Below are 56,239 nucleotides of genomic sequence, written 5' to 3'. Positions count from 1 at the left end.
GTACTCGGCCTGGTCCGGCAGCCGGAGCACCGCGCGCTCGGGAGTGACCTCGATGAACTCCAGGTTCAGGGTCCGCACCATCGGCACCGCGGCGGCCAGCATGTCGCCCATGGAGGCGCTCTCAACTGTCATGCCCGTGATGTTACCGACCAGTAGCGAACCTGACCAGTCCGAATCATGTCCATGGCGCATTAGGGTTGCTGGCCATGTGGCCAGGAGAGCAGCCGCCAGGGGGCGCGCAGAACCCGCAGCAGAACCCGTACCAGCAGCCGGGTTACCAGCAGCCGAATCCGTATCAGCAGCCCGGCTACCAGCAGTACCCGCAGGGCAGCCCCTACGGGCAGCAGCAGTGGGGTGCGCCCCAGCCGCCGAAGGGCGGCGGGAACCGGACCAAGGTCGTCGCGATCGTCGCGGCCACCGCCGTGGTCGTCGCGGCGGCCGTGACCGGCTTTCTGGTCCTCGGCAATTCGAGCAAGGACGAGGCCCACGACGGCAAGAGCGGCCGGAAGACCGCGGCACCGACCACGACGGCGCCGTCCACGAGCGCGTCCACGCCGGACGACAACCCGCGCGGGGACGACAGCGCCGTCAAGCCGGTGATCGCGGGCTGGAAGGCCGTCGTCAACCCGAAGTTCGGCACCGCCTTCGACGTGCCGCAGGACTGGCAGCTCGAGTCGGTGGACACCTCCTACTTCATGGAGGACCGCGCCGACGACGACAAGCTGATCACCTCCGTGTCCGCCCCGGCGGTCTACAAGTCCAAGTGGTGCACCTCGGACAGCGACCGGGACGGCCACAGCGACGACACCTCGCTGGCGGTCGCGGGCACCCGAGGCGAGAACGGCGCGAAGAGCACGGCCCAGGCGGCGGTCGCGCGCGTGCCCTGGTACATCTACGGCGGCTACACCCAGCCGGACAAGAAGAGCATCACCTTCGACAAGAAGGCCAAGCACTACGTCACCAGGTCGGGCGTCGAGGGCGACTACGCCTGGGCCAGGTCGAGCAACACCCCGCAGAAGGGCAAGTGCGCGAGCGACGGCCGGGCGGTCTCGTTCGCGTTCAAGAACGCGGCGGACGACATCGTGTCGTTCGACCTCTACGGCGCCAAGGGCGTCAAGGGCGAGGTCGACACCGCGACGATCATGAAGATCCTCAGCTCGGTGCGGTTGCACGGGCAGCCGACGGGAGGCTGAGCGGGGCACTCACGCCGCGGGGCGGTGGCGGGACCCGGGTGGCGGGTAACTCGCTTGGCAGGTGCGACGGCCAGGGGTGATAGTCACCGGGTGACTTCCCGACCTGACCCCGCCGCCGAACCCGCCGACCGCCTTGCCGTCGGGCACCCGGCATCGGGGTCCGGCTCGGGGCAGTCCCGTACGGGTCGCAACTACCGACTGCTGACCGGGGCCGCCGTCGTCACCGCGCTCGGCGCCAACGGCTCGGTCATCGCGGCCGCGTTCGCGGTCCTCGACGCGGGCGGCGACAGCTCGGACGTCGGTCTGGTCGCCGCCTCGCGCACCCTGCCACTGGTGGTGTTCCTGCTGGTGGGCGGCGCCATAGCGGACCGGGTGCCCCGGCACCGGGTGATGGTCGCCGCCAACGCCCTCAACTTCCTCTCCCAGGGCGCGTTCGCGCTGCTCGTCCTGACCGGCGAGGCACGGTTGTGGCAGATGATGCTGCTCACCGCGCTCGGCGGCACGGGGCAGGCGTTCTTCAGCCCGGCCGCCGAGGGGATGCTGATGTCCTCGGTGGAGGGCGAGCACGCGGGGCGGGCGTTCGCGCTGTTCCGCATGGCCACGCAGGGCGCGGCGCTCGGCGGTGCCGCACTCGGCGGCGCGCTCGTCGCCGCGGTCGGCCCCGGCTGGGTGCTCGCGCTGGACGCGGCGGCCTTCGCGGTCGCCGGGTCGCTGCGCGCGTTCCTCGACGTGAGCCATGTCCCGGCGCGCGCGGAGGGCGGCGGTCTGCTGGCCGATCTCCGGGAGGGCTGGCGGGAGTTCGTCGGCCGGCCGTGGCTGTGGGGCGTGGTCGCGCAGTTCTCCCTGGCCAACGCGGTGGTCGGCGCGGCCGACGCCGTCTACGGCCCGCTCGTCGCCCGCGACAGCCTGGGCGGCGCGGCCCCCTGGGGCCTCGCCCTCGGCGCCTTCGGCGCGGGCACGGCGGTGGGCGCCCTCCTGATGACCCGCTGGAAACCCCGCCGCCTGCTCTTCACCGGCACCCTCTGCGTCTTCCCCCTCGCCCTCCCCTCCGCAGCCCTGGCCGTCCCGGTCCCGGTGGAGGCCCTCTACGCCGTCATGTTCTTCGCCGGCGCCACGGTCGAGGTGTTCGGCGTCTCCTGGATGACCGCCCTCCACCAGGAGATCCCCGAGGACAAACTCTCCCGCGTCTCCGCCTACGACTGGTTCGGCTCGGTCGCGCTGATGCCCCTGGCCACCGCGCTGGCGGGTCCCGCCGAATCGGCCGTCGGCCTCACCACAGCCCTCTGGGGCAGCTCGGCCCTGGTCGTCCTCGTCACGGCCCTGGTCCTGCTGATCCCGGAGGTCCGCACCCTGACCCGACGCCCGGCGCGGACGACGGTGGTCGACCTCTGAGGGAGCCGCCCGGCTCACCCGATGCCGAAAGCCCCGTCCGGAGGCTCGGGCGAGGGTACGGCCTCGCCGTCTCGGACCGGGCGCGCGCCGGCGGTGAACTTCCGCAGCGCGGGGCCGTGTTCGACGCGGGCCGGGAAGACGTCGGCAGCCGTACGGCGGGCCAGGGCGGTCAGGTCCAGGGGGCGGTGCGAGGCGAGGAGTACGGCGTTGCCGAAGCGGCGGCCGCGCAGGACACCCGGTTCCGCGATGAGCGCCAGCTCCTCGAACAGGGCGCCGAAAGTGGCCAGTTGGGAGCGGAGGAAGGTGAAGGGGGTGCCGTCCGCGAGGTTCGCGAGATAGACGCCGCCGGGGCGCAGCACCCGCTCGGCCTCGGCCGCGTAGCCGAGGGAGGTGAGGTGGGCGGGGACGCGGGAGCCGCCGAAGACGTCCGCGACCAGGATGTCCGCGCTGTCGTCCGGGGCGCCCTCCAGCCAGGTGCGGGCGTCGGCGGTGTGGACGGTGATGCCCGAGTCGTGCGGCAGCGGAAGGTGCTCGGCGACCAGTTCCGCCAGGCCCCGGTCGGCCTCCACCACGTGCTGCCGGGAGCCGGGACGGGTGACGGAGACGTACCGCGGCAGGGTGAGCGCGCCGCCGCCCAGGTGGAGCACGTCCAGCGGGCGGCCGTCCTCGCCGGCCACGTCGAGTGCGTGCCCGAGGCGTCGCGCGTACTCGAACTCCAGATGCGCGGGGTCGTCCAGGTCGACGTACGACTGGGGCGCTCCGTCCACCGTGAGCAGCCAGGCCCGCTCCCGGTCCACGTCGGGCATCAGCTTGGCGGTGCCGTGGTCGACGGTCCTGGTCACGGGTATGGCTTCGGTCACGGGACCATTCTCCCCCCGACCGAAGCCACACGCGCAGGGCGCGGGGACGGGCCGCCGTCCCCGCGCCCCGCACGCTCACTCCACCGAGGTCACCGTCCCGGCGCCGACCGTCCGTCCGCCCTCGCGGACGGCGAAGCCGAGCCCCGGCTCCAGCGGGACCTCGCGGCCCAGTTCCACGGTCATCTCCACCGTGTCACCGGGCCGCGCGACCGCCGTCTCGCCCAGGTCGACGTCCCCGACCACGTCGGCGGTGCGGATGTAGAACTGCGGGCGGTACCCGCTCGCGACCGGGGTCGTACGGCCGCCCTCGCGCGCCGAGAGGACGTACACCCGGGCCGTGAACCGCCGCCCGGGCGTCACGCTGCCCGGCGCCGCCACGACGTGCCCGCGGCGCACCGCGTCCCGGGGCACCCCGCGCAGCAGCAGGGCCACGTTGTCCCCGGCCTGCGCCTCCTCCATCGGCTTGCCGAAGGTCTCCAGACCGGTGACGACGCTCTCCACCTCCGCGCCGAGCACCTCCACCCGGTCGCCGACCCGCACGGTCCCGCGCTCGACGGCACCCGTGACGACGGTGCCGCGACCGGTGATGGTGAGCACGTTCTCCACAGGCAGCAGGAACGGGGCGTCCAGATACCGCTCCGGGATGGGCACGTACGTGTCCACCGCGTCGAGCAGCGCCTCGATGGAGGCCGTCCAACGGGGTTCGCCCTCCAGCGCCTTGAGCCCGGAGACGCGTACGACCGGTACGGCGTCGCCCGCGTACCCCTGCGTGGTGAGCAGCTCGCGGACCTCCAGCTCGACCAGGTCGGTCAGCTCCTCGTCGCCCGCGTCCGCCTTGTTGAGCGCGACCACGATGTGGTCGACGCCCACCTGCCGGGCGAGCAGCACGTGCTCGGCGGTCTGCGGCATGATCCCGTCGAGCGCGGAGACGACGAGGATCGCGCCGTCGAGCTGGGCGGCGCCGGTGACCATGTTCTTGACGTAGTCCGCGTGGCCCGGCATGTCCACGTGGGCGTAGTGCCGGGTGTCGGTCTCGTACTCGACGTGCGCGATGTTGATGGTGATGCCGCGCGCGGCCTCCTCCGGGGCGCGGTCGATGCGGTCGAACGGCACGAAGGTGCCGGTGCCGCGCTCGGCCAGCACCTTGGTGATGGCGGCGGTCAGGGTGGTCTTGCCGTGGTCGACGTGCCCCATGGTGCCGATGTTGAGGTGCGGCTTGGTGCGCACGTATGCCGTCTTGGGCATGGGAAGTCCTCGTGGTGGTGGTGCGTGATCACGCGGAAACGCGCCGGACCCCGGTGACTCTCCGACCCTCCCCCTGCGGGGTCCGCCGGACGATCCGGAGAGGGTCAGCTTCGGGCGCCGTCGACAGCGGCCACGAGGAACGGGACGGCAGCCTTCGGTGCATCCGCGACCGCGGATGCTGCGAGGAGGAAGGCGTACCGGAACATGACGCAGATCATTGCGGACGCGTCGCCCCACGTCGAACGGTTTTCCGCGGGCGGGGCGAACCCAACGGCTGCCGTCCGTACACCGATCACACACCCGCGTCGGTTAGGGTCACCGGATGCCCGCTGCCACCAACCGCTCTGGGGGCACCGCCATGGCCACTCCCCCGGCCACTGTCACCGAACCGGCGCCCGCCGTCCCCGAATCGGCGCCCGCCGTCCCCGAGTCGGCGCTCGTCGTGTCCCGACCGGCGTTCGCTCGCCGGGGATTCGCCGCGCGCGGAGTCGCCGTCCTGCTGTCCCCGTACGGCCGCCTGTCGCTGCTGCTGCTCCTGCTCGCGGGCGGCGCCGGATGCGTGCTGGCCTTCGCGCCGCAGCACCTGCTCACCCGGCAACTGCCGCCGGGTATCGGCGGTTTGGCGGCGGCCACGCTGTTCGCGGCGGGGTACGGCCTGTGCACGGTGGCGTTCGTACCGCGCCCCCTGCTGAACCTGGCCGCGGGCGCGCTGTTCGGCTCCCCGCTGGGGCTGACCTCGGCGCTCGCGGGGACGGTGTTCGGCGCGGGGCTGGCCTTCGTACTGGGCCGGGCGCTGGGACAGGACGCGCTGCGCCCCCTGCTGCGGGGGCGCTGGCTGCGGGCGGCGGACGGGCAGTTGAGCCGGCACGGGTTCCGCTCGATGCTGGCGGCGCGGCTCTTCCCGGGCGTGCCGTTCTGGGCGGCGAACTACTGCGCCGCCGTCTCCCGGATGCGCCTCACGCCCTTCCTGCTGGCCACCGCGCTGGGCTCGGTCCCGAACACGGCTGCGTACGCCGTCGCGGGCGCCCGCGCCTCCGCGCCGACCTCGCCGGCCTTCCTGATCGCGATGGCATGCATCGCCGTACCGGCGCTGGCGGGAACATGGGTGGCGTGGCGCAAGAGGCATCATCTGAACGCCAGTTGAGGCCGAGTCGCTCTACTTGATCCCAGACGACCAGGCACCCCGGATAACCATCCCATGACCAACCCCCGATGATTACTTTGCCATCGGGGCCCGCTACGCTGCCCCCGTCACATGATCACGCCTGTCTTTCCGAGCGCTTGGACCTCCCGCCGCCATGTCTTGGTTCGAATCCCTCGTCCTCGGACTCGTCCAGGGGCTCACCGAGTTCCTGCCCGTGTCCTCCAGCGCCCACCTGCGGCTGACCGCGGCCTTCTCGGGCTGGAAGGACCCCGGCGCGGCCTTCACGGCGATCACGCAGATCGGTACGGAGGCGGCGGTGCTGATCTACTTCCGCAAGGACATCGGGCGGATCGTGACGGCGTGGTTCCGCTCGCTGTTCGACAAGGCGGCGCGGGGCTCGCACGACGCGCGGATGGGCTGGCTGGTGATCGTCGGCTCGATCCCGATCGGTGTGCTCGGGGTGACGCTGAAGGACCAGATCGAGGGGCCGTTCCGTGATCTGCGGGTCACGGCGACGATGCTGATCGTCGTCGGCGTCCTGATAGGCATCGCCGACCGGCTCGCGGCCCGCGACGAGTCCGGCGCCCGTCACCGCACCCCCAAGCAGCGCAAGACCCTCGAGAACCTGAGCGTCCGCGACGGCCTGGTCTTCGGCCTCTGCCAGGCCTGCGCCCTCATCCCCGGCGTCTCCCGCTCCGGCGCCACCATCAGCGGCGGCCTCTTCATGGGCTACCGCCGCGAAGCCGCCGCCCGCTACTCCTTCCTCCTCGCCATCCCCGCGGTCCTCGCCTCCGGCGTCTTCGAGGTGAAGCACTCACTGGGCGAGAGCGGGGACGTGTCGTGGGGGCCGACGCTGTTCGCCACGGCGATCGCGTTCGGCTCGGGGTACGCGGTGATCGCCTGGTTCATGAAGTGGATCTCCAACAAGAGCTTCATGCCGTTCGTCTGGTACCGCATCGCCCTGGGCATCGTGATCATCGTGCTGGTGAGCATGGGCGTACTGAGCCCCCACGCGGCGGAGTCGGCGGGCTGACCTGGGCGGGTCCCCTGCGCCTCGCCCCGAGTGCGCGCCTCAGGCGGTGAAGCCGGCGTCGATCGCGCCTTCCTCCGCCAGCCGTCACGCCGCAGCCGCCCCGATCCCCCGGCTGCCACCCGCTGCGGCGCAGCGCCGCATGCGGAGGCGACCGTACGCCGGGCTGGCAACGCCGAACGCTTCGCCGGCGACCCCGCGTGCGTCGGCGACAGGAAAGTGCCGCTCGGGTTCCCGACGGTGGTCAGCGCCCTCGCGCGAGGGGGCGGCACCCGGCGACCAACCCCCGCCCCTGTCCTGGATCGCCCCCCGCGTCGCACACTGGAAGCAGACCCGAGGAGTGGGGAGACTCCGGATGAGCAGCGGTGCGCGGGATGTCGGGTGGTGGGTCGCGGGGCCGTGGCGGCGCTCCGGGGTCGCCGTGGTCGCGGGGGCGCTGCCCGTGCCGGCGTTTCCTGGACCCGCGTGGTGGTGGCTGGCGTATGTGGGTCTGGTGCCGTGGATCCTGCTGGCCCGGTCCGCGCCGAGTGCGCGCAGGGCGGCGTACGACGGATGGTGCGGCGGGTTCGGGTTTCTGCTCGCGGTGCACAACTGGCTGTTGCCGAGCCTGCACGTGTTCATCTTCCTGATCGCCGCGCTGCTCGGTGCGCTGTGGGCACCGTGGGGATGGCTCGTGCGCAGGTTGCTGGGCGGGACGCCGTCGCCGGGGCGGTGCGCGGCGGCGATGGCCGTGCTGCCGTCGGCGTGGCTGGCGGTGGAGCTGGTCAGGTCCTGGCAGGGGCTCGGCGGTCCGTGGGGGATGCTCGGCGCGAGTCAGTGGGACGTGGAGCCCGCGCTGCTGCTCGCCTCCGTGGGCGGGGTCTGGCTGCTGAGCTGGCTGGTGGTGGCCGTGAACGTGGCGGTCGCCGCGCTGATCGCGATGCGAGCGGCCCGGCTGCCCGCCGCCGCCTCGCTGCTGGCCACCGCCGCCGCGACCTCGGCCGCGTGGGTGTGGGCGCCGCGTCCCGCGACGGAGGGGACGGCACGCATCGCCGTCGTACAGCCCGGTGTGGTGGACGGCCCGCGCAGCGTGGACGACCGTTTCGACCGGGAGGAGCGGCTGACCCGACGCCTGGCCGGGCAGAACGTGGACCTGGTGGTGTGGGGCGAGAGCAGCGTCGGTCACGATCTCGCCGCCCGCCCGGACCTCGCCCGCCGACTGGCCGCGCTGTCCCGGCTCACCGGCGCCGACGTAGTGGTGAACGTGGACGCCCGCCGCTCCGACCGCCCCGGCGTGTACAAAAGCTCCGTGCTCATAGGACCGCACGGCCCGACCGGCGAGCGGTACGACAAGATGCGGCTGGTCCCCTTCGGTGAGTACATACCGGCCCGTTCCCTGTTCGGCTGGGCCACCTCGGTCGGCAAGGCCGCGGGCGAGGACCGGCACCGGGGCACCGGGCAGGTCGTGATGGACGCCGGGCACGGGCTGCGGATCGGCCCGCTGGTGTGCTTCGAGACCGCGTTCCCGGACATGAGCCGCCACCTCGCGGACGACGGCGCGGGCGTGCTGCTCGGCCAGTCCTCCACCTCGTCCTTCCAGGGAAGCTGGGCCCCTGCGCAGCACGCCTCGCTGGCCGCGCTGCGCGCCGCCGAGACCGGCCGTCCGATGGTGCACGCCACCCTGACCGGGGTGAGCGCCGTCTACGGCCCGGACGGCCGGCGCGTCGGCCCCTGGCTCGGCACGAACGCGGACACCGCCCGCGTCTACGAGGTCCCGCTCGCGCACGGCGTCACCCCGTACGTCCGCCATGGCGACTGGGCGGTGCGCGGCGCGCTCCTGGTGCTGGCCTCGCTGGGCGCGGTGGAGGGCGTACGGACGCTCAGGCCGCGCCGGACGGGTGCTGAACCGCTCGTACGACCCGCTCGCACAGCTCGTGGGTGGCCAGCGCGTCCCGGGCGCTGAGCAACTGGCCCGCGCGGACGGCGTCGAGGAAGGTGAGCACCGCCTGCTCGATGCCGCGCTGCCGGGAGACCGGCACCCAGTCGCCGCGCCGCCGCAGGGTGGGCTGGCCCTTGTGGTCGACGACCTCGGCGAGGTTGACGACCTGGCGCTTGGTGTCCTGCCCGGAGACCTCCAGGACCTCCTCGGCGGAACCGCTGAGGCGGTTCATGACGCCGAGCGCGGTGAAGCCGTCCCCGGCGAGCTGGAGCACGACGTGGTGCAGCAGCCCGTCCACGGAGCGGGAGCGCACGGTGATGTCGTCGACCGCGCCCGGCACCAGGAAGCGCAGGGTGTCGACGACGTGGATGAAGTCGTCCAGGACCATCGAGCGGGGCTCCTCGGGCAGCCCGACCCGGTTCTTCTGAAGGATGATCAGCTCGCGCGGGTGCTCCAGGACTTGCGCGTACGCGGGGGCGTAACGGCGGTTGAAGCCGACGAACAGGGAGACGCCCCGCTCCTCCGCGAGCGCCACCAGCCTTTCGGCGTCCGCGAGTTCGTAGGCGAGCGGCTTGTCCACGTAGGTGGGGACGCCCGCTTCGAGGAGCCGGGTGACGATCTCGGGGTGCACGGCGGTGGGCGCGTGCACGAAGGCGGCGTCGAGACCCGCGTCCAGAAGGGAGTCGAGGCTCCCGTGCCGGCGCTCCTCGGGCAGGTGCAGCGAGTCCGCCACGGCCGTCAGGGTGGCGGGGGTGCGGGTCTGGAGGTGGAGGTCGACCCCGGGCAGTGTGCCGAGCACGGGAAGGTACGCCTTCCGCGCGATGTCCCCGAGTCCGATGCAGCCGACCTTCACATGCTCTCCTAGTGGCGGTACTCCGTGTGTTCCTCTGCGGAAGGATACGGCGGCCGCCGGCTCGCGACGGTGTCGAAGCCGCGCAGCAGCGGCGTCGGCACCGCCTTGGAGGCGGCGGCGACCGCGTTGTCCGACGAACTCGCTCGTGAGACCACCCGGCGCCCCGGACCGCGCGCCTCCTGCGACGCGACGGCCCGATGTGCGCGTGCACGGCGGGTTCGTTCCGCCACGCGGCGCCGGAGCTTGAGGAAGTCCGGGCGGATGCGCGGGAGTTGCCGGCGGGGATGCTGCGCGGCCGAGGTCTGTGGGGAGATGGGCGAAATCCCCTGTCGCCGTAGCGGCCCGGCTGCGAGGATGCCGATCATGACTGCCGAAAGCCGGGCCCCCGCCGAGAACCCCGCTCCCGACGACCGCCCCTCCCCCGCCCTGGACGCCGGTGAACGCGCCATGCTGGAGGGCTGGCTCGACTACCACCGCCGCACCCTCGCCTGGAAGTGCGAGGACCTGACCGACGACCAGCTCCGCACCGCGTCCGTGCCGCCGTCCGACCTGTCGCTGATGGGCCTGGTACGGCACATGACCGACGTGGAGCGGGCCTGGTTCCGCAAGGTGCTGGCCGGCGACGACCAGGGGTGGATCTACTGGAGCGACGAGGACCCGGACGGCGACCTCCATCTCACCGAGGCCGACACCTGGAAGGACGCGTACGCCGTCTGGCAGGCCGAGATCGAGACCGCCCGGACCAACGCCGCCCGCTTCGAGCTGGACGACCTCTCGCTCGGCAAGCGCCGCCCCCACGACGAGCGGCGCTACAGCCTCCGCTGGATCTACACCCACATGATCGAGGAGTACGCCCGCCACAACGGCCACGCCGACCTGCTGCGCGAACGGATCGACGGCCGCACCGGCGAGTGAGCGTCACCCTGGATACGCCCGCGTCCTTCCTGCGGGCGACGGGATCACTCCTGCGAGTGGATCACCCGTGCGTAGCTGGTGCCAAGGCGGCGGCGCGGCCAGCAGAGTTGCCCGAGTGCATCGACCGACGACCACCGCAGCGCTGTGGGTCACCGTGGCCGTCTCGGCCCTCACCGGCTGCGTGACCGTACATGCCCCGGCCCCCGTCGCCCCCCACCCGGCGACGGGCACGGCGACCCCCCGCCCGGTGCAGGCGCCCGCCCGTGAAGCCCTGGCCCGCATGGGCCCGCCCCCGGACGACCCGAAGCACCCGACGCCCTCCCCCCGACTCTCCCCTCCGCCACCGCCACCCCCGGCAGCGCACCCCACCCGCACGAGCCCGGCGCCCCGCAACACCCTCCGCCCGGCCCCCGCCCCCCGCTCCCGCCCGACCGTCAAAGCCCCGGACATCTGCGCGCTCGGCCGCAAGTACGGCGGCTGGCGAAGGGACAGCCCGGCGTCGGTGATCTGCGGGAGGGCGTACGGGCGCTGAGCGGCGGGGGCGGGTGCCGCCCGCACGACGCCGGGCGTGGTCCGGGCGCCCCTACTGGGCGACGGCGCCCCTCCCCGACGCGCCGACCGGGGGCCGGGGCCCTCGCCTCACCGGGGCACGCCGAGGCACCGCACCGGACGCCGCGAGCTGATCCACGAAGACCGGGAGGACCCCCCTAGCCCACCGGCCGCTGTCGCGGCGGCCCGTACCCCTCGCCGTCCCCCAGCCGCAGCTCCAGGCGGGTGATCGCCGCGCGGACTCCCGCGCCGTAGCCGTCGTCCGCCAGGGAGTCGGCGGCGCGGCGGGCTCGGTGGAGGTGGGTGCGGGCGGCTTCGGCGTGGCCGAGTTTGAGGTAGTCGGCGGCGAGGTTGAGGTGGAGGGAGGGGTAGAAGCCGCGGACGGGCGAGGGGTCGGTCAGCTCCTGGGCGGCCGACAGCGCCCGGAGGTCCCAGGCGAGTTCGGCGTCGGGCTCGACCTGGGTGTCGGCGAGGTAGTGGGCGAGGGTGCAGCGGTGGAGCGGGTCGCCGGCCTCGGCCGTCTCGGCCCACAGCTCCAGCAGGCGCCGCTGGGCCTCCTCGCGGTCGCCGCCGTGGTGCAGCATCACGACCTGCCCGATCCGGGTGAGCAGGGCATCCGGCGCCGTCTGCTCCTGCCGCTCCGCCACCGCGCCCTCCGAGCCCTCACCGCCGGGCCGCTGTCCGGCCCGCCTGCCCCGACGCTAACCGCAGCCGGTGGAGATACCGGGCAGGCGGCCCCGTACGCCGGGGTGACACACCCGAACCGGCACCCCCCCCCGCAGACCCCCCTGCAGGCGACCTCAGACCGCCAGGTTCGGAATCCGCCAGTCGATCGCCTCGTGCCCCTGCTTCTCGATGGCCTCGTTGATCTGGGTGAACGGGCGGGAGCCGAAGAACCGCTTCGCCGACAGCGGCGAGGGGTGCGCGCCCTTGACCACCACATGGCGGGTCTCGTCGATCAGGGGAAGCTTCTTCTGCGCGTAGTTGCCCCACAGCACGAAGACCGCCGGGTCGGGACGGGAGTCGACGGCGCGGATCACCGCGTCGGTGAACTTCTCCCAGCCCTTGCCCTTGTGGGAGTTGGCCTCGCCCGCGCGCACGGTCAGCACCGCGTTCAGCAGCAGGACGCCCTGCTCGGCCCAGGGCATCAGATAGCCGTTGTCCGGGACCGGCAGATCCAGCTCCTCGCGCATCTCCTTGTAGATGTTCCGCAGCGAGGGCGGCGTCTTCACGCCGGGCCGCACCGAGAAGCACAGCCCGTGCCCCTGGCCCTCGCCGTGGTACGGGTCCTGGCCGAGGACGAGGACCTTGACCTTGTCGTACGGCGTCGCCGCGAGCGCCGCGAAGACCTCCTCGCGCGGGGGGTAGACAGGGCCCTTCGCCCGCTCCTCCTCGACGAACTCGGTCAGCTCCTTGAAGTAGGGCTTCTCCAGTTCGTCGCCCAGAACCCCGCGCCAGGACTCGGGCAGCATGGCGATGTCGGTCACGTCAACGTCCTCACGATGTGCGGTCACTTCCAGCACTCAGAACCTACAGGCGACCGCTGACAACGGGCACGTGAGGATGCCGTACGCCCCCGCTCACCAGCTCGTCTTCCGGTACAGCTCCCAGACCGTCATGATCGTCGAGGGGTCGAGCGCCCGCTCCCCGCCGGAGATGTCGCCGCTCGCCGCGAGGTACTGCCGGCCCTGCCACAGCGGCAGCAGCCGCGCGTCGTCCGCGAGCTCCTGCTGCGCCTCCGCCATGTCCTTGACCACCTCGGCGCGGTCGCGCATCGCGCGCGAGCGGGGCAGCAGGACCGAGGTGATCCTCTTGGCCGGATAGGGCGTGCCGAGCGCGTTGTTCTCGCCGACGAACGGCGTGATGAAGTTGTCCGGGTCGGGGAAGTCCGGGAACCAGCCGCGCCCGAACACCGGGTACTCCCCCTTCTGGTATCCGGCCACATAGCTCTTCCAGGGCCGCGCCTTCAGGGTGATCGTGAACAGTCCCGAGGCGTCGAGCTGCCGCCGCAGCTCCTGGAACATCAGCGCCGTCTCGGAGCCGTAGCGGTCGCTGGTGTACCAGAGCGTGAGCGGGACGCGCCGCTTGATGCCCGCGCCGGTGAGGGTCTTGCGTGCCTTGGCGGTGCTCGGGTCGCCGAAGGTGTCGAAGAACGGCGTGGTGTGCCCGACCAGCCCCTTGGGGACCATGGAGTACAACGGGTCCACGGTGTCCTTGTAGACCCGGTGCGCGATGGCCCCGCGGTCGACGACCTGCGCGACGGCCCGGCGTACGGCGTCCTGCCGCGCCCAGGGGTCCTTGGGGTTGAAGACCAGGTAACTGATGTCGATCCCGGCGCCGTCGATCAGCTGGAGGTCGGTGCGGTCCTGCTTCTCCAGGGCGACGATGTCACCGGCGGCGAGCCCCCGGTAGGTGACGTCGATCCGCTTGTCGCGCAGCGCCTGGACCATGGAGCGGGAGTCCTGGAAGTAGCGGATGGTCACCGCGTCGTTGAGCCGCTTGGCGTAGCCGTCGTAGCGGTCGTTGCGGACGAGGACGGCCTGCTTGCCCTCGTCGTAGGACTGGAGGCGGTAGGGACCGGAGCCGTGGACGTCGCCCTTGTCGCGCAGGGAGTGGGCGGGGTAGTCGCGCGGGTCCACGATCGACATCGCGGGGGTGGCGAGCACGAACGGGAAGGTGGCGTCGGCCTTCTTGAGGTGGAAGACCACGTCGCGGTCGCCGGAGGTCTCGACCCGGTCCAGGCTGCCGAGCAGACCCGCGGGGCCGCCCGGGGCGTTGATGAGGCGGATGCGGTTGATGGACGCCTGCACGGCCTGGGCGTCGAGCGGGTGGCCGTCGGAGAACTTCATGCCCGGGCGCAGCCGGCAGTGGTAGGTACGGCCGGCCGAGTCGGAGAAGCCGCAGCTCTGTGCGGCGTCGGGCTGGGGGGTGGTGGTGCCGGTGGGGTAGGCGAGGAGGGTCTGGTAGACGTTGCGGAACAGTTCCCAGGAGCCGTCCCAGGCGCCGGCGGGGTCCAGGGTGCTGGGGGCGCTGGTGGTGCCGACGACGATCGGGCCGTCGTCGGTCCGGGCGCTGCCGGGGAGCAGGGCGCAGCCGGACACCAGGCTGATGGACGCGGCCGCCGCGACTCTTCGAAGGAATCGGTTCCGCTTGAACACGCGCACGCTCCTCGATCCGCCGTACCAAGGTCGGCAGACCATACCGCAGCATTTGGTCTCCTGAACCTCCCCTGAAACAGCCGTTGTTGACGGATCGGACGGTGACAACGTCGTCATCGCGAAGGCCGGTCGCCGCACAGCGCTCCGGGCGCCGTTCCGCTGGGGAACGGCGCCCGGAAGAGACGGCCGGTCAGGGGCCAAAAGCCCCGCGAGGAGGGTCAGCCCACCCCGGCGTTGAGGAAGATACCGCCGTCCACGACGAGCGTCTGGCCGGTGATCCAGTCGGACTGCTCGGAGGTGAGGAAGGCGGTGGCCCCGCCGATGTCGGAGGGCACACCGAGCCGGCCGAGCGGGTAGGAGGCGGCGGCCTCCGCCTCGCGGCCCTCGTAGAGCGCCTCGGCGAACTTGGTCTTCACCACGGCCGGGGCGATCGCGTTGACCCGCACCTTGGGTGCGAACTCGTGTGCGAGCTGCTGGGTCAGGTTGATCATGGCGGCCTTGCTGACGCCGTAGGCGCCGATGAACGGCGAGGGCGCGAGGCCCGCGACGGAGGCGATGTTGACGATCGCGCCGCCGTGTTCGCGCTGCCAGGCATGCCAGGTCTTCTGGGCGAAGCCGAGCGCCGAGACGACGTTGGTCTCGAACACCTTGCGGGCGACGTTCAGGTCGACGTCCGCGATGGGGCCGAAGACCGGGTTGGTGCCCGCGTTGTTCACCAGAAAGTCGATGCGGCCGAAGGCTTCCATGGTGCGCTCGACCACCGTGCTCTGGTGGTCGAGGTCGTGCGCCTTGCCCGCGACGCCGATGACGCGTTCGGCGCCGAGCCGCTCGACGGCCTCCTTCAGCGCCTCCTCGTTGCGGCCCGTGATGCACACGCGGTCGCCGCGCGCTATCAGGGCCTCCGCCACGCCGTAGCCGATGCCCCGGCTCGCGCCCGTGACGAGCGCGACCTTGCCGGAGAGCTCCGGGAGTTCAGTCATGTCCGTGATCCTCAAGATTCCCGAGTGACGAGGTTGCCCAGTTCTCCCGGGCGACTAGTCGAGCGGTCCGCCGGCGACGTAGAGCACCTGGCCGGAGACGAACCCGGCCGCCTCGCCGGTGAAGAAGGCGATGGCGTTGGCGATGTCCTCGGGCACACCCACGCGCTGGACCGGGATCTGGGTGGCGGCGGCCTTCTTGAAGTCGTCGAAGCCCATGCCGACGCGCTCGGCGGTGGCCTTGGTCATCTCGGTGGCGATGAAGCCGGGGGCCACGGCGTTGGCGGTGATGCCGAACTTGCCCAGCTCGATGGCGAGGGTCTTGGTGAAGCCCTGCAGACCCGCCTTGGCGGCCGAGTAGTTGGCCTGGCCGCGGTTGCCCAGCGCGGAGGACGAGGAGAGGTTGACGATCCGGCCGAAGCCCGCGTCGACCATGTGCTTCTGGACGGCCTTGGTCATGAGGAAGGAGCCGCGCAGGTGCACGTTGAGAACGGTGTCCCAGTCGGACGCGCTCATCTTGAACAGCAGGTTGTCGCGCAGCACACCGGCGTTGTTGACGAGGATCGTGGGCGCGCCCAGCTCCTCGGCGACCCGGGCGATCGCGGCCTCGACCTGCGCCTCGTCGGAGACGTCCGCGCCGACCGCGATGGCCTTGCCGCCCGCCGAGGTGATCTTCTCGACGGTGTCCTTGCAGGCGGCCTCGTCCAGGTCGATCACCGCGACGGCGTGACCCTCGGCTGCCAGGCGTACGGCGGTGGCGGCGCCGATCCCTCGTGCCGCGCCGGTGACTACCGCGACCCGCTGTTCAGTGGTGGACATTGCTGCTTCTCCTCGCCCTTGAGAGAACCCGAGTGGCCCTTGACAGGACCCGAGTGCGGTGAGCGACCGCTTAGTACCTTCCGCACCCGTGACGCTAGAAGCCCTGGCACCCGGTGTCAACGGGACACCGGGTGGTGTGATCCATTACCTGACCAGGAGGTCGAGCAGCCGTTCGGTCTCGGCCACCGGATCGGCGGTCAGCCCGGTGTGCACAGCCCCCGGCTGGACAACGGCGGAGCGGGGCGCGATCAGCCAGCGGAAACGCCGCCCGGCATCGTCGCCCACGGCCTGACCGGCGTCCTCACCCCCCGCGCAGATCCGCTCGACGGCGCCGAGCGCGGCCCTGATCCCGGCCACGTCGGCCTGGGGGTCGAGGGCGAGGAGGCGGGACTCGTCCAGATGGGTGCGGGCGCCGATGTAGTCGTGGGCTCGGCAGTAGACGAGGACCCCGGCGTTGATCCGCTCGCCGCGCTCGACGCGGGGGACGACGCGGAGCAGGGCGTACTCGTACACGGCGCGGTCGCCGCCCTGGCCCGTCCGGGTGATGTGGCGCTCGACCACATGTCCGGCCATGTGAATGTGGTGCTCGCTCACTTGCTCTCCTGGAGGCCGTCGATGCGCTCGTGGACGGAGACCGCCCGCGCGAGAAGGGGCCGGGCGTAGGCGCGGCGCAGGTCGTCCGGGGTGTCGAAGCCGGGCTCGCCGGTCAGCCACGCGTCCGGGATCTCGGCGGTGACCTCGGCGAGCAGGTCCTCGGTGACCCTCGGGGCCAGCTCGGCGGCAGCGGCGGCGACATCCGGGGCGAAGCGGGCGAGAGCGTGGTCGGCGGCGTTGTACGGACGGGCGGCCGAGGCGTCGGCGGAGGGCCAGTTGTGGTGCCAGATCATGGTGGCGCCGTGGTCGATGAGCCACAACTGTCCTTGCTGGACAAGGAGGTTGGGGTTGCGCCAGGAGCGGTCCACGTTGTTGATCAGCGCGTCGAACCAGACGATCCGGCCCGCTTCCTCGGGCGTCACCGGGAAGGCGAGCGGGTCGAAGCCGAGGGCGCCGGAGCGGAAGTCCATGCCGAGGTTGGCGCCCCCGCTGGACCGCAGCAGGTCCTGCACCTGCCGTTCGGGTTCACCGAGGCCGAGGACGGGGTCCAGTTGGACGGTCACCAGCCCGGGCACCCGGAAGCCGAGGCGGCGGGCGAGCTCCCCGCAGACGACCTCGGCGACGAGGGTCTTGCGGCCCTGCCCGGCGCCGGTGAACTTCAGGACGTAGAGCCCGAGATCGTCGGCCTCGACGAGCCCCGGCAGCGAGCCGCCCTCACGCAGGGGCGTGACGAACCGGGTGGCGGTGACTTCGGTCAACATTTGCCCAGGTTATATCGCGTGCGACGGCCTTCGGCCGGCCGCCGTTTCCGCCGCTCCTGCGAGGATCGGCGCATGACGGACCCTCCCCCGCGGATCAACGCCCTCATCGTCGACGCCACGGATCCCGAGCGGCTCGCCGCGTCCTGGTCCGCCCTCCTCGGCAGTCCGGTCGTGGGCCGGACCGGACGACCCCTCTCCACACGGGCCCTCCCGCGCCTACGATCGGCCGGGCACCGTCCCCGCACGTCCGGACCGGCCGTACGACCGTCAGGAGAACCGTGGAGACCTCGTCCGCAGGAGCCCCGCACCGCCTGGACCCCGCCGGCGGCTGCCCGCACGCCGACAACACCCGGCTGCTCGCCCTCGGCGCGGTGGCGCCCGTCGAACTGCCGGGCGGGGTCGAGGGGATGGCCGTCCTCGGGCACGAAGCGCTGAGGGAGTTCCTCCAGCATCCCGAAGTCGCCAAGGACGCACGGCACTTCGCTGCTCTGCGGGAGGGACGGATCGCACCGGGCTGGCCACTGCTGACCTTCGCCACCGTGCGCGGGATGACCACGGCGGACGGCGAGGACCACCGGCGGCTGCGCTCCCTGGTCGCCCGGGCGTTCACTCCCCGCCGGGTCGAGGCGCTGCGTCCGCGTGTCGTGGAGCTGACCGACGCCCTCCTGGACGATCTGGCGGCGGCAGCCGAGGCGGGCGAGGGGGTCGCCGATCTGCGCAGGCGCTTCGCGATGCCGCTGCCCATGAGTGTGATCGGTGAACTCCTGGGCGTGGACGCGGAGTTCCGTGACCGGCTGCACCGGCTGAGCAACGCGGTGACGGGAACCGACATCGGACCCGAGGCGGTACTCGCCGCGAACCGCGAACTCGTGGGCGTGCTCGGCGAGATCGCCGCCGCCAAGGCCGCGCGCCCCGGCGACGACCTGACCAGCGCCCTCATCGCGGCCCGCGACGAGGGCGGCGACCGGCTCGGCCAGGAGGAACTGATCGGCACCCTGGTGCTGTTGATCGTCGCCGGGCACGAGACGACCCTGAACCTGATCACCAACGCGGTGCGCGCCCTGTGCGCTCACCGCGACCAACTCGCCCTGGTGTGCGCGGGCGGGGCGAGCTGGGCCGACGTGGTGGAGGAGACCCTGCGCTGGGACGCGCCGGTGAGTTACTTCCCGTTCCGCTACCCGGTGCGGGATCTCGTGGTCGACGGCACCGTGATCCCGGCGGGCACCCCGGTTCTCGCGGGCTACTCCGCCGCCGGGCGCGACCAGGCGGCGCACGGCCCGGACGCCGGCCGTTTCGACGTCACACGCCCCGGCCGCCCCGACGCCGTACGGCACCTCTCCCTCGGTCACGGCGCGCACTACTGCCTGGGCGCCCCGCTCGCGCGGCTCGAAGCGACCGTGGCCCTCGAGCGCCTGTTCACCCGCTTCCCGGACCTCGAACTCGCCGCCGAAGAAAACGACTTGCCCCGCCACCCCAGTTTCGTCGGCAACACCGTGCACGTGCTTCCGGTCCGGCCCGTCCCGACCGGGCGGCCCGCGGCGGACTGACCCTCCGCCGGGCCTTACGCCCTCCTCGTTCCCGAGCGGTGAGGATCGGGGCACGTGACTGAACGGGCGGTGCCGCCGGGCCGTACCCCTGGACAGATCACGTACGAGCACCCCGGCGGAAGGGAACACCCCATGACCAGCGCATCGTCCCAGCCCGTAGCGAACCCGGCCCGGCGTACGGTGATGGCGGCGGCCGGAGCGGCCGGGCTCACCGTGGCCCTGGCGGCCTGCGGCTCGGACAACGGTTCCGACACCGTCGGCAGCGGCGCGGCCGGTGCCGCGCTCGGCAAGACCTCGGACATCCCGGAGGGCGGCGGCAAGATCTTCAAGGACGAGGGTGTGGTGGTGACCCAGCCCTCCGCCGGGACGTACAAGGCGTTCTCCGCCAAGTGCACCCACCAGGGGTGTGCGGTGGGCAGCGTGAGCGACGGGGTGATCGTGTGCCCGTGCCACAACAGCCACTTCTCGGTGGAGGACGGCAGTGTGAAACAGGGGCCCGCGACGCAGGGGCTGCCCGCGAAGAAGATCAAAGTGTCCGGCGACTCGATCGAGCTGGCCTGATCACGCTCCCCCGGGCCGTGTTCCCTTTTCCGGCGCCCTGCCGGAGGATCGTCGGCACGGGGGTGTTCTCTTGGACGACTGGGGAGAAGAGGGGGCCGTATGACCGTCACCGAGCAGCGCCGGGGCCGGAAGATCATGATGACTCCGGGCGAGCTGGACGCGTTCCTGACCGTCCAGCGCACCTGCCGGGTCGCGACCGTCGCGGCGGACGGCACCCCGCACGTGAGCGCGCTGTGGTTCGTGTGGGACGGCACCTCGCTGTGGCTCTACTCCGTGGTGCGCAGCAAGCGCTGGTCCCAGCTCAGCCGTGACCAGCGGATCGCGGTGGTGGTGGACGCGGGCGAGGAGTACGACCAGCTGCGCGGGGCGGAGCTGTCCGGACGGGTGGACTTCGTGGGCGAGGTGCCGCGCACGGGTGAGCTGTGTGCCGAACTCGACGCGGTGGAGACACTGTTCGCGCGCAAGAACTTCGGCCTGGACGAGATGCCGCACGACGGGCGGCACGCCTGGGCCCGGCTGACGCCGGAGAAGATCGTCTCCTGGGACTTCCGAAAGCTGGGCAAGGCGTAAAGCCGGGCAGGCGTAGGCCCGGGCACGGCGCAGGAGGCACCCCGGCTTCGACCGCCGCCCCGGCCTCAGTCGCCGCCCCGCCTCAGCCGAGCTGCCGGGCCGCCGTCCGCAGCGCCTCGACCGCCGCGCGGATCGAGGGACGGCGGTCCGCGTCAGCGCGCCAGACCACGTAGACATGCCTGCGCACCCGCTGCTTGAGCGGGACCAGGACCACGCCCGGCGGCACCGGGTCGCGCCCCAGCAGAGGCGCGATGCACACCCCCAACCCGGCAGCCACGAGCGCGAGTTGGGTGTGGGTCTCGCCTGCCCGGTGCCCCACGAGGGGCTCGACTCCCCGGGAGCGCAGGGTGAAGATCAGCCACTCGTGGCAGAACTCGCCCTCGCCCCAGGTGATCCACTCGTCCTCGGCGAACTCGGCGAGGTCCACCTCGTCACGGCCCGCGAGCGGATGTCCGGCGGGGATCGCGACCTCCGCGGGATCGTCCAGCAGCGGCGCCTTGACCAGGCCGTCCGGCACGGGCATCGGCTTGTTGTACCAGTCGAGCACCACCGCGAGGTCGAGGTCGCCGCGGACGACCCCGGCGACGCCCTGCTCCGGTTCCAGCTCGCTGGAGCGCACCCGCAGCCCCGGATGCAGGGCTCGCAGCCCGGCGAGCGCGGCCGGGAAGAGCCCGCGGGCCGCGGTGGGGAACGCCGAGAGGCGCAACTCGCCGACGACCTGCCCCCGGTGTGCCTCCAGGTCCGACTGGGCCAGCTCCACCTGGGAGAGGATGCGCGAGGCGTGCTCGGAGAGCAGTCGGCCCGCGTCCGTGAGCCGGACCCCGCGCCCGTTCTTGGCGAGCAGTCGCTGCCCGACCTCCCGCTCCAGTTTGCCGAGTTGCTGCGAGACGGCGGAGGTGGTGACGTGCAGCGCGTCGGCGGCGGCGCTCACCGAGCCGTGCCGGGCGAGGGCGTCCAGGGTGCGCAGGCGCTCCAGGTTCAACATGTAAGCGATCCTAAGAGATACCGCGTGACAATTCTCGATTGTGCTACGAAGTTGCGAGCCGCATCTTTGATGGCATGAGCACGGTCTCCCCTTCCCGCACGGCAACGCCCGCGTCCGCCGACCTCGCTTCCGCCGATTCCGCGTCCGCCCCGGTCGCCGCCCAGCGCCCGCGCACCGACTGGCGGCTGCGCTTCGGCCTTCTCTCCGCGATCTGGGGCTTCAGCTTCCTTCTGATCAAGGTCGGCACGACCTCGTACGCCCCGTTCCAAGTGACCCTCGGCAGGCTGGTGTTCGGCACGGCCGTGCTCGTGGCGGCGATGGCCGTCAAGCGGGAGCGACTGCCGCGCGGGGCCCGGACGTGGGGACACATGGCGGTCGCCGCGTTCTTCCTGAACGCCGCGCCCTTCTCCCTCTTCGCCTACGCGGAGCTGACCATCCCCTCCACGCTGGCCGGCATCTGCAACGCCACCTCGCCGCTGTGGGGCATGGTCCTCTCTCTGGTCGCCCTCTCCGAGGACCGCCCGACCCGGGTCCGCTTCGCCGGTCTCGGCCTCGGCTTCCTCGGGGTGCTGACGGTCCTCGGCGCGTGGCAGGGCTTCCACGGCATCGACGCCACGGGCACGGCGATGGCCCTGCTGGCCTCGCTCTGCTACCCGGTCGGCTGGATCTACGTCCGCCGCACCCTGTCGGGCACCGGCAACTCGCACCTCGCCATGACGGGGGCGCAGTTGTTCCTGGCGACCGTGCAACTGGCCGTCGTCACGCCCCTGTTCACCTCGTTCCCGACCCATTTCGCACTCGTCCCGCTGCTCGCGGTGGCCGCGCTCGGCGCCCTCGGCACGGGCGTGGCGGTGCTCATCCAGTACGGACTTGTCGCCGAAGTCGGGCCCACCACCGCGCAGATGGTGACCTACTTCATCCCGGTCATCGCCACGGCGGCGGGCGTGGCGATCCTCGGGGAGTCGGTCGCCTGGACCACTCCGGTGGGCGCGGTGATCGTCCTCGCGGGGGCCGCGCTCACACAGGCACGGCGGAAGAGCTGAGCACCGCAGCCGCCCCCGGAGCGGGACCTTCCCGAGTCACCCTCACCGGCCAACCCCGCGTCACCCGTACGACCGTGCCGGTGACGGCCGTACCGCCGCCGCCACCGCGTCCGCCAGCGGCTCGATGTCAAAGTCCGCGAGCGGCGAGACGGTGATGCGGACGCCTGGCGGGGTGTCGAGCCGGAAGCGGGCGCCGGGCGCCACGGCCCAGCCGGACTGCAGGAGCCGGGCCACGGCGCCCGTCTCGTCCGGGACCGGCACCCACACGTTCATGCCGCTGCGGCCGTACGCGGTGACCCCGCGCCGCGCGAGCGCCTCGGTCAGCGCCGTACGGCGCGCGCCGTAGGACCGCGCGACCGAGCCGTCCACCGCGCCGTCGGCCCACAGTCTGGCCACCGCGCGCTGGAGGAGCAGGCTCACCCAGCCGGGCCCGAGCCGCTGGCGGCCGCGCACCCGGTCGACGGTGCGGGCGTCCCCGGTGAGGACGGCGACGCGCAGATCGGGGCCGTAGTTCTTGGAGACCGAGCGCACGAAGGCCCAGCGGGTGGTGGCACCCGCGAGCGGATACGGCGCGAGGTCGACGAAGCCGTGACCGTGGTCGTCCTCGACGAGCAGCACGTCCTGATGCGCGCGCAGCACGCCCCGCAGAGCCCGCGCACGTGACGCGCTCACCGAGGCGCCGGTGGGATTCTGCGCGCGGACGGTGACGATCAGCGCGCGTGCCCCGGCGTCCAGGGCGGCGCGCAGGTCCGCCACGCGCGGACCCTCGTCGTCCACGCCCACCGGTACGGCGCGCAGCCCGAGCGCCGGGACGAGGTCCAGGACACTGCCCCAGCCGGGGTCCTCCACCGCGACCGCGTCGCCGGGCCTGAGGTGGGCCGCGAGGACCCGCTCGATCGCGTCGAGCGAGCCGGAGGTGACGGTGAGGGGCCCTTCGGGCACGCCGTCGGCGTCGAGTTCGGCGCGGGCGATGCGGGCGAGTTCGGGGTCGACCGGCTCGGTGCCGTAGAGAACGGGGGCGCGGTCCGCGCGGGCGGCCGCGTCGGCGAACGCCGGGCCGAGCGGCGGCAGCAGGGCCGGGTCGGGGTTGCCGGTGGACAGGTCCCGGCCCCCGGGCGGCACCTCCACGCGCAGCTCGTCGCGGCCGGTCGTGGCGGGCTTGGACCGCACCCGGCTGCCTCTGCGCCCGGCGGTCTCGATCACCCCGCGTTCGCGCAGGGTGCGATAGGCAGCCGCGACGGTATTGGGGTTCACCCCGAGATGCGCGGCCAACTCCCGTAGCGGCGGCAGCACTTGTCCCGGTCGCAGCTCACCGCTGCTCACCGCGCGCTCCACACTGCCAGCGATCTCCGCTGCGCCACGACCTTCGATCGGATACTCTCCTAGCACAAAGCAGATTATGCACTAGTGCAATAGAAGAGTCCAGGGAGGGACCGCCATGCAGGGGACCGAGGAGAAGCCCGGCGCCTACACGCCGACCGACCGCACCGTGCCCACCCGCTCCGCCGAGCGGGCGTCCTACGACAAGGAGCTGGTGCACGCGATCCTCGACGAGGGGTACCTGTGCCATCTCGGCTTCGTGCGCGACGGCGCGCCGGTGGTGCTGCCGACGCTGTACTGCCGGGTGGGTGAGCGGCTGTACGCGCACGGCTCGACCGGTTCGCGCCCGCTGCGGATGTCCGGCGCCGAGGACCCGGGTCTGCCGGTCTGCCTCACCGTCACGCATGTCGACGGTCTGGTCCTGGCCCGCTCCGCCTTCCACCACTCGATCAACTACCGCTCGGTGGTGGTCCACGGCATCGCCCGCCAGGTCACCGACCCCGAGGAGCGCTCGATGGCCCTCGACGCCCTGGTGGACCAGGTCGTACCCGGGCGCTCGGCCGACTCCCGCCCCGCGAACAAGAAGGAACTGGCCGCCACCGCGGTGATCCGCGTCGACCTCACCGAGGTCTCGGCCAAGCTCCGCACGGGCGACGCCAACGACGAGCCCGAGGACCTCGCCCTCCCGCACTGGTCGGGCGTGGTCCCCCTCCGCAAGGGCTACGAAGTCCCGGTACCCAACGGCGACTTGGCACCGGGACGTGAACTCCCCGGCTACCTGGTGGCGTTGACGGACGACGCCTCGGACCGCGCGACGACCGAGGTCTGACCCGCGGCTGCCCTCCTCTCCCCCGCCGCGAGGGCCGCGACCGCGCCGAGCAGCAGCAGGGTGCCCGTCACCGTGGCCGCCGTCAGGTGTTCGCCGAGCAGGGCGACTGCGAGGACGGCTGCGGTCACCGGCTCCAGGAGCATGATCACGGAGACGGTGGCGGAGCGTACGGCGGCGGCTCCCGCGAAGTAGAGCGCGTAGGCGAGGGCGGTGGGGACGGAGGCGAGGTAGGCGAGCAGCGCCAGGAGCCGCAAGGGGTGCCCGGTGTGCGGGAACACCCCCTCGACGAGGGCGAACGGCAGCAGGCACAGGGTGGTGACCGCGAAGGCGCCGACCGTGGTGGCTCCCGCGTCGCCCGCTCCCGCACGACCCCACCAGCGGGTCAGCAGGGTCATCGCGCTGTAGCCCGCGGCCGAGCCGAGCGCGCAGAGCACGCCCGCCGGGCGGACGGTGCCGCCCGAGCCGCCGAGGGTGAGCACGGCGAGCCCGGCGAGCGCGCCGCCGACCGCGAGGACACCTCCGGCGCCCAGCCGTTCCCCGAGCAGGAACCGGGCGCCGAGCGCGATGAGCACGGGACCGGCGCCGAGGGTCACGACCGTGGCGACCGCGAGGCCGGTGGCGTCCACGGCGGCGAAGTAGGCGGTCTGGAAGACGGCCAGACCGACGCCGGTGGCGAGCACCTGCCGGAGCAGGGCGGCGCGCTCACGCGGGGCGGCGGCCGGGGTGCGGCGCCCACGGCGCAGCAGCCGGCCCGCGACCAGCAGGACGAGTCCCGCCGCGCAGCGCCAGAAGGACAGGGCGAAGGGGCCCATGTCCCCGGTGCGGTAGACCAGGGAGGCGACGGCACCCGCCGTGCCCCAGGTGGCACCGGTGACGATCAGATAGAGCAGGCCACGCCCGACGGGCAGGCCGGAGACAGCGTTCGACACGAGGTTTCTCCGCAGAAACGCACTGGATGGTGCGGAAGTTGGAAGGCGTCCGATCGGGGACGCGTGGACTTCATCTGCGGGCAGCACCGTCCCGCCCGGCGCGTGCTGCGCGGGGCGTGTTCTTCCCGGAGGCCCGCCTCAGGCGGCCGGGGGCGGAAGGACGAGTGCGCGCGAATACATGATCACCAGCTTAGCCCCGGTACCCGCGTCCGCGCCATGATCCGCCGGACGACGCGGAGCGGCGGCGAGCGACGGCGACGCGGCAGATGTGCGTGCCAGACCCCGCGACCTCGGCAGGATCCGGAAGACAGGCCCTACGCCGCGGTCCCCCGCGCGGACAACTCCCGTTCGGCGCCGCCGCTCTCAGCGACCGGCTCCGCGAAACCCTTGGCGGGCGTGGCGGACTGCGCGATGAACGCGCCGACGAGGACGACCGCGCCGCCGAACACCTGCGGCGCCGACAGATGCTCGCCGAGAAGCACCCAGGCGAGCACGGTCGCGATGACCGCCTCCAGACAGGCGACGACCCCGGCGACCTGCGGCGAGAGCCGCCGTACCGAGAGCACGCCGGTGACGTACGCGAGCACGGTGGCGACGAGAACGATCCAGACGAGCAGCGCGGCGGCGGGTACGGCCACCGTCGTCGAGCCGCACGGTACCGCCCAGCACCCGCCAGTCCATGCCCCACGGGCGGGCGACGACCGTGAGGACGACGGTGCCGATCAGCAGACCGTACGCGATCACGCCCAGCGGGTCCGGCGCCTCCTCGCCCGCGTCACCACCCTGGTCGGACAGGACGAAGTAGCCGACCTGACAGCAGGCGGCGCCGAGCGCGAACAGCAGGCCGAGCACGTCGAAGCTCAGCCCCGACCAGACCTCGACCACACAGGCGAGCCCGCCCGCCGCGAGGACGACACCGAGCGCGGCGGCCTTGGTGACCGGCCTGTGCTGCACGAACCGCACCCAGCCGAGCACCAGCGCGGGCGCCAGATACTCCACGAGCAGCGCCACCCCGACCGGTATCCGCGAGAGCGAGGCGAAGTAGCACGCCTGGACTCCGGCGACGGCGAGGAGTCCGAACCCGGCGAGCAACGCGGGGCGGCGGAGCGGCAGATCGCGATGGCGTACGGCCACGGGGAGCATGACAAGGGCGGCACCGGCCACGCGCAGCCACACGACGTGCAGCGGATCGAGCCCCGCCTCGATCAGCGGCTTGGCCGCGACTCCCGACCCACCGAACGCCACGGCCGACACCAGGGCGAGCCCCAGCCCGGCGCCGCGGCCGCCTTCTCTGCTCCCAGACGCGTGCACGCGCACATGATGACAGGCGACGACATGAGCGTCACCCTTTTTGACTCCTGTCTCGGGGAGTGGACCGGGGGCGCGGTGCGGGCGGCGGCTTCGCCGGGGTGAACGGTGACGACGGACGTGCCGACGTGGCGGTGGGCCCCGCGAGCGCCGGGGTCAGCAGGGCGGCGCCTCATCGGCCGTGCGCGCCCGCAGCCGGTCCCGCAGTTCGCCCGCAGGAATCCCGGCGCGCTCCAGCACCTCGACAGCACGCGAGCGCGGGTCGGCCACGAGGGCGGCGAGCAGATCGACACCGTCGGCCCCGCCGTGCGGGCCCCGGCGCAGGGCGCCGCGCACCTCGGCGTCGCGCAGCGCGGCGGCCGCGACCGGCGACCATCGCTCGCCGCCCGCGATGACTTCGGCGCCGGTCACCTCGGCACCGCCCTGCCAGCGCAGCCCGTACCCGATGCTGCGCTGCACGAGATAGCCGAGCAGTCGCGCGAGCTGGGTCGGCGTGCCGACGGCCGCGCGCGCCTCGGGGTCGGACTCCAGGAGCGAGTGCAGCAGATGGGCACTGTCGATCTGCCGGTCGCCGTCGCGTACGGCTCTGCGGCGGGCACCGGCGATCACCGACGCGAAGCCGGTGCCGGGCCCGGCGTCGTTCTCGGCGCGCGGCGCGCCCTCGTCGGGGGCGGACCGGCCGACTGTGCGGGGTTCCACACCAGACACCTCATCAGCCGCCGGAGCCGACGGCATCCACGAGGGGAACCATTCTCGCGTCCCACGCTGAGCGGACAACCGGCCCGTCCTTCTCATCCTCACGGAGGAGATCCGGTCGATTCCGCCTCGGGGGCGCGCGCCGCCTTGCGTACGCCCCATGGCGCAACCTCTTGCCCCTTTGGTACGTCACACATCAAGTGGAGGACGGATGCCTGTGCTGGCTGGTGGGTCTGCCGGCGGTGGACGGCAAGCAGTACGTGTACCGGGTGTACGCCCCGGACGACGCCCTGCTCGCCGACCTGTTCTGGGACGCCTGGCACTGCCACGACGAGAGCGCCCTCCCGCGCGCGTGGGACCTGTTCGACGCGGCGGTGATACGACGCGTGCGGACGTGAGGCCGGGTCAGTCCTCGTCCGCGAGGATGAGGTACAGCTTCTTGCGGGCCTCGTTGACGACGGTGAGCGCCTTCTCGCGCTGTTCCTTCGTGCCGGTCTTCCACACCTGACCGAAGGCTTCCATCAGCCCGAACCCGGCCTGCCGGATCTCGCTCAGCGCCTCCCAGTCGACACCGCGCGTCGCCTCCTCCCAGGGAGCCTCCGGCCCCTCCTCGGCGGACGCCCGCCCGCTCTCGGTGAGGGAGAACAGCTTCTTGCCGCCCTCGCTCTCACTGGCGATCAGACCCTCGTCCTCCAGGAGCTGGAGCGTGGGGTAGACCGAGCCGGGGCTCGGCTTCCAGGCGCCCCCACTACGCTCCGCGATCTCCTGGATCATCTCGTACCCGTGCATCGGCCGGTCCTTGAGCAGCGCCAGGATCGAGGCCCGCACGTCACCGCGCCGCGCCCGCCCCCGGCCCCTGCCACGCCCCATGCCGGCCCACGGCCCCGGCCCGAACCCGGGCCCTCCGAAACCGTGCCGCCCCGGACCACCAGGACCGAACCCCGGCCCCCCGGGCCCGAACGGCCCGAACGCCTCCCGCAGCGCCTCGACTCCCCCGAACGCCCCCCAGCCGTGCCGACCGGGCCCGCCAGGACGATGCGCACGCTCGAATCCATGGTTCCGCATCGCGACCACTCCATTCCCTCGTCGATCAGTCACGTACCCATCGCGTCTCTTACGCGACATCTCAACGATATATCGCTAGCGGGCTTACGACAATGCCCTCGCGAAGAACTCCCGCTGTCGCCGCCCTGCGCCGGGGCGATAGGACCCCGCGCGCTGGTGAGACCCGTCGAGATTCCGTCATGGCCACGCGAAGACTCCGCAGCCCAGTCCGTCCTCAGCCGACCGACGGGCCGTGGTCGGCGGTCCCGCTCTGCCGAGCGGCTACAAGGCGACAACGAGCGCGCAACGAGTGGGCGGTGGCACGGCCACCGCTCACGCCTCGCCCTCTACCATCCGGGAAGGGTGCCCCCGCGCGCCCTGGGACAGGGGCTGAGCACATGGTCGACCACTTCCGTCCGGTGACCCGGCGCTTCCTGGGCGCCGCCGCGATCGGCGTGGCCTTGGCCGCCACCTCCGGATGCACCGTTCCCATCGACGCCGTCGCCGGCATCTCCGTGACCGCCGACGGCCATCTGCTCGGCGTCATGATGGTCTGCGGACATCGGATCGAGGGCGCGACCCTCTACGTGGACGGAGACGACGCGGACAAGCAGGCGACGGTCGGTTCGTGGACCGCCGACCGCCCCCTCACGCAGGGCCTCGCGACCTGGACCCTCGACTCTCCTGCCGCCGGCTGGACCGCGACCAAGTCCCTCGCGCCGCTCACCCCGAGGACCACCTACGCGCTCTACGGCTGGACCAGCGACAACAAGTGGTCGGCGAGCGAGGTCTCCTTCACCCTGGCCGACCGGGACCGACTCGCCCCGGGAAGGGTCCGCTACGACAGCGTGGCGGACAACGGCGACGAATCCGCGATCACCGTCTCCATGGCGGAGTTCAAAGCCAGGGCCTGCCGGAACACGTGACGCCACGACGCCTCCCACCAGGTCGGGGAGCGCGCCCGGTCAGGAAGCGGACCGGTCCACCCCGCCCCAACTGGCCTTGGACGCGCGCCAGTCCGGCGCTCTAGGGTCTGCGCCATGCGCATTCGAATCGTCGACGCCTTCACCGAACTGCCCTTCACCGGGAACCCCGCCGGGGTGGTCCTCCTGGACGACGTGTTTCCCGGCGACGACTGGCTGCGGAACGTCGCCGCCGAGGTGAACCACCCCGAGACCGCGTTCGCCCACCGGCTCCCGGAGGGCGGTGAGGCGGACTGGGCGCTGCGCTGGTTCACCCCTGCCACCGAGGTCGCGATGTGCGGGCACGCCACCCTTGCCACGGCCCACGTCCTGCACACCACCGGCACGCACGAGGGGCCGGTACGGTTCGCCACCCGCAGCGGGGTGCTCACGGCCACACCCGGCGACGAAGGCTGGATCACCCTGGACTTCCCGACCGCCCCGCTCACCGAGGTGGCCGCCCCGGAGGGGCTCGCGCGGGCACTCGGCGCGGACCCGGTCGCCGTCTTCGACACCGGCCCCGAAGTGGGCGATCTGCTGGTCGAGTTGGCCGACGAGAAGGCCGTACTGGAGCTGTCCCCCGACCCCAGGGAGATCGCCGGGTGCTCCTCGCGCGGCGTGATCGTCACCGCCCGCGCCGAAAACCCCACGCTCGGCTGCGACTTCGTCTCCCGCTGCTTCTTCCCGAACGTCGGCATCGACGAGGACAGCGTCACCGGCAGCGCCCACACCGCCCTCGCGCCCTACTGGTCCGCCCGCCTCGGCCGCGACGACCTCACCGGTCTCCAGGCGTCCCGCCGCACCGGCTACGTCCGCACCCGTCTGCGCGGCGACCGCACCCTGCTGATCGGCCGCGCGGTGACGGTGATCGACGGGGAACTGCACGCCTGACAAGCGAGGTCGAGCGCACGCGGGACGGTGTCGGCCCGGCGCCGTCCCTCAGGCCGTCGGCAGCCACCCCACCTTGCCCGCGAGGAGCGCGTATCCGACGAACGCGCCGATGTCGAGCAGCGAGTGCGCGACGACCAGGGGGCCGACGCGGCCCCAACGGCGGTACAGCCAGACGAAGACCACACCCATGACCATGTTGCCGATGAAGCCGCCGATGCCCTGGTAGAGGTGGTAGGAGCCGCGCAGCACCGCGCTGGCGAGCAGGGCGGTACCGGGCGTCCAGCCCAACTGCCCCAGTCTGCGCAGCAGATAGCCGACGACGATGACCTCTTCGAGCACCGCGTTCTGCACGGCGGACAGCACCAGCACGGGGAACTTCCACCACACGTCGGGCAACGCCTCGGGCACCACGGTGAGGTTGAAGCCGAGGGCGCGTGCGGCGAGGTAGAAGGCGATACCGGTGCTGCCGATCACCGCCGCGACCGCCGCGCCCCGCGCCAGGTCGCACCACGGCCTGCCGCGGTCGAACCCGATGACCCTGAGGCTCCTGCCCTCCCGCTGCAGCAGATGCGCCACGAGGAACACGGGCACCAGCGCGGACGCGATGCCGAAGAGCTGCCAGGCGAGGTCCAGCCAGGGACGCCCCGGCGCGGCCGAGGCGTTGAGCGTGGCCGCCTGGTCCTTCAGCCCCCCGGGCTCGGTGACCGACCCGACGAAACTGATGAGCGCCGACACCCCGCTCGCCCCCAGCGAGAGCGCCAGCACAAGCAGGGTCTCGTCCCGCAGCATCCGCCGCGGACTCCGCTCCCGGGGAAGGGACTCGGCCACCGGTTCAGCCTCCACCTGCGCTCGACCTCAGAGACCCCGCAAGGATCGCAGAACCCCGCCCGCACCCCACGCACCGGGTCACACGACCCACCGTCCCCTGCGCCAGGCGCGGTCCACGGTGGCGAAGTCGGCCGACTCCCTGAGAAGGCGCCCACCGCACACGGCGTCGCTCCAAAACACCGCCGCGGTCAAAACGGAAGCACCACCACAGAAACGGGAAGCACCCGGCGCAGCCGGCCTCGCCACGCCGCCCCGGAGCACCGACGTGGCCGGCCCCGCCCGCCCCTCTGCTCCGAGAGGCAGCGACGCGACCGGCTCCGCCACGCCCGTCACCTCATCGGCACCAGGCGCAGCGGACCCCCACCGCCCCGGTCACCCCGGCAGCACCTCCGCCTGTCACGATCCACCCCCGCCGCGACGACCTCGCCGAACCCGCGGAGCGCCCCTCACCCCAGAGCCACCGCCGCAGGTACCCCCACCGGCCACGTGTGCACCGGCTCGCCCGCGTGCATCAGCTCGCCGTACCGACGTGTCGTGGCAGCCAGGGCCGCCTGCCGGTCCATGCCCCGTTCCAGGGCCCGGTGGAAGGTGGCCGCCTGCCAGGAGGCGCCGTTGACGCGGCGGCGGCAGCGTTCCTCGATCACGCCGAGGTAGAAGTCGCGGTCGGCGGGCTCGATGCCCCAGGCGTCGAGGCCGGCCGAGGCCATGGGGAGGAGTTCCTCGCGGACGAGGGTGACCGCGTCGGTCTCGCCGACGCCGCCGTAGCGGCCCCGCCGGGGCCAGACGAAGCGGGCGTCGATGCCGTACCGGCAGGCCGCGTCGAAGTTGGCCTCGGCGGCCGTGAAGGGCAGCCGGGTCCACACCGGGCGAGGCTCCTCGGCGAGGGCACGCACCAGCCCGTAGTAGAAGGCCGCGTTGGCGATCACGTCGGTGATGGTGGGCCCGGCGGGCAGCACCCGGTTCTCCACGCGCAGATGCGGTACGCCGTCCGCGATGTCGTAGACGGGCCGGTTCCAGCGGTACACCGTGCCGTTGTGCAGGACGAGTTCGGCGAGCCGGGGGACGCCGCCCGCGTCGAGGACCTCCAGCGGGTCCTCGTCGTCGCAGATCGGCAGCAGGGACGGGAAGTAGCGCAGGTTCTCCTCGAACAGCTCGTACGCGGAGGACACCCACCGCTCCCCGAACCAGGTCCGCGGCCGCACCCCCTGCGCCTGGAGCTCAGGCGGACGCGTGTCCGTCGCCTGAAGGAACAGCGGCGGCCGGGACTCGCGCCACAGCTCGTGTCCGAAGAGGAAGGGCGAGTTGGCCCCGACCGCGATCTGGGCCGCGCTCGCGACCTGCGCCGCGTTCCACACGTCCGCGAACCGCCCCGGGGTGACCTGGAGATGGAGTTGTACGGAGGTGCACGCCGCCTCGGGCACGATGGACCGGGAGGTGCACCGCAGGTGCTCGACCCCGTCGATGTCGAGCCGGAAGTCCTCGCCGCGCGCGGCCACGATCTGGTCGTTGAGGAGCGCGTACCGGTCCACCTCGGAGAGGTTGGAGGAGACCAGGTCGTCACGGCCGAGCGTGGGCAGGATGCCGATCATCAGGATGCCCGCGTCGACCTCGCCGGCCTTGCGGTCGGCGTACGCGAGGGACGTGCGCAGTTCCTCGGCCAGCCCGTCGAAAACCCGGCCGCCCAGCCGGTGCGGCGCTATGTTCACCTCCAGATTGAACATGGCGAGTTCGGTCTGGAAATCCCGGCTGGCGATCCGCTCCAGAACCTGACCGTTCAACATTCGTGGCAGGCCGTCGGCGCCGGCGAGATTCAATTCGATCTCGAGCCCCATGAGGTTCTTGGGCCGGTCGAAACGCTTCTCTGCCAGCAGCCGCTCCAGTCCCGCCAGGCACCGCTGGAGCTTTTCGCGGTAGCGCCCGCGATCGGACAGGTCGAACGACCCTGCCACGACCTTCTCCCCCATGCAAATATCCCTCCTCGGACGGGCGACCCGAGGGTCCGGCCGCCGGGCTCACCGGTCCGGTCTCCCGGATCAGGTGGGATGATGCCCAGCGGAAGCGATCCATAACGCCACATCCGGCCTCGCCGCCCGTTATTCTGTCGTGGTGTCCTGCGGCACATTCACTGGGCATACCGCAGCACGCACCTTCGGGTGCCCAGATCGTCTCGTGAAAAACGCCGACGACATTCGGCCGACCGCGTGACACGCGGAGCGCGAGGTCAGCGACACGGACCGCCCCGGAAATCGGGAGGAATACCGCAGATTCCCGGCCGGATATCCGCTTGTTCCGATCACCGGAATCCGATAGCCGAAACACCACCTGAACACGTGTCGTATAAACTTCGCGGAGAAGGCCGAAGGTTGGCGCCCCGGTATCGGTTTCCGACGCGTTCCCACCGTGTTCCCGCCGTCAGGTGACGGACGGCGGGCCTCAGCCACACCCGCGTCCACCGCCCCGGGCCCCCATCTCCCAGGCCGCCCACCTGTGAGCAGACAGCGCCGTCCGCCCTACCCTCCTCGCGCCGCCGCGCCTGTCGAACGAGAGGCGACCCACCATGCCGCTGCACGTTCCCCCTGCCCCCGCGCCCGCACTGCGCACCGTCCTCACGGCCCTCGGTTCCCCCACCGCGGTACGTGAGGACCGCACTCCCTCCCTGCGCGCAGCTCAGGGACCTGTCACCGCCGAACTCCCGCTCGCCGTGCACGTGTTGGACCACGCCACCGACCCGGGTCCGGCTGCGACCCGACTGGCCGGCTGGCGCTTCCTCATCCGCTCCGCCGACCGTGCCGTGGCCGCCGCGGACACCATGCCGACCCCCGACGGCTGGGCCTTCTCGCGCTTCTTCGAGGGCCCCTACCTCCCCTCCACCGAACGCGCGCTCCAGCAGGCCGAGACGCTGCAACAGCCTTATCAGCCACGCCTGTTGTCCGTGCCAAGCCTCTACATGCTCACCCTGTGGCTGCACGGCGACATCACCGCCGACCCGGCCGAGGGCCTCCCGGCCGCCGACGACCTGCTGATCCCGCTCGCCCCGGCCCCGCCGGGAATCTCCGCACACCGGCCGCACCGTGCGTCGGAGTTGCTGCCCGTCCTCACCCTCCGGGCGAACCGCCTCCCGCTCCTCGGCTCTCCCGCCTGACCCAGCCGAAACCGACAGCGACACCGGCACCGGCACCGGCACCGGCACCGAAATCGCACCCCCGTACCCCGCTTCCGCGCGCCGGAAGCGGGGTACGACTGTCCCCGGGCCGACGCCACGACCCGCGCGGAGCCCCGGATCATCCCGGACAGCCCATGTGGACCATGCGGACTAGCCCCTTCCGGTGACTGCGAACCACCCAAAATGACAGTGCGGTTGGATTGAACCGTCCGCGTGGGTGACACGTCATCAACCTGTGAGAAGCGGTGCCGCGAAATCCCTGCGGAACGACGCCCGTAGGGCAACACTGGGTTCCGACCGACTCATTACGGGGGACGGACATGACCACGACAGAGCGAGAGATCCCAGCCATGTGCCAGCACCAGCCGCCGTGCCCGCCAGCCGAGTCCGCCGACCGCGAGTCCGCCCGCCTCGTGGCGCACCACCCGGAGCAGGGATGGAGTCTGCTGTGCAACGGCGTGCTGCTCTTCGAGGACACCGGTGAGCTGCTGCCCGACGGCCGGGTGATCGCACCGCACCGCCCGCTCGGCGCGGACCACGTGATGACCGCCGCCTGAGCGGCGCACCGAGCACCACCCGGAAGCCCCGCGGGGCACCCGGCGATCCGAGGGGCCGGACGCACACCGACCACGTGCGCACCGGCCCCGACGCATGTCCGGGAGCAGTTCGAGTCCGGCACCCCTCGCCAGGGACCTGTCAGAGGCATCCCGCCGGCTGGTCGGATCGGCCCGGTGGGAGTGGGATGGAGGGAGAGCCCCGCGCGCGGGGAGAGCCGTCTCGAGGAACGGTGCTGTGATGCCGGGTTACGACGCCTCCGCCACCACCCGGGTGGTGGCCGGCGTGAGCGGGTCCCTGGGCAGTGTGGCGGCCCTGCGCCAGGCCACCGCGCTGTCCCGCCGACTGGGCGCCGAGCTGTGGCCCGCACTCGCCTGGGAGCCGCCCGGCGGAGAACCGGCCGCGCGCCGCTCGTTCGTCCACGACCCGCTCCTGGAGGAGTGGCAGCGCCTGGCCGAGCAGCGGCTGGTCTCGGTGCTGGAGGAGGTCTTCGGTGAGACCGGTCCGGGGTTCCCGCTGCACCCCGTGATCATCCGGGGCACCCCGGGCCGCGCCCTGGTGATGGTGGCGGACCGGGAGAGCGACCTGCTCGTCGTCGGCGCCGGACGGCGCAAACTCCGCCACCCCTTCTCCGGCCGCGTCTCGCGCCACTGCCTCTCCCACGCCCACTGCCCGGTCCTCGCCGTGCCGCCCTCACCGCTGGAGTCGCAGCTGGTCGCCGTCCACCGGCGCAACGCCTGGCATCTGCGCATCGACACCCGCGAGCTGTGAACCCACGGCACACTCACGCCGCGCCGGCGAGCCACACCTCCCCCCCTCCGCACGCCCCGCACCGAGCCCGCCGTACGCCCCCACCGGCTGCGGACGCGCCCCGCCCGGGGCAGCATGGAAATGTCATACGAGACGTATGGACGACCTAGCTTGAGATGACGCTCGGTGTCCGCCCCGGGAGCGCGGACCAGACCACCTCCGATCCCTGTCCGCCGTGCCCCGCCAGGCTCCGGGCCTCCGCTTTTGCTGCTTCGCCACCACCAGCCGGGCCATTCTTAACGCAAGATTGACGCCGCCGGCTCCGGCAGGCATGGGCCTTGGCGTCACTCTCCGCTTACGCTGGTGCCGCCGTCCGCGTGATGGCCGCAGAGAGCCGCAGAGAGCTGAGCCGCACACCAGGAGCACGCCGATGGCCACGACCGAGCACCCTCCCAGTCGCCTGCGCGCCTGGATGCTTGAGGGGCTGTCCGACATGGGCAGGAGCGGCGGCCTGACCGGACCCCACGCCGAGCCGGAGCCCCCGCACAAGGGGCAGCGCTGGTGGCGGGTGATGTGCCTGACCGGTGTCGACTACTTCTCCACCCTCGGCTACCAGCCGGGCATCGCGGCCCTGGCAGCCGGACTCCTCTCCCCCGTCGCGACCGTCGTCCTGGTCGTCGTCACTCTGGCGGGCGCGCTCCCGGTGTACCGGCGGGTGGCGCAGGAGAGCCCGCACGGCGAGGGCTCGATCGCGATGCTGGAGCGGCTGCTGTCGTTCTGGCAGGGCAAGCTGTTCGTCCTGACGCTGCTCGGCTTCGCGGCCACGGACTTCCTGATCACCATCACCCTGTCCGCCGCCGACGCCTCGACCCACATGGTGGAGAACCCGCATCTGACGAGCCTGCTCCAGGGCCATCAGATGCTGATCACCCTGCTCCTCGTGGCGCTGCTCGGCGCGGTCTTCCTCAAGGGCTTCCTGGAGGCGATAGGCGTCGCCGTCGCCCTGGTCGGCATATACCTCGGGCTGAACGTGGTCGTGGTGATCACGGGGCTGTGGCACGTGCTGACCGCCGAGCACGTGGTGACCGACTGGACCACCGCGCTGACCGCGCAGCACGGCAACGTCTTCGTGATGATCGGCGTCGCCCTGATCGTCTTCCCGAAGCTCGCCCTCGGCCTGTCCGGCTTCGAGACCGGCGTGGCCGTGATGCCGCATGTCCGGGGCGACGAGGGCGACACCGAGGAACGGCCGACCGGCCGCATCCGGGACACCAAGAAGCTGCTCACCACGGCCGCCGTGATCATGAGCTGCTTCCTCATCACCACCAGCTTCATCACCACGCTGCTGATCCCGGCGCAGGAGTTCAAGCCCGGCGGCCAGGCGAACGGCCGCGCCCTCGCCTACCTGGCGCACGAGTACCTGGGCAACGCCTTCGGCACGGTGTACGACGTCTCGACCATCGCGATCCTGTGGTTCGCCGGCGCCTCCGCCATGGCGGGCCTGCTCAATCTGATGCCGCGCTATCTGCCCCGCTACGGCATGGCACCGCACTGGGCGCGCGCCGTCCGCCCGATGGTCATCGTCTTCATCCTGATCGCCTTCCTGGTGACCTGGCTCTTCGACGCCAACGTGGACAAGCAGGGCAGCGCCTACGCCACCGGTGTGCTGGTGCTGATCAGCTCGGCCGCCATCGCGGTGACCATCGCCGCGCACAAGGCGAAGGAACGCGGCTGGACCGTCGGGTTCGCGGTGATCGCGACGGTGTTCCTCTACACGACCGTCGTGAACGTCATCGAGCGCCCGGACGGTGTGAAGATCGGCGCCTGCTTCATCGCGGGCATCATGCTGGTCTCGCTGCTGTCCCGGCTGGCCCGCGCCTTCGAGCTGCGCGTGACCAGCGTGACGATGGACCCGATGGCGGAACGATTCATCAGGGACATGGCCAGCCGCAAGATCCGGTTCATCGCCAACGAGCCCGACCAGCGTGACAAGGCCGAGTACCGCGACAAGATCGAGCAGATCCGCGCCGACAACGACATGCCCGAGCAGGAGGACTTCGTCTTCGTCGAGGTCAAGGTGTCCGACCCCTCGGAGTTCGAGTCCTGCCTCGCGGTGCACGGCGAGGTCCTGCACAACCGCTACCGGGTGCTGACCGTCGAGTCCGCCTCGATCCCCAACGGTCTGGCCGCGCTTCTCCTGCACGTGCGCGACATGACCGGCCGCACCCCGCACATCTACTTCGAGTGGACGGAAGGCAACCCGTTCGCCAACTTCCTGCGCTTCTTCCTCTTCGGACAGGGCGAGGTCGCCCCCGTCACCCGTGAGGTCCTGCGCGAGGCGGAGCCGGACCGGGCCCGCCGCCCGCGCGTCCACACAGGCTGAGCCCAGCCGGGCGGGGTCCCCCGTCCGTCCCCTCGGAGCACTGCGCGAGACACGCGAACCCGGACCCGTGTGCCCCGTTCCCGACCTCTGGATTTATGGTGACGACCATGCAGTCATACACCATCGGCCAGGCGGCGCGGCTGCTCGGCGTGAGCCCGGACACCGCACGACGCTGGGCCGACGCCGGCCGCATGGCCACGCACCGCGACGAGTCAGGGCGACGCCTGATCGCGGGCAAGGACCTCGCGGCCTTCTCCGTGGAGCTGGCCCAGACGGGCGCCGGCGAGGAGGAGACCTCCTACACCTCGGTCCGCAACGCCTTCCCCGGCATCGTGACCGCCATCAAGCTCGGCGACGTCGCCGCCCAGGTCGAGATCCAGGCGGGTCCGCACCGGCTGGTCTCCCTGCTCACCCGCGAAGCGGTGGACGAACTCGGCCTGGAAGTCGGCATGGAGGCCACGGCGCGCGTGAAGTCCACGAACGTCCACATTGACCGCGTCTGAACGTTGATTGACGCATAGCGACCGGCGCGGGCGCCCCGAAGCGGTGGCTCCCGGCCACCGGTGAGCGCGCTGCCGCGCCGGGCGCCGCAGCGGTCCTGGGGCAGCACCCGTCGCGGACCCGCCGCATCGAGCGGAGTGCCGTCGGCCGTCCATGCGCCACGAGCGGCCGGCCGGCAGGCGGGTCGGGCCAGTCGCCGGTCATGGCCGCCTGCGCGAGTGACACCTTGCGTCCCAGGAATCGACAACCGCAAAACGGTGACCCACAAGCGCATATGCCAGCCCCAACTCACGGTTTTGCCGCTCATGCGATGCTCCGAATGGTCTACCACTCGCAATTGCGGCACTATCATCACCTCATGGCCGATGTCTGGCCCGGGAAGAGCACACATGGCTGTTCCAGTGATCGTGAGGAGTGGAACCGTGATGACCCGATCCGTGCGCCGGACCCGCCGGGCGCTGCCGCTGGCCGGGGTGGGAGTTGCCGCCCTGCTGGCGCTCAGCGCGTGCTCCTCCTCCGACGGGTCCACGCCCGCCAAGGCGGACTCGTCGGACTCCGCCTCGGCGAGCCCGAAGCTGAAGGGCACCGTCACCGTGTTCGCGGCGGCCTCTCTCAAGGAGACCTTCACGACGCTCGGCAAGGACTTCGAGAAGCAGCACCCGGGCACGAAGGTCGAGTTCAACTTCGGCGGCAGCGACACCCTCGCCGCGAGCATCACCAGCGGCGCCCCGGCCGACGTCTTCGCCGCGGCCAGCCCCGCCACCATGGCGACCGTGACCGGCAAGAAGGACGCCGTCGGTGCCCCGGCCACCTTCGCGCGCAACCAGCTCGAGATCGCCACCCTGCCGGGCAACCCCGACAAGGTCGGCTCCCTGAAGGACCTGACCGACCCCCGGCTCAAGGTCGTCCTGTGCGACAGGACGGTGCCCTGCGGCGCCGCCGCCCAGAAGGTCCTGGACGCCGGCCACCTCAAGGTCACCCCGGTCTCCTACGAGCAGGACGTGAAGTCCGCGCTCAACAAGGTGGAGCTGAAGGAGGCCGACGCCTCCCTCGTCTACAAGACCGACGTCAAGGCCGCCCGGGGCAAGGTCGCGGGTGTGGAGTTCCCCGAGTCCAAGGACGCGATCAACGACTACCCGATCGCCCTGCTGAAGAACTCGGACAACGCCGGCACCGCCAAGGCGTTCATCGCCCTGGTCCAGTCGCCCGAGGGCCAGAAGGTGCTGACCCAGGCCGGCTTCCTCAAGCCGTGACCGCGCTCGACAGCAACGACGCCGCGACCGCTCCCCGCAGGGGAGGGCCGCGGCGCCCCCGCGTCCGCGCCCACCGGCGCGGCGTACCGCTCCCGCTGCTGGTGCCGGGGCTCGTGGCCATCGCGTTCCTGCTGGTGCCCCTCCTCGCGCTGCTCGTGCGCGCGCCCTGGAAGAGCCTGCCCGACCAGTTGACCAGCCCCGAGGTGTGGCAGGCGTTGCAGTTGTCGCTGATCAGCGCGACGGCCGCCACCGCGGTGAGTCTCGTCCTCGGAGTGCCGCTGGCGTGGATCCTCGCGCGCACCGAGTTTCCCGGCCGGGGAATCCTGCGCGCCCTGGTGACGCTGCCGCTGGTGCTGCCGCCGGTCGTCGGAGGTGTGGCCCTGCTGCTCGCCCTCGGGCGCAACGGCGTCGTCGGCAAGTGGCTGGACGCCTGGTTCGGGATCACCCTGCCGTTCACCACCGCCGGTGTGATCATCGCGGAGGCGTTCGTCGCGATGCCCTTCCTGGTCATCAGCGTCGAGGGCACCCTGCGTGCGGCCGACCCTCGCTTCGAGGAGGCGGCCACCACGCTCGGCGCGTCCCGCTTCACCGCGTTCCGCCGGGTCACCCTGCCGCTGATCGCGCCCGGTGTCGCCGCCGGTTCCGTCCTGGCCTGGGCGCGCGCGCTCGGCGAGTTCGGCGCGACGATCACCTTCGCGGGCAACTTCCCGGGCCGTACCCAGACCATGCCGCTCGCGGTCTACCTCGCCCTGCAGAACGACCCCGAGGCGGCGATCTCCCTCAGCCTGATCCTGCTGGCCGTGTCCATCGCGGTCCTGGCGGGGCTGCGGGACCGGTGGATGACGGGAGCGTGACGGTGCCGCGAGGATGGAAGCCGGCCCCTGCGCGCGTACCGACGGAGGACAGTTCCCCGATGACCGAGATCAACGCGCCCCACGCGGGTGTGAGCGACGTCGCGGCCACGGGCGAGGAGGGCCTGGACGCCCGGCTCGTCGTCGACCGGGGCGCTTTCCGCCTCGACGTGTCGCTGCGCGCCGCCCCCGGTGACGTGGTGGCGCTGCTCGGGCCCAACGGCGCGGGCAAGACCACCGCGTTGCGGGCCCTCGCGGGCCTGATCCCGCTCACCGAGGGGCATCTGCGCCTGGACGGCGACCGACTGGAGCGCACCCCGCCGGAGTCCCGTCCGGTCGGCGTGGTCTTCCAGGACTATCTGCTCTTCCCGCATCTGTCCGCCCTGGACAACGTGGCGTTCGGACCGCGCTGCCAGGGGGTGGGCAAGGCGGAGGCGCGCGCCCAGGCCGCGGAGTGGCTGGACCGGCTGGGGCTCGCCGATCACGTGAACGCCAGGCCGCGGCGGCTCTCCGGCGGGCAGGCCCAGCGCGTCGCCGTGGCGCGGGCGCTGGCCACCCGTCCCCGGCTGCTGCTGCTCGACGAGCCGCTGGCCGCCCTGGACGCGCGCACCCGGCTGGAGGTCCGCTCCCAGCTGCGGCGCCATCTCGCGGAGTTCGAGGCCGTCGCCGTCCTGGTGACGCACGATCCGCTGGACGCCATGGTGCTCGCGGACCGGCTGGTGGTCGTGGAGCACGGCCGTGTGGTGCAGGAGGGCAGCCCCACGGAGATCGCCCGCCATCCGCGCACGGAGTACATCGCGCGGCTCGTCGGCCTCAACCTCTACCGGGGAACCGCCGACGGGCACACCGTACGACTGGACACCGGGCCGGAGGTCACGACCACCGAGGAGCTGGCCGGGCCGGTCTTCGTCGCCTTCCCGCCGGTCGCGGTGACCCTGTTCCGGGACCGTCCGACCGGGGCCAGCGCCCGCAACCTCTGGCGCTGCCATGTCGTCGGCCTGGAATCCCACGGCGACCAGATCCGCGTGGACCTGACGGGCGACCTGCCCCTGGCCGCCGACCTCACCACGGCAGCGGCGGCGGAACTCGGCCTTCACCCGGGCGCCGCAGTCTGGGCGACCGTCAAGGCGACGCAGACGCACGCTTACCCGGAGTGAGTGTGCGCACCCCGTACGGTGGGGCGCCATGACCATGAGTATCCGCAACCAGCTTCCCGGCACCGTCACGGCGGTCCATTCCGGCGAGGTCATGGCGACCGTCAAGGTCCAACTGACCGGCGGTCAGGACATCACCGCGGCGATCACTCTGGAGGCCGCCGAGGACCTGGGCCTTCGGGAGGGCACGTCCGTGCGCGCCCTGGTGAAGGCGACGGAGGTCTCGCTCGCCACCGAGCCCGTGCACCACATCTCGATCCGCAACCAGCTCGCGGGCACCATCACGGACATCACCACCGGCGAGGCCATGGCCGCGGTGAAGATCGCGGTGCCGGGCGCCGAGCTGACCTCCGCCATCACCCATGAGTCGGCGGAGGAGCTGAAGCTGGCGACGGGCTCCGACGTGGTCGCGCTGATCAAGTCGACGGAAGTCTCGCTGGCCACCGTCTGAGAAAACGCCGAGGGGCGGCCCCCAACCCGTGAATCCACCGGATCCACGGGCCGGGGGCCGCCCCTCGCGCGTGTGCGGGCTCAGTCCTCGTACGCGTCCGGCGGCGGGCAGGAGCACACCAGGTTGCGGTCGCCGAAGGCCTGGTCGATGCGGCGCACCGGCGGCCAGTACTTGTCGGCGGCCGAGACCCCGGCCGGGAAGACGGCCTCCTCGCGGCTGTACGGGTGCGTCCACTCGCCACCGAGCGCGGCGGCGGTGTGCGGGGCGCCGTGCAGCGGGTTGTCCTCGGCGGGCCAGACGCCGGAGCCGACCTTGTCGATCTCGGCGCGGATCGCGATCATCGCGTCGCAGAACCGGTCCAGCTCGGCCAGGTCCTCCGACTCGGTCGGCTCGATCATCAGCGTGCCGGCGACCGGGAAGGACATGGTCGGCGCGTGGAAGCCGTAGTCGATCAGGCGCTTGGCCACGTCGTCCACGCTGACGCCGGTCGCCTTGGTCAGCGGACGCAGGTCGATGATGCACTCGTGCGCGACCAGGTTGCCGGGGCCGGTGTAGAGCACCGGGTAGTGCGGCTCCAGGCGCTTGGCGACGTAGTTCGCGGAGAGCACGGCCACCTGGGTGGCGCGCTTGAGCCCCTCGCCGCCCATGAGGCGGACGTACGCCCACGAGATCGGCAGGATGCCCGCGCTGCCCCAGGGCGCCGCCGAGATCGGGCCGACACCCGTCTCGGGACCGGCGGCCGGCTGGAGCGGGTGGTTGGGCAGGTACGGCGCGAGGTGCGCGCGCACGGCCACCGGGCCGACGCCCGGGCCACCGCCGCCGTGCGGGATGCAGAACGTCTTGTGCAGGTTCAGGTGGGAGACGTCGCCGCCGAAGTGGCCGGGCTTGGCGAGGCCGACCAGGGCGTTGAGGTTGGCGCCGTCGACGTACACCTGGCCGCCCGCGTCGTGCACCTGGGCGCAGATGTCCGCGACGTGCTCCTCGAAGACGCCGTGGGTCGACGGGTAGGTGATCATCAGCACGGAGAGCTGGTCGCGGTGCTGCTCGATCTTGGCGCGCAGGTCCTCGACGTCGATCTCGCCGTCCTCGGCGGTCTTGACGACGACGACCTTCATCCCGGCCATCGCGGCGCTCGCCGCGTTGGTGCCGTGCGCGGAGGACGGGATGAGGCAGACGGTGCGCTGCTCGTCGCCGTTCGCGCGGTGGTAGGCGCGGACGGCCAGCAGACCGGCGAGCTCGCCCTGGGACCCGGCGTTGGGCTGGAGGGAGACCTTGTCGTAGCCGGTGACCTCCGCGAGCCGGTCCTCCAGCTCGTGGATGAGGGTGAGGTAGCCCTCGGCCTGGTCGGCGGGCGCGAAGGGGTGCAGCTGGCCGAACTCGGGCCAGGTGACCGGCTCCATCTCGGTGGTCGCGTTCAGCTTCATGGTGCAGGAGCCGAGCGGGATCATGCCCCGGTCGAGCGCGTAGTCGCGGTCGGACAGCTTGCGCAGGTAGCGCAGCATGGCCGTCTCGGAGCGGTGCTCGTGGAAGACCGGGTGGGTGAGGTAGTCGTCGGTGCGCAGGAGCGCCTCGGGCAGCGCCTCGGCCGCGGCCGCGTCCAGCGCCTCGATGTCGCCCTCGACGCCGAAGGCGGCGAACACGGCGGCGACCTGGGCGCGGTTGGTGGTCTCGTCGCAGGCCAGGGAGACGTGGTCGGCGTCGACCTGGCGCAGGTTGACCCAGCCCTTGCGCGCGGCGGCGACGACGTCGGCGGCCTTGCCGGGCACGCGCGCGGTGAGCGTGTCGAAGTAGGCGCCGTGGACGATCTCGACGCCGCCCGCCTTCAGGCCCTCGGCGAGGATCGTGGCGTAGCGGTGGGTGCGGCGGGCGATGGTGCGCAGGCCGTCGGGGCCGTGGTAGACGGCGTACATCCCGGCCATGACGGCGAGCAGGACCTGCGCGGTGCAGATGTTGCTGGTGGCCTTCTCGCGGCGGATGTGCTGCTCACGGGTCTGCAGCGCGAGCCGGTACGCCTTGTGGCCGTCCGCGTCCACGGAGACGCCGACGAGACGGCCGGGCAGGCTGCGGGCGAACTTCTCGTGCACCGCCATGTAACCGGCGTGCGGGCCGCCGAAGCCCATGGGCACGCCGAAGCGCTGGGTGGTGCCGATGGCGATGTCCGCGCCCAGTTCGCCGGGCGAGGTGAGCAGGGTGAGGGCGAGCAGGTCGGCGGCGACGGTGACGAGCGCGCCCAGTTCGTGCGCCTGCTCGATCACGGGCTTCAGGTCGCGCACGGCACCGGAGGCGCCGGGGTACTGGAGCAGGACGCCGGTGATGTCACGGGCGGCGATGTCGGCCGGGATGCCTTCGCTCAGGTCGGCGACGACGATCTCGACGCCGGTCGGCTCGGCGCGGGTCTCGATGACCGCGACGGTCTGCGGCAGCGTGTCCGCGTCGACCAGGAAGAGGCCCTTCTTGTTCTTGCCCATGCGCCGGGAGAGCGCCATGGCCTCGGCGGCGGCGGTGCCCTCGTCGAGGAGGGAGGCGCCGGAGGTGGGCAGCCCGGTCAGCTCGGCGACCATCGTCTGGAAGTTCAGCAGGGCCTCCAGACGGCCCTGGGAGATCTCCGGCTGGTACGGCGTGTAGGCGGTGTACCAGGCCGGGTTCTCCATGACGTTGCGCAGGATGACCGGCGGGGTGAAGGTGCCGTGGTAGCCGAGCCCGATCATGGAGCCGAGGACCTGGTTGCGGTCCGCGAGGGAACGCAGTTCCGCGAGCACCTCGGCCTCGGTGCGGGCGTCCGGCAGGTCGAGGGCGTCGGTGTTCTTGATGACGTCCGGGACGGCGGCGGCGGTCAGCTCGTCCAGGGAGCCGTAGCCGACCTGCGCGAGCATCTTGGCCCGTGCCTCGTGGTCGGGCCCGATGTGACGCTGCTCGAAGGGGATGCCCGCTTCGAGTGCGGAGAGCGGAATGCGAGGGGCGGTCATGTGCGGAGGCCTCCTGGTCTGGCGCGACCTGCGAGGGGCACCTCGGCGCGGGTGCCCACCGGCCTCCCCCTCTGTCATCTCATACCTGAGAGCTTCACCGGAGGCCCGAGGACCCCGGCTTTCACCGTCGGTGAGAGCGGGAGCCGTGGACGCCCGCCCTGCTTTCCAGAGTGACCTCGTCCGTGCGGTACGGGTGCCTGAGAGATTCCGGGGAGGAGTTGCTCCTTCGGCGCCTCCGACTTGCTCGGAGGACTCTCCCGCACGGGGTCAGCAGCCGTTGTCAGGGTACCAGCGGGGCCGTGACCCGCGGCGTTCGAGTGGCCGCCACGCTCATTCTGCTCTTTTGTAGTGCTAACGGATGAGTTGGGACCACGTGGAGGGAGAGGGACCGTGCAGACCGACATCGATCCGCGCAATCTGATCGGCCGCAAGGCGTTCGACCGCAACGGCACCAAGATCGGCACCATCGACGAGGTGTACCTCGACGACGCGACGGGCGTCCCCGAGTGGGCCGCCATACGCACCGGGCTCTTCTCCCGTGACGCCTTCGTCCCGCTCGAACCGAGCGAACTGGTCGAGGGCACCCTCCACGTCCCCTTCGAACGCGCGCTCATCAAGGACGCCCCGGACTTCGGTGTGGGCCGCCATCTCTCCCCCGAGCAGGAGCTCCAGCTCTACCACCACTACGGCCTCGACGTGGGCTCCTCCCCCGGCGCTCCCAAGGTCCCGGACCGCGACTTCGGCAAGCTCGCCGGCACCGAGGACGCCTGACCCCTTCTCCCTCACGCCCCTCTCTCCGTCTCCGCCGCGTCGGTCGCCCTCACCACCAGCGGCAGCGGGTCGGCAGGCTCCAGGTCCGGGTCGTCCACCCGGAAGGTCCGCACCCGGCCCGGCGCGGTGGAGAGCGGCGTCTCGAAGCGCACGGTGACCCGGCCGAGCCCGCTGCCCTGCACCCAGCCGGGCCCGTGCTCGGCGTGCCGCACGTCCTGGCCGGGCCGCCACTGCCGCTCCGGCGGCGCGGCCGGAGCGGCCGGGAGCGGCTCGGGCGTGGCTTCCTCGGGCGTCTCGGCGGCCAGCTCGCCCGCGGCCTGCGCGAACAGATCCTCCTGGGTGTAGTCGGCCAGTCCGGTGACGCCGACGCCGAGCAGCCGCACCCCGCCGGTGGTGTCGACCGACTCCAGGAGCCGCGCGGCCGCCTCCCGGACCACCGTCGGGTCGTCCGTGGGCCCGCGCAGCGTCTCGGAGCGGGTCAGCGTCGAGAAGTCGTACCGCCGCACCTTGAGCACGATGGTGCGGCCGGACAGTCCCGCGCCGCGCAGCCGCCGTACGCACCGGTCGGCGAGCCGCCGCACCTCCAGGCCGATCCTCAGCCGGTCGTGGATGTCGACGTCGTAGGTGTCCTCGACGGAGACCGACTTGGCCTCGCGCTCGGCGACCACCGGCCGGTCGTCGCGCGCCAGCGCCATCGCGTACAGCGCGTGGCCGTGGGCCTTGCCGAGCAGCCGGACCAGTTCGTCCTCGCCGGCCTCGGCCAGTTCGTCCACGGTGGTGATCCCGGCCCGGCGCAGGTGGTCGCCGGTGGCGGGGCCGACTCCGGGCAGCGTCCGCACCGGCATCGGTCCGAGGAGGGCGCGCTCGGTGCCGGGTTCTATCAGACACAGTCCGTCGGGCTTGGCGCGCTCGGAAGCGATCTTCGCGAGCATCTTGGAGGCGGCGAGCCCGACCGAGCCGGTGAGCCCGGTGACCTCCCGGATGTCGGCGCGCAGTCTGACACCGACCGCACGCGCCGAGGGCTCGTCCCAGGCCGTCCCCCCGGCCTCCAGGTCCACGAACGCCTCGTCCAGGCTCAGGGGCTCCACCAGCGGCGACAGCTCGCGCAGCAGGGCCATCACCTGCTCGCTGACCGAGCGGTAGACGGCGAAGCGGGGCGTGACGTACGCGGCGTTCGGCGCCCGTCTGCGCGCCTGGGCCGTCGGCATCGCCGAGTGCACTCCGAACGCCCGCGCCTCGTACGACGCGGTGGCCACGACCCCGCGCGGGCCGAGGCCGCCGACCACGACCGCCTTGCCGCGCAGGCTCGGCTTGGACGCCTGCTCCACCGAGGCGTAGAAGGCGTCCATGTCGAGATGGAGGATCGTCGGCGCGGCTCTCACATGTCCGATGGTGCACCACACCACTGACAACGCCCGTCACCCGGCGCCGCGAGAACCTTCCGTGGGCTCAGACGGCCCGGTTGCGCCGCCTGGCCAGTTCGTCGGCGGGGTTGTGCCCGATCAGCGTCTCGCCGGTGTCGACGCGCTCGCCGTGCAGTTGGGACAGCGCGCTCTCCACGTCCCGCCACACCACGCCCACGGCGATGCCGAAGATGCCCTGGCCGCCCTGGAGCAGGGCGTGGACCTCGTCCGGGGAGGTGCACTCGTAGACCGTGGCGCCGTCGCTCATCAGCGTCATGCGCTCCAGGTCGCGGAAGCCGCGGTCCCTGAGGTGCTGTACCGCCGAACGGATGTTCTGCAGCGAGACACCGGTGTCCAGGAAGCGCTTGACGATCTTGAGGACGACCACGTCCCGGAAGCTGTACAGCCGCTGGGTGCCCGAGCCGTGGGCGGGTCGCACGCTCGGCTCCACCAGGCCGGTGCGGGCCCAGTAGTCGAGCTGCCGATAGGTGATGCCGGCCGCCGCGCAGGCCGTGGGCCCGCGGTAGCCGATCTCCTCGGATGCCGTCGCCGCCCCTTCGCCCTCCGGCACTGCGGTTGGCCGCTGCGCGGCGTGTTCCGCCGCGCCGCTGGGCTGGGGATACCCCCCGCTCGGGCGGAGCCGCGAGCTTGGGGGAGGGTACGGACCGCTCGCCCCGAACCCGTTTCCGGGGGCGCCCCCAGCCGTACCGTCGCCGCTGGTTCTCACGCCGACCTCCGTCCTTGACCTGCCATCTCGACGGTAGGCAGTCACCAGGGGTGCGTCAACGATCGCCACACTCGGCACGCCGAGTGATAATCACCCTGAGAGTGGTTTCTCGTGTCCCACCGCGGGGAAAGGCTAGCCGAATGCGCTCGCGAGGGGTCGTAGGACGCTCTCACGCGCCGTTGGCAATTGCCCGCCCGTGACACCGCTTCCAGCCGCGCGGCACGGCGGCACGGGGCAGCCCCGTGGCCTCTGACCACGGGGTCCGCGCCGGTGCCTCACTGGCTGCTGGTGCCGAAGTCCTCGGGCGAGATCTGGTCGAGGAACTCGCGGAATTTCTCCACCTCGTCCTCCTGCTCGTCCGGGATGGCGATGCCCGCATCGTCGAGCACCCCGTCACTCCCGTAGATCGGCGTGCCGGTGCGCAGGGCCAGCGCTATGGCGTCGGAGGGACGCGCGCTCACCTCGACCCCGCTGGCGAACACCAGCTCCGCGTAGAAGACGCCCTCACGCAGATCCGTGATGCGCACTTCGGTCAGCTCCTGACCGACGGCCTCCAGCACGTCCTTGAACAGGTCGTGCGTCAGCGGCCGCGCGGGGGCCATGCCCTGCTGGGCGAAGGCGATCGCCGTCGCCTCCCCGGGCCCGATCCAGATGGGGAGGTAGCGGTCGCCTCCCACTTCGCGCAGGAGCACGATCGGTTGGTTGGAGGGCATTTCGACCCGGACACCTACGACATCGAGCTCGTTCACACAGCAACCCTAGGCCGTGCCCGGGACGTTTGGGTAGTCGGGCCGGGAACAGGTGGGCGATCCGGTCCCCCCTCGGGGCCCCGGTTCAGGGCAGCCGGACCCCGAGCGCGGACTTCACCAGGGCCGCGTGCAGCTTCATGGTGAGCGCCGCCAGCTCCTTCGTACGCGCCTCGGCGTGGGCCCTGGTCTGCGGGTTGCGGTGGCGCTTGAGCGGAGCCACCACCTGGTCCACCAGGCCCGCCTCGCGCTCGGCCGCCGCCTTCATGACCCGAAGATGGCGCGGCTCGATCCCGAATCCGCCGAGTTCGGCCACGAGAGCCGCCACCGTGACGGCCTCGGCGTCGTAGACCCCGTCCGCCAGCGGAGCGATGAGGCCGTACGACTCCCACTCCCGCAGCTCGGCCTCGTCGATGTCGGCGGCCGCCAGCAGCTCGTCCCGGCCGATCCGGGCCACCGTGGGCCCCTCGGCCAGGTCGTCCGCCGTGTCCTCCGCGGAGCGCTGGCGCCCCACGACGGGCAACTGGACGGCCTCACCGCGCTCCATGGCGTCCAGATGCTCGCGGATCACCTTCAGCGGCAGATAGTGGTCCCGCTGCATTCTCAGGATGTGGCCCAGCCGCTCGACGTCCTCGGCACCGAACTTGCGGTACCCCGAGGGCGTCCGGCGCGGCTCGACGAGGCCCTCCGACTCCAGGAAACGGATCTTGGAGATGGTGACTTCGGGGAACTCGTCGCGCAGCACGTTCAGCACGGTGCCGATGCTCATCGGTTCGCTGTCCCTGGCGGCGGTACCGCTTCCGGCACCGCCGCTCGGTGTGTGAAGCATGGACCTTCCCTGTGGTTCCCCCGGACGGGTGCCCGGGGGTAGGTCAGACGCCCTGCCGGCTCGCGTAGAAGACGAGCCGGTACTTGCCGATCTGCACCTCGTCACCGTTGGCCAGCGGGACCTCGTCGATCCGCTCACGGTTGACGTACGTGCCGTTCAGACTGCCCACGTCCGCCACGGTGAAGGAGCCGTCCGCAGCGCGCCGGAACTCCACGTGACGGCGCGAGACCGTCACGTCGTCCAGGAAGATGTCGCTCTGCGGATGACGGCCGGCCGTGGTCAGGTCACTGTCCAGCAGGAAGCGGCTGCCCGAGTTCGGACCCCGGCGCACCACCAGGAGGGCCGAGCCCGCCGGAAGCGCGTCGACCGCGGCCTGCGCCTCGGGCGACAGCATCGGGACCGCCGTCTGACCGGTCATCTCGGCGTCGTACGCCTCGAGGCCGGAGATGGAGATCGTCGACGTGGTCTCCGAGGCACGCTCGGGCGTCGCGCCCGGGCGCAGCGGCGCACCGCAGTTGGAACAGAAACGGGCGTTCTGCGCGTTGCGGTTCCCGCACCTGGAACACTCCAGGACCGACATGGACCCCCCGGGGGCGTTGGACGCGGACGGATCGGAGGCAAACCCTCCACCCGCACTTGAGGTTGACGGTTGTCCGAAACCTATGCCGCCGGACCCGGCAGGGTCAACGGACGCCGCGCCCTGGCCTCCCGAATTGCCACCGGCCGGACCAGCGACCTCGTCGCGGAACAGCGGACGGGGGCCGTCTTCTCCGGACTGTGCGCGATGACGGGCCGTCGCGTTGTCGCCGCCCTCTCGCGCGCTCTTGCCGAACAACTTCCCAAACAACTTCACGGGCGATTCCCCTTGACCGAAACAGACCCGCCCGTGGGGCAGGACGAACCCTGATTGCCGACACCGGCCGATCCGGACATCTTCACAACGTCCGTATCCACCAGACAGTTTCCACCACGCACCACCCCTTCGGTGCGCCGACCCCCCGCAACCTCATGCCCCTGCCGGACTCGGCCCATGCACCACCGGTTCACCGGGAGGACGACCGAGCGTAGTCAGGCTGCTTCGCCTGCCGCAAGGCATCCACGACGATCTTGTTCGACCGCTCGACACTCACCGTGGCCTGCTCCTTCTCGAAGGTCTGCACCACGCCTCCAGGGATGTTCAGCGCCGGCTCCAGGTCCTGCGGCTTCCCGATGACCTTGAAACGATACGGCGCGGCGATCTTGTTCCCGTCGACCCGGACCGCCTTGCCCGAGTCGGTGAGATAGGTGTTCGCCACCACGCGGACCCCGTTGATCTGGATCGCCTCCGCACCGGCCGCGCGCAGTTCCTGGATCGCGTCGAGCAGCATGTCGGACTCGACCGTCCCCTTCGCGTCGTCGATCGTCATGGTGATGCCGGGCCCCTGAGCCGCGACGGTGCCCGCGAGTATGCCGAGTTGCTTCTCCTTCTCGGCGGTCTGCTTGCGGGCCTCGGCCGCCTGGTCGGAACTGCTCTGCAGCTCCTCCCGCTGCTTCTCGAGACCTTGCTTCTCGTCCTCAAGACGCTGAGTGCGGTCGTCCAGTTCATCGAGGATGCGGACGAGATCCTCCTGGCGCGCGCCACGCAGCGCGCTGTCGCTGTCACTGTTCGACGCCACCTGGACGGCGAGGCCGAAACCGAGCCCGAACAGCAGCACGGCGACGATGAATTGGGCCCGGGTCAGCCGCGGCGGCCACAGTCCCGCGGCCAGCCGCTGACGCCCGGTGAGCCGGGGCTCGGCGACTGCGGACTCCGGCCCGGCCGTGCCGCCGGGCTCGGGAGTCGGCTCCGGCTCGGGGGCCGAGGTGGCCTTCGGCGCGACGTCGCGCGGGAGTTGGGGCCGGGAACGGGGCTGGGGCTCCGACGGCGCGGGCGGCTCGGTCCGGCGCTCCGACGCCGGTACCTCGTCGGGCAGTTCCTTGCGCAGCGGGTTCTCCGGCCGCTCGTCCTGGTCGCTCATCGCGCTCACGCCCGGAAGACGTGCCGACGGATGGCGGCGGCGTTGGAGAAGATGCGGATGCCGAGGACCACCACGACACCGGTCGACAACTGCGCGCCCACGCCCAGCTTGTCGCCCAGGAACACGATCAGGGCGGCCACGACCACGTTCGACAGGAACGAGACCACGAAGACCTTGTCGTCGAAGATGCCGTCGAGCATGGCCCGCAGACCGCCGAACACGGCGTCCAGCGCCGCCACGACGGCGATGGGCAGATAAGGCTCGACGACCGCCGGAACCTCGGGCCGGACCAACAGGCCGGCCACGACTCCCACGACGAGGCCCAGTACGGCGATCACGATGTGCCCTTCTCAGTCTTCTCGGCATTCGGTTGTGCTGTGCGTACGATCACACTGGGTGCGGACGGCAGCCGGACGTCCTTCTCCGCGGAGAGGGAGACACGGATGCCGAAGTTGTCCTTCAGGGCATGGAGGTAGAGCCCGTCGGCGGTGTTCTGGAACCTGGTGGCCATCCGCTGCCCGTCCCCCACCGCGAGCACCGTGTACGGCGGCACCAGCGGCCTGTTGTCGACCAGTATCGCGTCGCCCGCGTTCCTGATCGCGGACAGGGCGGTCAGCCGCTGCCCGTTGATGGAGACGGCCTCGGCGCCGGACTCCCACAGCCCGTTGACCACGCGCTGCATGTCCCGGTCGCGCACCCGCCCCGTGTCGGAGAACCCGGAGGCCTCACGCGGGTTGGTGGCGTCTCCCCCGGCGCTCGCCTCCTTGGCGTCGTTCACCACGAGCCGTACCCCGGGCCCGTGCACCGCCGTGGCACCCGACAGGATGCCCATAAGGTCCGCCTGGCCGCCGCCGGTCTGCTTGAGCGCGGCCCGCTGGCGCGCGCTCACGTCGTCCCGCAGCTTGTCCACGCCGGTCTCCAGGCGGTCGGCGGCGTCGGTCTCGCGGTCGATGCGGTCGATCAGCTCCTGGCGCTCCTTGGCCACCACCGGCGCCGCCACCCGCGCCTGAGCCGCCCCCACGGTCACCACGAGCGCCGCGAGAACCAGTCCCCCGGCGAGACCGAGCTTGGCCCGCAACGTCTTCGGCAGCCCGCGCTCGCCGCCGGACTCCTTGCGGGCGGCGGCTTCGGCGTACCCGTCGTCGAGGCTGTGGTCCATGACGTTGGTGATCAACGACATGGAGGCGTCCGGACGACTCGGCCGCGGGGGGCTGCTCCGAACGGGGGGTTGCTGCGGCATGTCGCACATAGTCCCATGCCGCGAACGGTGCTTTCGAACGGCCCCACCCCCGCGACCGGACCCCTTTCCGGGCGGAAGCGGACACACGACCGCGGGCCGTCGCCGGAGTGGCGACGGCCCGCGAATCTCCTCCTACCGGATTACCGGCCCGCGCTGTCCACGACGGCCGACCACTCGTCGAGCAGGGCCTGCGCGGAGGCGTCGTCCGGTCCCTCCGCCCACAGGTGCGTGACGGCCTCGGCGGGATCGGGCAGCACCATCACCCAGCGCCCGTCGCTCTCGACCACGCGCACCCCGTCCGTGGTGTCCACGAACCGGTCGCCGGCCGCCTCCACGACCCGCCGCATGACCAGACCCTTGACGGCCCACGGGGTCGCCAGGTCCCGCTTGAGGACATGCGCCCGCGGAATCCGCGCGTCGATCTGGCTCAGCGTGAGCTGGGTCCGCGCCACCAGACCGATCAGCCGCACGAACGCGGCCGTACCGTCGTAGACGCGGCTGAACTCGGGGACGATGAAGCCGCCCTTGCCGTCGCCGCCGAAGATGGTGCCCTCTTCGCCGCCCACGCGCGTGAGGTCGTCCGGGGACGTGGTCGTCCACTCGACCTGCGTGCCGTGGTACGCGGCCACCTGCTCCGCGATACGGGTCGTGGTCACCGGCAGCGCCACCCGGCCGCTGCGCCGTTCGGCCGCGACCAGGTCGAGCATGACCAGGAGCGCCCGGTCGTCCTCGATGATCCGGCCCTTCTCGTCCACGAGCGACAGCCGCTCGCCGACCGGGTCGAACCGCACACCGAACGCGGCCCCGGAGGACGCCACTATCTCGCCGAGCCGCTCCAGGCCCCGCCGGCGCATCTCCTCGGTCTCGGTCGGTCTCGACTCGTCCAGACCGGGGTTGATGGTCAGCGAGTCCACCCCGAGCTTGCCCAGCAGGCTGGGCAGCACGAGTCCCGCACTGCCGTTGGAGGCGTCCACGACGACCTTGAGCCCGGCCTCCGCGATCCCGCTCGTGTCGACGTTCCGCAGCAGCGAGCCGGTGTACGAGTCGAAGACGCTCGACGGGAAGTACAGGTCACCGATCTCGCCTGGGAAGGCACGTCGGTACTCCTGGCGCGCGAACACCCGGTCCAGCTTGCGCTGGCTGCCCTGGGACAGGTCCGCGCCCTGCCCGTCGAAGAACATGATGTCGACGGAATCCGGCACACCGGGCGAGGTACGGATCATGATGCCGCCCGCGCTGCCCCGCGCGGTCTGCTGCCGAGCCACGGGCAACGGCACGTTCTCCAGGTCGCGTACGTCGATGGCGCTCGCCTGGAGCGCCGAGATGACCGCCCGCTTGAGCGCGCGAGCGCCTCGGGAGTGGTCGCGGGCCGTGGTGACCGTGGCGCCCTTCTTCAGGGTCGTCGCGTAGGCACCGGCCAGCCGGACCGCCAGCTCCGGGGTGATCTCGACGTTCAGGATGCCGGTCACCCCCCGGGCGCCGAACAGATGCGCCTGACCCCGGGACTCCCAGATGACCGAGGTGTTGACGAATGCGCCGGCCTCGATCGTCTTGAACGGGTACACCCGGACGTTGCCCTGGATGATCGACTCCTCGCCGATCAGGCACTCGTCACCGATGACTGCGCCGTCCTCGATCCGTGCGGCACGCATGATGTCGGTGTTCTTGCCGACCACACAGCCGCGCAGATTGCTGTTGTGCCCGATGTATACGTTGTCGGCCACGACCGCCTTGTGCAGGAAGGCGCCGCTCTTGACGACCACGTTGGAGCCGACGACGGTGTCCTCGCGCAGCTCCGCGCCCGCCTCGACCTTGGCGTAGTCACCGATGTACAGCGGCCCGCGCAGCACCGCGTCCGGGTGCACCTCCGCGCCCTCGGCCACCCACACGCCGGGCGAGATCTCGAAACCGTCGATGTCGACGTCGACCTTGCCCTCGAGGACGTCGGCCTGGGCCTTCACATAGCTCTCGTGGGTGCCGACGTCCTCCCAGTAGCCCTCGGCGATGTAGCCGTAAATGGGCTTGCCTTCCTTCATCAACTGCGGGAAGACGTCGCCGGACCAGTCGACGGGCACATCGGGTTCGACATAGTCGAAAACTTCGGGCTCCATCACATAGATGCCCGTGTTCACCGTGTCGGAGAAGACCTGGCCCCAGGTCGGCTTCTCGAGGAAACGCTCGACCTTGCCTTCCTCGTCGACGATGGTGATGCCGAACTCCAGCGGATTGGGCACCCGGGTCAGGCAGACCGTGACCAGAGCGCCCTTCTCCTTGTGGAAGTTGATCAGCTCGGTGAGGTCGAAGTCCGTGAGGGCGTCGCCGGAGATCACGAGGAAGGCGTCGTCCTTCAGCGCTTCCTCGGCGTTCTTGACGCTTCCGGCGGTACCGAGTGGCTTCTCCTCGTTGGCATAGGTCAGCTCCATGCCGAGTTCTTCGCCGTCACCGAAGTAGTTCTTGACGAGCGACGCCAGGAACTGGACGGTCACAACGGTCTCGTTGAGTCCATGCCTTTTGAGCAGCCTCAGCACGTGCTCCATGATCGGGCGATTCACCACGGGCAGGAGCGGCTTGGGCATACTAGAGGTCATGGGGCGCAGGCGTGTGCCTTCGCCCCCGGCCATCACGACGGCCTTCATGTCGGAAGCGTCCTCCTCGAAAGATGACGGTCCAGCCGACTTCACCCGTCCAGATTGTCCCGCACTTTTCCCGTGCGGGCCATCGAAGCGTCACGGACACCCGGCGTCCGGGCAGCGCCGCCCGGGCTCAATCGGCTATGGCATCCGCGCGCACCAGACGGCGGACCTGAACCACGTAAAGCACTCCTGCCCACCAATACAGGGTTGTACCCCACCCTGCGAACGCCCATCCGAAAATGGCGGCGAGTGACGCGATCCAACCGCTTCCGTCACTGAGCAGAAGCAGGGGGAACGCATACATGAGGTTGAACGTGGCGGCCTTCCCGAGGAAGTTCACCTGCGGCGGCGGATAGCCGTGCCGACGGAGGATGCCCACCATCACGAGCAGCATCAGCTCACGCGCCAGCAGAAGCGCCGTCAGCCAGAGCGGGAGGATCTCGCGCCAGGTGAGGCCGAGAAGCGTGGAAAGGACATAGAGCCGGTCGGCGGCGGGATCGAGCAGCCGGCCGAGGCTGCTGATCTGATTCCAGCGTCGGGCGAGCTTGCCATCCAGATAGTCACTGACCCCGCTGAACGCCAGGACCAGAAGTGCCCAGCCGTCGCTCTTCGGACCACCGAACTCCGGCCTGAGGATCAACCACAGGAACAGGGGTACGCCGGCGAGCCTTGCCATGCTGAGGATGTTGGGGATGGTGAGGACCCGGTCTGTCTGGACGCGGGTCTCCTGGACCTCCACCCGGGGGCCTCCTGTTACGAAACGTGCCAACAATTCCTCATGACCTTACCCCAACGCAAAAAAGCTCCGGCCCTCGGGCTGTTATGCCCAAGAGCCGGAGCTACAAAAGGAGTTCGGCGGCGTCCTACTCTCCCACAAGGTCCCCCTTGCAGTACCATCGGCGCTGTGAGGCTTAGCTTCCGGGTTCGGAATGTAACCGGGCGTTT

General features: G+C 71.7%; 54 protein-coding genes, 1 rRNA gene, 1 pseudogene and 1 riboswitch (1 of these 57 cut by a window edge). Of the genes and pseudogenes, 25 read left to right on the top strand and 31 right to left on the bottom strand.

Annotated elements, in window-relative coordinates:
• Positions 1-132, bottom strand: partial view of a DUF4442 domain-containing protein gene (locus ACWEEU_RS14695; protein WP_199582289.1) — the 5' portion only. 321 nt of this gene lie to the left of the window's left edge; the window shows 132 of its 453 coding nt (coding positions 1-132); the start codon lies at positions 130-132; the stop codon falls past the left edge of the window.
• A 74-nt stretch (positions 133-206) separates the two neighbouring features.
• Between ACWEEU_RS14695 and ACWEEU_RS14690 the strand changes: the two genes are divergently transcribed.
• Both ACWEEU_RS14690 and ACWEEU_RS14685 read left to right on the top strand, forming a co-directional pair.
• Entirely contained in the window at positions 207-1,193 is a 987-nt protein-coding gene (locus ACWEEU_RS14690) for a hypothetical protein (RefSeq protein WP_451732216.1), read from the top strand.
• Between the two features lie 90 nt (positions 1,194-1,283).
• On the top strand, positions 1,284-2,585 hold the full coding sequence (locus ACWEEU_RS14685; RefSeq protein WP_451732213.1) for an MFS transporter: 1,302 nt from the start codon (positions 1,284-1,286) through the stop codon (positions 2,583-2,585).
• 14 nt (positions 2,586-2,599) lie between these two features.
• Here ACWEEU_RS14685 and ACWEEU_RS14680 read toward each other — a convergent pair whose 3' ends face one another.
• Together ACWEEU_RS14680 and tuf are read right to left on the bottom strand one after the other, a co-directional pair.
• Positions 2,600-3,445, bottom strand: a complete 846-nt coding sequence (locus ACWEEU_RS14680) for a spermidine synthase (RefSeq protein ID WP_385746559.1) — start codon at positions 3,443-3,445, stop codon at positions 2,600-2,602.
• Positions 3,446-3,520: 75 nt separating this feature from the next.
• Complete coding sequence (gene tuf, locus ACWEEU_RS14675; RefSeq protein ID WP_451732209.1) at positions 3,521-4,690, bottom strand: elongation factor Tu; 1,170 nt, start codon at positions 4,688-4,690, stop codon at positions 3,521-3,523.
• Positions 4,691-5,012: 322 nt separating this feature from the next.
• Here tuf and ACWEEU_RS14670 point away from each other — a divergent pair, with 322 nt between their 5' ends.
• From ACWEEU_RS14670 to lnt, 3 genes are all read left to right on the top strand, one after another.
• Positions 5,013-5,834, top strand: coding sequence for a TVP38/TMEM64 family protein (locus tag ACWEEU_RS14670; RefSeq protein WP_451732206.1), 822 nt, complete (start codon positions 5,013-5,015; stop codon positions 5,832-5,834).
• Between the two features lie 154 nt (positions 5,835-5,988).
• On the top strand, positions 5,989-6,867 hold the full coding sequence (locus tag ACWEEU_RS14665; RefSeq protein ID WP_451732203.1) for an undecaprenyl-diphosphate phosphatase: 879 nt from the start codon (positions 5,989-5,991) through the stop codon (positions 6,865-6,867).
• 352 nt (positions 6,868-7,219) lie between these two features.
• Positions 7,220-8,806: an apolipoprotein N-acyltransferase gene (lnt, locus tag ACWEEU_RS14660; RefSeq protein WP_451732200.1), complete on the top strand. Its 1,587-nt coding sequence runs from the start codon at positions 7,220-7,222 to the stop codon at positions 8,804-8,806.
• Here lnt and ACWEEU_RS14655 read toward each other — a convergent pair.
• A complete protein-coding gene (locus ACWEEU_RS14655) occupies positions 8,724-9,635 on the bottom strand; it encodes a Gfo/Idh/MocA family protein (protein ID WP_385746549.1) in 912 nt (303 codons plus the stop codon). The two genes, lnt and ACWEEU_RS14655, sit on opposite strands and share 83 nt — an antisense overlap.
• Before the next feature lie 354 nt (positions 9,636-9,989).
• Here ACWEEU_RS14655 and ACWEEU_RS14650 point away from each other — a divergent pair, with 354 nt between their 5' ends.
• Together ACWEEU_RS14650 and ACWEEU_RS14645 are read left to right on the top strand one after the other, a co-directional pair.
• Positions 9,990-10,550: a DinB family protein gene (locus ACWEEU_RS14650; protein ID WP_451732197.1), complete on the top strand. Its 561-nt coding sequence runs from the start codon at positions 9,990-9,992 to the stop codon at positions 10,548-10,550.
• Between the two features lie 115 nt (positions 10,551-10,665).
• On the top strand, positions 10,666-11,082 hold the full coding sequence (locus ACWEEU_RS14645; protein ID WP_451732194.1) for a hypothetical protein: 417 nt from the start codon (positions 10,666-10,668) through the stop codon (positions 11,080-11,082).
• Between the two features lie 175 nt (positions 11,083-11,257).
• On the opposite strand, the gene ACWEEU_RS14640 is transcribed toward ACWEEU_RS14645, so the two are convergent.
• The 7 genes from ACWEEU_RS14640 to ACWEEU_RS14610 all read right to left on the bottom strand — a co-directional run bounded on the left by ACWEEU_RS14640 (position 11,258) and on the right by ACWEEU_RS14610 (position 17,408).
• Positions 11,258-11,746: a hypothetical protein gene (locus ACWEEU_RS14640; RefSeq protein WP_451732191.1), complete on the bottom strand. Its 489-nt coding sequence runs from the start codon at positions 11,744-11,746 to the stop codon at positions 11,258-11,260.
• A 153-nt stretch (positions 11,747-11,899) separates the two neighbouring features.
• A complete protein-coding gene (locus tag ACWEEU_RS14635; RefSeq protein ID WP_385746543.1) occupies positions 11,900-12,586 on the bottom strand; it encodes a uracil-DNA glycosylase in 687 nt (228 codons plus the stop codon).
• A 93-nt stretch (positions 12,587-12,679) separates the two neighbouring features.
• Positions 12,680-14,257 carry an ABC transporter substrate-binding protein gene (locus tag ACWEEU_RS14630; RefSeq protein ID WP_385746541.1) on the bottom strand — a complete coding sequence of 526 codons (1,578 nt, stop codon included), beginning with the start codon at positions 14,255-14,257 and terminating at the stop codon, positions 12,680-12,682.
• Positions 14,258-14,475: 218 nt separating this feature from the next.
• Positions 14,476-15,237: an SDR family oxidoreductase gene (locus tag ACWEEU_RS14625; protein ID WP_385746539.1), complete on the bottom strand. Its 762-nt coding sequence runs from the start codon at positions 15,235-15,237 to the stop codon at positions 14,476-14,478.
• Between the two features lie 54 nt (positions 15,238-15,291).
• Positions 15,292-16,053 (bottom strand): 3-oxoacyl-ACP reductase FabG, encoded by a 762-nt coding sequence (gene fabG / locus ACWEEU_RS14620; protein WP_451732187.1) that lies wholly within the window; start codon positions 16,051-16,053, stop codon positions 15,292-15,294.
• A 144-nt stretch (positions 16,054-16,197) separates the two neighbouring features.
• The gene (locus ACWEEU_RS14615; protein ID WP_385746535.1) at positions 16,198-16,647 is read right to left on the bottom strand and encodes a DUF3037 domain-containing protein; all 450 of its coding nucleotides are present in this window, start codon (positions 16,645-16,647) and stop codon (positions 16,198-16,200) included.
• Positions 16,644-17,408, bottom strand: coding sequence for a HipA family kinase (locus ACWEEU_RS14610; RefSeq protein ID WP_385746533.1), 765 nt, complete (start codon positions 17,406-17,408; stop codon positions 16,644-16,646). The genes ACWEEU_RS14615 and ACWEEU_RS14610 overlap by 4 nt, the downstream gene beginning before the upstream one ends.
• 278 nt (positions 17,409-17,686) lie before the next feature.
• On the opposite strand from ACWEEU_RS14610, the gene ACWEEU_RS14605 reads away from it, so the two are divergent.
• The 3 genes from ACWEEU_RS14605 to ACWEEU_RS14595 all read left to right on the top strand — a co-directional run bounded on the left by ACWEEU_RS14605 (position 17,687) and on the right by ACWEEU_RS14595 (position 20,086).
• Positions 17,687-18,955 carry a cytochrome P450 family protein gene (locus ACWEEU_RS14605; RefSeq protein WP_451732183.1) on the top strand — a complete coding sequence of 423 codons (1,269 nt, stop codon included), beginning with the start codon at positions 17,687-17,689 and terminating at the stop codon, positions 18,953-18,955.
• Between the two features lie 132 nt (positions 18,956-19,087).
• Complete coding sequence (locus ACWEEU_RS14600) at positions 19,088-19,516, top strand: Rieske (2Fe-2S) protein (RefSeq protein ID WP_385746530.1); 429 nt, start codon at positions 19,088-19,090, stop codon at positions 19,514-19,516.
• Between the two features lie 99 nt (positions 19,517-19,615).
• A complete protein-coding gene (locus ACWEEU_RS14595; RefSeq protein WP_385746528.1) occupies positions 19,616-20,086 on the top strand; it encodes a pyridoxamine 5'-phosphate oxidase family protein in 471 nt (156 codons plus the stop codon).
• An 82-nt stretch (positions 20,087-20,168) separates the two neighbouring features.
• Here ACWEEU_RS14595 and ACWEEU_RS14590 read toward each other — a convergent pair whose 3' ends face one another.
• On the bottom strand, positions 20,169-21,071 hold the full coding sequence (locus ACWEEU_RS14590; RefSeq protein ID WP_385746526.1) for a LysR family transcriptional regulator: 903 nt from the start codon (positions 21,069-21,071) through the stop codon (positions 20,169-20,171).
• A gap of 74 nt (positions 21,072-21,145) precedes the next feature.
• Here ACWEEU_RS14590 and ACWEEU_RS14585 point away from each other — a divergent pair, with 74 nt between their 5' ends.
• On the top strand, positions 21,146-22,114 hold the full coding sequence (locus tag ACWEEU_RS14585; RefSeq protein WP_451732179.1) for a DMT family transporter: 969 nt from the start codon (positions 21,146-21,148) through the stop codon (positions 22,112-22,114).
• 60 nt (positions 22,115-22,174) lie between these two features.
• On the opposite strand, the gene ACWEEU_RS14580 is transcribed toward ACWEEU_RS14585, so the two are convergent.
• Positions 22,175-23,503 carry an aminotransferase class I/II-fold pyridoxal phosphate-dependent enzyme gene (locus ACWEEU_RS14580; protein WP_451732176.1) on the bottom strand — a complete coding sequence of 443 codons (1,329 nt, stop codon included), beginning with the start codon at positions 23,501-23,503 and terminating at the stop codon, positions 22,175-22,177.
• A 49-nt stretch (positions 23,504-23,552) separates the two neighbouring features.
• Between ACWEEU_RS14580 and ACWEEU_RS14575 the strand changes: the two genes are divergently transcribed.
• Complete coding sequence (locus tag ACWEEU_RS14575) at positions 23,553-24,263, top strand: pyridoxamine 5'-phosphate oxidase family protein (protein WP_385746520.1); 711 nt, start codon at positions 23,553-23,555, stop codon at positions 24,261-24,263.
• On the opposite strand, the gene ACWEEU_RS14570 is transcribed toward ACWEEU_RS14575, so the two are convergent.
• The 3 genes and pseudogenes from ACWEEU_RS14570 to ACWEEU_RS14560 form a co-directional block, all read right to left on the bottom strand.
• On the bottom strand, positions 24,209-25,192 hold the full coding sequence (locus tag ACWEEU_RS14570; protein WP_451732173.1) for a DMT family transporter: 984 nt from the start codon (positions 25,190-25,192) through the stop codon (positions 24,209-24,211). The genes ACWEEU_RS14575 and ACWEEU_RS14570 overlap by 55 nt on opposite strands.
• A 314-nt stretch (positions 25,193-25,506) precedes the next feature.
• Positions 25,507-26,509 (bottom strand): annotated as a pseudogene (locus ACWEEU_RS14565) (EamA family transporter).
• A 147-nt stretch (positions 26,510-26,656) separates the two neighbouring features.
• Complete coding sequence (locus ACWEEU_RS14560; protein WP_451732170.1) at positions 26,657-27,199, bottom strand: Clp protease N-terminal domain-containing protein; 543 nt, start codon at positions 27,197-27,199, stop codon at positions 26,657-26,659.
• 197 nt (positions 27,200-27,396) lie between these two features.
• Between ACWEEU_RS14560 and ACWEEU_RS14555 the strand changes: the two genes are divergently transcribed.
• Positions 27,397-27,594 carry a hypothetical protein gene (locus tag ACWEEU_RS14555; RefSeq protein ID WP_385746567.1) on the top strand — a complete coding sequence of 66 codons (198 nt, stop codon included), beginning with the start codon at positions 27,397-27,399 and terminating at the stop codon, positions 27,592-27,594.
• Positions 27,595-27,601: 7 nt separating this feature from the next.
• Here ACWEEU_RS14555 and ACWEEU_RS14550 read toward each other — a convergent pair whose 3' ends face one another.
• Positions 27,602-28,261, bottom strand: coding sequence for a PadR family transcriptional regulator (locus ACWEEU_RS14550; protein WP_451732167.1), 660 nt, complete (start codon positions 28,259-28,261; stop codon positions 27,602-27,604).
• A gap of 377 nt (positions 28,262-28,638) precedes the next feature.
• On the opposite strand from ACWEEU_RS14550, the gene ACWEEU_RS14545 reads away from it, so the two are divergent.
• Both ACWEEU_RS14545 and ACWEEU_RS14540 read left to right on the top strand, forming a co-directional pair.
• Positions 28,639-29,166 (top strand): hypothetical protein, encoded by a 528-nt coding sequence (locus ACWEEU_RS14545; protein ID WP_451732164.1) that lies wholly within the window; start codon positions 28,639-28,641, stop codon positions 29,164-29,166.
• Positions 29,167-29,280: 114 nt separating this feature from the next.
• Complete coding sequence (locus ACWEEU_RS14540) at positions 29,281-30,093, top strand: PhzF family phenazine biosynthesis protein (protein ID WP_451732161.1); 813 nt, start codon at positions 29,281-29,283, stop codon at positions 30,091-30,093.
• 48 nt (positions 30,094-30,141) lie between these two features.
• Here ACWEEU_RS14540 and ACWEEU_RS14535 read toward each other — a convergent pair whose 3' ends face one another.
• Positions 30,142-30,882, bottom strand: coding sequence for a CPBP family intramembrane glutamic endopeptidase (locus tag ACWEEU_RS14535; RefSeq protein ID WP_451732714.1), 741 nt, complete (start codon positions 30,880-30,882; stop codon positions 30,142-30,144).
• A gap of 485 nt (positions 30,883-31,367) precedes the next feature.
• The gene (locus tag ACWEEU_RS14530; protein ID WP_385746510.1) at positions 31,368-32,885 is read right to left on the bottom strand and encodes a glutamate--cysteine ligase; all 1,518 of its coding nucleotides are present in this window, start codon (positions 32,883-32,885) and stop codon (positions 31,368-31,370) included.
• Positions 32,886-33,478: 593 nt separating this feature from the next.
• Between ACWEEU_RS14530 and ACWEEU_RS14525 the strand changes: the two genes are divergently transcribed.
• The 9 genes from ACWEEU_RS14525 (at position 33,479) to ACWEEU_RS14485 (ending at position 41,982) form a co-directional block, all read left to right on the top strand.
• Entirely contained in the window at positions 33,479-34,063 is a 585-nt protein-coding gene (locus tag ACWEEU_RS14525; RefSeq protein ID WP_451732158.1) for a hypothetical protein, read from the top strand.
• 371 nt (positions 34,064-34,434) lie between these two features.
• Positions 34,435-34,641 carry a DUF5999 family protein gene (locus tag ACWEEU_RS14520; protein ID WP_116152356.1) on the top strand — a complete coding sequence of 69 codons (207 nt, stop codon included), beginning with the start codon at positions 34,435-34,437 and terminating at the stop codon, positions 34,639-34,641.
• A gap of 238 nt (positions 34,642-34,879) precedes the next feature.
• Positions 34,880-35,410: a universal stress protein gene (locus ACWEEU_RS14515; protein WP_451732155.1), complete on the top strand. Its 531-nt coding sequence runs from the start codon at positions 34,880-34,882 to the stop codon at positions 35,408-35,410.
• 409 nt (positions 35,411-35,819) lie between these two features.
• Positions 35,820-37,772, top strand: a complete 1,953-nt coding sequence (locus ACWEEU_RS14510; protein ID WP_385746504.1) for an APC family permease — start codon at positions 35,820-35,822, stop codon at positions 37,770-37,772.
• A gap of 107 nt (positions 37,773-37,879) precedes the next feature.
• Positions 37,880-38,275, top strand: coding sequence for a TOBE domain-containing protein (locus ACWEEU_RS14505; RefSeq protein WP_385746503.1), 396 nt, complete (start codon positions 37,880-37,882; stop codon positions 38,273-38,275).
• A 423-nt stretch (positions 38,276-38,698) separates the two neighbouring features.
• Complete coding sequence (modA, locus tag ACWEEU_RS14500) at positions 38,699-39,526, top strand: molybdate ABC transporter substrate-binding protein (protein ID WP_451732150.1); 828 nt, start codon at positions 38,699-38,701, stop codon at positions 39,524-39,526.
• The gene (locus ACWEEU_RS14495) at positions 39,523-40,380 is read left to right on the top strand and encodes an ABC transporter permease (RefSeq protein ID WP_385746499.1); all 858 of its coding nucleotides are present in this window, start codon (positions 39,523-39,525) and stop codon (positions 40,378-40,380) included. Before modA ends, ACWEEU_RS14495 begins: the two co-directional genes overlap by 4 nt.
• Before the next feature lie 59 nt (positions 40,381-40,439).
• Positions 40,440-41,534, top strand: coding sequence for an ABC transporter ATP-binding protein (locus tag ACWEEU_RS14490; RefSeq protein WP_451732147.1), 1,095 nt, complete (start codon positions 40,440-40,442; stop codon positions 41,532-41,534).
• A gap of 28 nt (positions 41,535-41,562) precedes the next feature.
• Positions 41,563-41,982, top strand: coding sequence for a TOBE domain-containing protein (locus tag ACWEEU_RS14485; protein ID WP_385746495.1), 420 nt, complete (start codon positions 41,563-41,565; stop codon positions 41,980-41,982).
• A gap of 80 nt (positions 41,983-42,062) precedes the next feature.
• On the opposite strand, the gene gcvP is transcribed toward ACWEEU_RS14485, so the two are convergent.
• Positions 42,063-44,948 carry an aminomethyl-transferring glycine dehydrogenase gene (gcvP, locus tag ACWEEU_RS14480; protein WP_385750291.1) on the bottom strand — a complete coding sequence of 962 codons (2,886 nt, stop codon included), beginning with the start codon at positions 44,946-44,948 and terminating at the stop codon, positions 42,063-42,065.
• Between the two features lie 175 nt (positions 44,949-45,123).
• Positions 45,124-45,218, bottom strand: a riboswitch (glycine riboswitch).
• A gap of 120 nt (positions 45,219-45,338) precedes the next feature.
• Here gcvP and ACWEEU_RS14475 point away from each other — a divergent pair.
• A complete protein-coding gene (locus tag ACWEEU_RS14475; protein ID WP_385750294.1) occupies positions 45,339-45,719 on the top strand; it encodes a PRC-barrel domain-containing protein in 381 nt (126 codons plus the stop codon).
• Between the two features lie 11 nt (positions 45,720-45,730).
• On the opposite strand, the gene ACWEEU_RS14470 is transcribed toward ACWEEU_RS14475, so the two are convergent.
• The 11 genes from ACWEEU_RS14470 to rrf all read right to left on the bottom strand — a co-directional run.
• Positions 45,731-47,101, bottom strand: a complete 1,371-nt coding sequence (locus ACWEEU_RS14470; protein ID WP_451732142.1) for a DNA polymerase IV — start codon at positions 47,099-47,101, stop codon at positions 45,731-45,733.
• 67 nt (positions 47,102-47,168) lie between these two features.
• Positions 47,169-47,849, bottom strand: coding sequence for a MerR family transcriptional regulator (locus ACWEEU_RS14465; protein ID WP_385750299.1), 681 nt, complete (start codon positions 47,847-47,849; stop codon positions 47,169-47,171).
• A gap of 275 nt (positions 47,850-48,124) precedes the next feature.
• Complete coding sequence (locus tag ACWEEU_RS14460) at positions 48,125-48,598, bottom strand: bifunctional nuclease family protein (RefSeq protein ID WP_004002801.1); 474 nt, start codon at positions 48,596-48,598, stop codon at positions 48,125-48,127.
• An 85-nt stretch (positions 48,599-48,683) separates the two neighbouring features.
• Positions 48,684-49,424 carry a transcriptional regulator FtsR gene (ftsR, locus tag ACWEEU_RS14455; protein WP_451732138.1) on the bottom strand — a complete coding sequence of 247 codons (741 nt, stop codon included), beginning with the start codon at positions 49,422-49,424 and terminating at the stop codon, positions 48,684-48,686.
• Between the two features lie 43 nt (positions 49,425-49,467).
• Positions 49,468-50,385 (bottom strand): FHA domain-containing protein, encoded by a 918-nt coding sequence (locus ACWEEU_RS14450; RefSeq protein WP_451732711.1) that lies wholly within the window; start codon positions 50,383-50,385, stop codon positions 49,468-49,470.
• Between the two features lie 82 nt (positions 50,386-50,467).
• On the bottom strand, positions 50,468-51,421 hold the full coding sequence (locus ACWEEU_RS14445) for a DUF881 domain-containing protein (RefSeq protein ID WP_451732708.1): 954 nt from the start codon (positions 51,419-51,421) through the stop codon (positions 50,468-50,470).
• A 5-nt stretch (positions 51,422-51,426) separates the two neighbouring features.
• Positions 51,427-51,759, bottom strand: a complete 333-nt coding sequence (locus ACWEEU_RS14440) for a small basic family protein (RefSeq protein WP_003988855.1) — start codon at positions 51,757-51,759, stop codon at positions 51,427-51,429.
• Positions 51,756-52,661, bottom strand: a complete 906-nt coding sequence (locus ACWEEU_RS14435) for a DUF881 domain-containing protein (protein WP_451732135.1) — start codon at positions 52,659-52,661, stop codon at positions 51,756-51,758. Before ACWEEU_RS14435 ends, ACWEEU_RS14440 begins: the two co-directional genes overlap by 4 nt.
• A 140-nt stretch (positions 52,662-52,801) precedes the next feature.
• On the bottom strand, positions 52,802-55,297 hold the full coding sequence (locus ACWEEU_RS14430) for a sugar phosphate nucleotidyltransferase (protein WP_385750306.1): 2,496 nt from the start codon (positions 55,295-55,297) through the stop codon (positions 52,802-52,804).
• Between the two features lie 127 nt (positions 55,298-55,424).
• Entirely contained in the window at positions 55,425-56,033 is a 609-nt protein-coding gene (locus ACWEEU_RS14425) for a CDP-alcohol phosphatidyltransferase family protein (protein ID WP_451732132.1), read from the bottom strand.
• A 111-nt stretch (positions 56,034-56,144) separates the two neighbouring features.
• A 5S ribosomal RNA gene (gene rrf, locus ACWEEU_RS14420) occupies positions 56,145-56,239 on the bottom strand; the annotation flags it as partial.

Source organism: Streptomyces sp. NPDC005004 (assembly GCF_053600675.1).
The sequence above is the reverse complement of the archived record's forward strand: the minus strand, read 5'-3'. Positions and strand labels throughout refer to the sequence as shown.

Excerpts from the sequence above, each read along its gene's own strand:
- ACWEEU_RS14625 (WP_385746539.1), bottom strand. The coding sequence starts at position 15,237 with ATGACTGAACTCCCGGAGCTCTCCGGCAAGGTCGCGCTCGTCACGGGC.
- ACWEEU_RS14535 (WP_451732714.1), bottom strand. The coding sequence starts at position 30,882 with ATGCTGCGGGACGAGACCCTGCTTGTGCTGGCGCTCTCGCTGGGGGCG.
- ACWEEU_RS14435 (WP_451732135.1), bottom strand. The coding sequence starts at position 52,661 with ATGCCGCAGCAACCCCCCGTTCGGAGCAGCCCCCCGCGGCCGAGTCGT.
- ACWEEU_RS14585 (WP_451732179.1), top strand. The coding sequence starts at position 21,146 with ATGAGCACGGTCTCCCCTTCCCGCACGGCAACGCCCGCGTCCGCCGAC.
- ACWEEU_RS14550 (WP_451732167.1), bottom strand. The coding sequence starts at position 28,261 with ATGCGGAACCATGGATTCGAGCGTGCGCATCGTCCTGGCGGGCCCGGT.
- ACWEEU_RS14505 (WP_385746503.1), top strand. The coding sequence starts at position 37,880 with ATGCAGTCATACACCATCGGCCAGGCGGCGCGGCTGCTCGGCGTGAGC.
- ACWEEU_RS14690 (WP_451732216.1), top strand. The coding sequence starts at position 207 with ATGTGGCCAGGAGAGCAGCCGCCAGGGGGCGCGCAGAACCCGCAGCAG.
- ACWEEU_RS14485 (WP_385746495.1), top strand. The coding sequence starts at position 41,563 with ATGACCATGAGTATCCGCAACCAGCTTCCCGGCACCGTCACGGCGGTC.
- ACWEEU_RS14430 (WP_385750306.1), bottom strand. The coding sequence starts at position 55,297 with ATGAAGGCCGTCGTGATGGCCGGGGGCGAAGGCACACGCCTGCGCCCC.
- ACWEEU_RS14610 (WP_385746533.1), bottom strand. The coding sequence starts at position 17,408 with ATGTTGACCGAAGTCACCGCCACCCGGTTCGTCACGCCCCTGCGTGAG.
- tuf (WP_451732209.1), bottom strand. The coding sequence starts at position 4,690 with ATGCCCAAGACGGCATACGTGCGCACCAAGCCGCACCTCAACATCGGC.
- ACWEEU_RS14670 (WP_451732206.1), top strand. The coding sequence starts at position 5,013 with ATGCCCGCTGCCACCAACCGCTCTGGGGGCACCGCCATGGCCACTCCC.
- ACWEEU_RS14530 (WP_385746510.1), bottom strand. The coding sequence starts at position 32,885 with ATGGGGGAGAAGGTCGTGGCAGGGTCGTTCGACCTGTCCGATCGCGGG.
- ftsR (WP_451732138.1), bottom strand. The coding sequence starts at position 49,424 with ATGCTTCACACACCGAGCGGCGGTGCCGGAAGCGGTACCGCCGCCAGG.
- ACWEEU_RS14650 (WP_451732197.1), top strand. The coding sequence starts at position 9,990 with ATGCCGATCATGACTGCCGAAAGCCGGGCCCCCGCCGAGAACCCCGCT.
- gcvP (WP_385750291.1), bottom strand. The coding sequence starts at position 44,948 with ATGACCGCCCCTCGCATTCCGCTCTCCGCACTCGAAGCGGGCATCCCC.
- ACWEEU_RS14445 (WP_451732708.1), bottom strand. The coding sequence starts at position 51,421 with ATGAGCGACCAGGACGAGCGGCCGGAGAACCCGCTGCGCAAGGAACTG.
- ACWEEU_RS14525 (WP_451732158.1), top strand. The coding sequence starts at position 33,479 with ATGCCGCTGCACGTTCCCCCTGCCCCCGCGCCCGCACTGCGCACCGTC.
- ACWEEU_RS14590 (WP_385746526.1), bottom strand. The coding sequence starts at position 21,071 with ATGTTGAACCTGGAGCGCCTGCGCACCCTGGACGCCCTCGCCCGGCAC.
- ACWEEU_RS14515 (WP_451732155.1), top strand. The coding sequence starts at position 34,880 with ATGCCGGGTTACGACGCCTCCGCCACCACCCGGGTGGTGGCCGGCGTG.
- ACWEEU_RS14595 (WP_385746528.1), top strand. The coding sequence starts at position 19,616 with ATGACCGTCACCGAGCAGCGCCGGGGCCGGAAGATCATGATGACTCCG.
- ACWEEU_RS14510 (WP_385746504.1), top strand. The coding sequence starts at position 35,820 with ATGGCCACGACCGAGCACCCTCCCAGTCGCCTGCGCGCCTGGATGCTT.
- ACWEEU_RS14575 (WP_385746520.1), top strand. The coding sequence starts at position 23,553 with ATGCAGGGGACCGAGGAGAAGCCCGGCGCCTACACGCCGACCGACCGC.
- lnt (WP_451732200.1), top strand. The coding sequence starts at position 7,220 with ATGAGCAGCGGTGCGCGGGATGTCGGGTGGTGGGTCGCGGGGCCGTGG.
- ACWEEU_RS14665 (WP_451732203.1), top strand. The coding sequence starts at position 5,989 with ATGTCTTGGTTCGAATCCCTCGTCCTCGGACTCGTCCAGGGGCTCACC.
- ACWEEU_RS14490 (WP_451732147.1), top strand. The coding sequence starts at position 40,440 with ATGACCGAGATCAACGCGCCCCACGCGGGTGTGAGCGACGTCGCGGCC.
- ACWEEU_RS14520 (WP_116152356.1), top strand. The coding sequence starts at position 34,435 with ATGTGCCAGCACCAGCCGCCGTGCCCGCCAGCCGAGTCCGCCGACCGC.
- ACWEEU_RS14600 (WP_385746530.1), top strand. The coding sequence starts at position 19,088 with ATGACCAGCGCATCGTCCCAGCCCGTAGCGAACCCGGCCCGGCGTACG.
- fabG (WP_451732187.1), bottom strand. The coding sequence starts at position 16,053 with ATGTCCACCACTGAACAGCGGGTCGCGGTAGTCACCGGCGCGGCACGA.
- ACWEEU_RS14540 (WP_451732161.1), top strand. The coding sequence starts at position 29,281 with ATGCGCATTCGAATCGTCGACGCCTTCACCGAACTGCCCTTCACCGGG.
- modA (WP_451732150.1), top strand. The coding sequence starts at position 38,699 with ATGACCCGATCCGTGCGCCGGACCCGCCGGGCGCTGCCGCTGGCCGGG.
- ACWEEU_RS14545 (WP_451732164.1), top strand. The coding sequence starts at position 28,639 with ATGGTCGACCACTTCCGTCCGGTGACCCGGCGCTTCCTGGGCGCCGCC.